Origin of the sequence: Sphingobium wenxiniae, from assembly GCF_007830065.1 — a bacterium.
GTDB classification, from domain to species: domain Bacteria; phylum Pseudomonadota; class Alphaproteobacteria; order Sphingomonadales; family Sphingomonadaceae; genus Sphingobium; species Sphingobium wenxiniae.
Map to the genome: position 1 here is coordinate 1 of NZ_VLKK01000003.1, position 56,929 is coordinate 56,929.

Annotated in this window: 55 protein-coding genes and 2 tRNA genes (1 of these 57 cut by a window edge); 27 read left to right on the forward strand and 30 right to left on the reverse strand. The window is 65.0% G+C overall.

Features of this window, described 5'->3' with window-relative positions; genetic code table 11:
• The 5 genes from IQ35_RS04305 to dapB all read right to left on the reverse strand — a co-directional run.
• The coding region (locus IQ35_RS04305; RefSeq protein WP_145072078.1) for a transposase at positions 1-271 on the reverse strand (271 nt) is incomplete at its 3' end.
• Between the two features lie 1,027 nt (positions 272-1,298).
• Positions 1,299-1,375: transfer RNA gene (locus tag IQ35_RS04320), tRNA-Arg, on the reverse strand.
• Between the two features lie 265 nt (positions 1,376-1,640).
• A complete protein-coding gene (locus tag IQ35_RS04325) occupies positions 1,641-2,039 on the reverse strand; it encodes a hypothetical protein (RefSeq protein WP_236614820.1) in 399 nt (132 codons plus the stop codon).
• Between the two features lie 95 nt (positions 2,040-2,134).
• Entirely contained in the window at positions 2,135-2,785 is a 651-nt protein-coding gene (gene nth, locus IQ35_RS04330; RefSeq protein WP_145072079.1) for an endonuclease III, read from the reverse strand.
• A gap of 4 nt (positions 2,786-2,789) precedes the next feature.
• Positions 2,790-3,554, reverse strand: coding sequence for a 4-hydroxy-tetrahydrodipicolinate reductase (gene dapB, locus IQ35_RS04335; protein ID WP_145072080.1), 765 nt, complete (start codon positions 3,552-3,554; stop codon positions 2,790-2,792).
• A gap of 85 nt (positions 3,555-3,639) precedes the next feature.
• Between dapB and IQ35_RS04340 the strand changes: the two genes are divergently transcribed.
• Complete coding sequence (locus IQ35_RS04340) at positions 3,640-4,341, forward strand: NAD-dependent deacylase (protein ID WP_145072081.1); 702 nt, start codon at positions 3,640-3,642, stop codon at positions 4,339-4,341.
• On the opposite strand, the gene IQ35_RS04345 is transcribed toward IQ35_RS04340, so the two are convergent.
• The gene (locus IQ35_RS04345; protein ID WP_021246784.1) at positions 4,338-4,517 is read right to left on the reverse strand and encodes a hypothetical protein; all 180 of its coding nucleotides are present in this window, start codon (positions 4,515-4,517) and stop codon (positions 4,338-4,340) included. The two genes, IQ35_RS04340 and IQ35_RS04345, sit on opposite strands and share 4 nt — an antisense overlap.
• 143 nt (positions 4,518-4,660) lie before the next feature.
• Here IQ35_RS04345 and IQ35_RS04350 point away from each other — a divergent pair.
• The 10 genes from IQ35_RS04350 (at position 4,661) to IQ35_RS04395 (ending at position 14,055) form a co-directional block, all read left to right on the forward strand.
• Positions 4,661-4,745, forward strand: a tRNA-Leu gene (locus tag IQ35_RS04350).
• Between the two features lie 66 nt (positions 4,746-4,811).
• The gene (gene tig / locus IQ35_RS04355) at positions 4,812-6,398 is read left to right on the forward strand and encodes a trigger factor (protein ID WP_145072082.1); all 1,587 of its coding nucleotides are present in this window, start codon (positions 4,812-4,814) and stop codon (positions 6,396-6,398) included.
• A 142-nt stretch (positions 6,399-6,540) separates the two neighbouring features.
• Positions 6,541-7,518: a glycosyltransferase family 2 protein gene (locus IQ35_RS04360; protein ID WP_145072083.1), complete on the forward strand. Its 978-nt coding sequence runs from the start codon at positions 6,541-6,543 to the stop codon at positions 7,516-7,518.
• Between the two features lie 90 nt (positions 7,519-7,608).
• A complete protein-coding gene (gene clpP / locus IQ35_RS04365) occupies positions 7,609-8,244 on the forward strand; it encodes an ATP-dependent Clp endopeptidase proteolytic subunit ClpP (protein WP_021246782.1) in 636 nt (211 codons plus the stop codon).
• 134 nt (positions 8,245-8,378) lie between these two features.
• Positions 8,379-9,647 carry an ATP-dependent Clp protease ATP-binding subunit ClpX gene (gene clpX / locus IQ35_RS04370; RefSeq protein WP_021246781.1) on the forward strand — a complete coding sequence of 423 codons (1,269 nt, stop codon included), beginning with the start codon at positions 8,379-8,381 and terminating at the stop codon, positions 9,645-9,647.
• A gap of 135 nt (positions 9,648-9,782) precedes the next feature.
• Positions 9,783-10,517, forward strand: coding sequence for a DNA repair protein RecO (recO, locus tag IQ35_RS04375; protein WP_145072084.1), 735 nt, complete (start codon positions 9,783-9,785; stop codon positions 10,515-10,517).
• 52 nt (positions 10,518-10,569) lie between these two features.
• Positions 10,570-11,616: a 3-isopropylmalate dehydrogenase gene (gene leuB, locus IQ35_RS04380; RefSeq protein WP_021246779.1), complete on the forward strand. Its 1,047-nt coding sequence runs from the start codon at positions 10,570-10,572 to the stop codon at positions 11,614-11,616.
• 10 nt (positions 11,617-11,626) lie between these two features.
• Complete coding sequence (locus IQ35_RS04385) at positions 11,627-12,835, forward strand: trans-sulfuration enzyme family protein (RefSeq protein ID WP_145072085.1); 1,209 nt, start codon at positions 11,627-11,629, stop codon at positions 12,833-12,835.
• 33 nt (positions 12,836-12,868) lie between these two features.
• Positions 12,869-13,267 (forward strand): Co2+/Mg2+ efflux protein ApaG, encoded by a 399-nt coding sequence (gene apaG, locus IQ35_RS04390; RefSeq protein WP_021246777.1) that lies wholly within the window; start codon positions 12,869-12,871, stop codon positions 13,265-13,267.
• Complete coding sequence (locus IQ35_RS04395) at positions 13,264-14,055, forward strand: LysR family transcriptional regulator (protein ID WP_031292134.1); 792 nt, start codon at positions 13,264-13,266, stop codon at positions 14,053-14,055. The genes apaG and IQ35_RS04395 overlap by 4 nt, the downstream gene beginning before the upstream one ends.
• Positions 14,056-14,115: 60 nt before the next feature.
• On the opposite strand, the gene glnA is transcribed toward IQ35_RS04395, so the two are convergent.
• The 3 genes from glnA to map form a co-directional block, all read right to left on the reverse strand.
• Positions 14,116-15,528, reverse strand: a complete 1,413-nt coding sequence (glnA, locus tag IQ35_RS04400) for a type I glutamate--ammonia ligase (protein WP_021246775.1) — start codon at positions 15,526-15,528, stop codon at positions 14,116-14,118.
• A 98-nt stretch (positions 15,529-15,626) separates the two neighbouring features.
• Positions 15,627-15,965, reverse strand: a complete 339-nt coding sequence (locus IQ35_RS04405; protein WP_031292133.1) for a P-II family nitrogen regulator — start codon at positions 15,963-15,965, stop codon at positions 15,627-15,629.
• 221 nt (positions 15,966-16,186) lie between these two features.
• Complete coding sequence (map, locus tag IQ35_RS04410; RefSeq protein WP_021246773.1) at positions 16,187-17,014, reverse strand: type I methionyl aminopeptidase; 828 nt, start codon at positions 17,012-17,014, stop codon at positions 16,187-16,189.
• 105 nt (positions 17,015-17,119) lie between these two features.
• On the opposite strand from map, the gene IQ35_RS04415 reads away from it, so the two are divergent.
• Complete coding sequence (locus IQ35_RS04415) at positions 17,120-17,881, forward strand: competence/damage-inducible protein A (RefSeq protein WP_031292131.1); 762 nt, start codon at positions 17,120-17,122, stop codon at positions 17,879-17,881.
• Positions 17,882-18,154: 273 nt separating this feature from the next.
• Positions 18,155-19,498 (forward strand): UDP-glucose dehydrogenase family protein, encoded by a 1,344-nt coding sequence (locus IQ35_RS04420; RefSeq protein ID WP_145072086.1) that lies wholly within the window; start codon positions 18,155-18,157, stop codon positions 19,496-19,498.
• A gap of 3 nt (positions 19,499-19,501) precedes the next feature.
• On the opposite strand, the gene IQ35_RS04425 is transcribed toward IQ35_RS04420, so the two are convergent.
• The 17 genes from IQ35_RS04425 to IQ35_RS04505 all read right to left on the reverse strand — a co-directional run bounded on the left by IQ35_RS04425 (position 19,502) and on the right by IQ35_RS04505 (position 38,121).
• Positions 19,502-20,431, reverse strand: a complete 930-nt coding sequence (locus IQ35_RS04425; protein ID WP_145072087.1) for a glycosyltransferase family 2 protein — start codon at positions 20,429-20,431, stop codon at positions 19,502-19,504.
• On the reverse strand, positions 20,428-21,516 hold the full coding sequence (locus tag IQ35_RS04430; protein WP_145072088.1) for an acyltransferase family protein: 1,089 nt from the start codon (positions 21,514-21,516) through the stop codon (positions 20,428-20,430). Before IQ35_RS04430 ends, IQ35_RS04425 begins: the two co-directional genes overlap by 4 nt.
• Positions 21,513-22,637 (reverse strand): endo-1,4-beta-xylanase, encoded by a 1,125-nt coding sequence (locus tag IQ35_RS04435; protein ID WP_145072089.1) that lies wholly within the window; start codon positions 22,635-22,637, stop codon positions 21,513-21,515. Before IQ35_RS04435 ends, IQ35_RS04430 begins: the two co-directional genes overlap by 4 nt.
• A complete protein-coding gene (locus IQ35_RS04440; RefSeq protein ID WP_145072090.1) occupies positions 22,634-23,599 on the reverse strand; it encodes a glycosyltransferase family 2 protein in 966 nt (321 codons plus the stop codon). Before IQ35_RS04440 ends, IQ35_RS04435 begins: the two co-directional genes overlap by 4 nt.
• The gene (locus IQ35_RS04445; protein ID WP_145072091.1) at positions 23,599-24,537 is read right to left on the reverse strand and encodes a glycosyltransferase family 2 protein; all 939 of its coding nucleotides are present in this window, start codon (positions 24,535-24,537) and stop codon (positions 23,599-23,601) included. The genes IQ35_RS04440 and IQ35_RS04445 overlap by 1 nt, the downstream gene beginning before the upstream one ends.
• Entirely contained in the window at positions 24,534-25,463 is a 930-nt protein-coding gene (locus IQ35_RS04450; RefSeq protein ID WP_145072092.1) for a glycosyltransferase family 2 protein, read from the reverse strand. The genes IQ35_RS04445 and IQ35_RS04450 overlap by 4 nt, the downstream gene beginning before the upstream one ends.
• Positions 25,456-26,829 carry an O-antigen ligase family protein gene (locus IQ35_RS04455; protein WP_145072093.1) on the reverse strand — a complete coding sequence of 458 codons (1,374 nt, stop codon included), beginning with the start codon at positions 26,827-26,829 and terminating at the stop codon, positions 25,456-25,458. Before IQ35_RS04455 ends, IQ35_RS04450 begins: the two co-directional genes overlap by 8 nt.
• Before the next feature lie 4 nt (positions 26,830-26,833).
• Positions 26,834-28,126 carry a polysaccharide biosynthesis protein gene (locus IQ35_RS04460; protein ID WP_145072094.1) on the reverse strand — a complete coding sequence of 431 codons (1,293 nt, stop codon included), beginning with the start codon at positions 28,124-28,126 and terminating at the stop codon, positions 26,834-26,836.
• The gene (locus IQ35_RS04465) at positions 28,119-28,937 is read right to left on the reverse strand and encodes a WecB/TagA/CpsF family glycosyltransferase (protein ID WP_145072095.1); all 819 of its coding nucleotides are present in this window, start codon (positions 28,935-28,937) and stop codon (positions 28,119-28,121) included. Before IQ35_RS04465 ends, IQ35_RS04460 begins: the two co-directional genes overlap by 8 nt.
• A complete protein-coding gene (locus IQ35_RS04470) occupies positions 28,934-29,842 on the reverse strand; it encodes a P-loop NTPase family protein (protein ID WP_145072096.1) in 909 nt (302 codons plus the stop codon). Before IQ35_RS04470 ends, IQ35_RS04465 begins: the two co-directional genes overlap by 4 nt.
• Entirely contained in the window at positions 29,839-31,194 is a 1,356-nt protein-coding gene (locus IQ35_RS04475) for a GumC family protein (RefSeq protein WP_145072097.1), read from the reverse strand. Before IQ35_RS04475 ends, IQ35_RS04470 begins: the two co-directional genes overlap by 4 nt.
• Positions 31,191-32,633, reverse strand: coding sequence for an AAA family ATPase (locus tag IQ35_RS04480; protein ID WP_184204942.1), 1,443 nt, complete (start codon positions 32,631-32,633; stop codon positions 31,191-31,193). Before IQ35_RS04480 ends, IQ35_RS04475 begins: the two co-directional genes overlap by 4 nt.
• A complete protein-coding gene (locus IQ35_RS04485; RefSeq protein WP_145072098.1) occupies positions 32,630-33,448 on the reverse strand; it encodes a polysaccharide biosynthesis/export family protein in 819 nt (272 codons plus the stop codon). Before IQ35_RS04485 ends, IQ35_RS04480 begins: the two co-directional genes overlap by 4 nt.
• 23 nt (positions 33,449-33,471) lie before the next feature.
• Positions 33,472-34,641: a hypothetical protein gene (locus tag IQ35_RS04490; protein ID WP_376699485.1), complete on the reverse strand. Its 1,170-nt coding sequence runs from the start codon at positions 34,639-34,641 to the stop codon at positions 33,472-33,474.
• 578 nt (positions 34,642-35,219) lie between these two features.
• A complete protein-coding gene (locus IQ35_RS04495) occupies positions 35,220-36,611 on the reverse strand; it encodes a sugar transferase (protein ID WP_145072099.1) in 1,392 nt (463 codons plus the stop codon).
• Positions 36,612-36,893: 282 nt separating this feature from the next.
• On the reverse strand, positions 36,894-37,043 hold the full coding sequence (locus IQ35_RS04500) for a hypothetical protein (RefSeq protein WP_021246754.1): 150 nt from the start codon (positions 37,041-37,043) through the stop codon (positions 36,894-36,896).
• 73 nt (positions 37,044-37,116) lie between these two features.
• A complete protein-coding gene (locus IQ35_RS04505; RefSeq protein ID WP_145072100.1) occupies positions 37,117-38,121 on the reverse strand; it encodes a LysR family transcriptional regulator in 1,005 nt (334 codons plus the stop codon).
• 108 nt (positions 38,122-38,229) lie between these two features.
• Here IQ35_RS04505 and IQ35_RS04510 point away from each other — a divergent pair, with 108 nt between their 5' ends.
• The 10 genes from IQ35_RS04510 to mobA all read left to right on the forward strand — a co-directional run bounded on the left by IQ35_RS04510 (position 38,230) and on the right by mobA (position 49,967).
• Positions 38,230-39,375, forward strand: coding sequence for an isovaleryl-CoA dehydrogenase (locus IQ35_RS04510; protein WP_021246752.1), 1,146 nt, complete (start codon positions 38,230-38,232; stop codon positions 39,373-39,375).
• Complete coding sequence (locus IQ35_RS04515) at positions 39,372-40,973, forward strand: carboxyl transferase domain-containing protein (RefSeq protein ID WP_145072101.1); 1,602 nt, start codon at positions 39,372-39,374, stop codon at positions 40,971-40,973. Before IQ35_RS04510 ends, IQ35_RS04515 begins: the two co-directional genes overlap by 4 nt.
• Positions 40,974-40,978: 5 nt before the next feature.
• A complete protein-coding gene (locus tag IQ35_RS04520; protein WP_145072102.1) occupies positions 40,979-42,817 on the forward strand; it encodes an acetyl/propionyl/methylcrotonyl-CoA carboxylase subunit alpha in 1,839 nt (612 codons plus the stop codon).
• Complete coding sequence (locus tag IQ35_RS04525) at positions 42,817-43,269, forward strand: MaoC family dehydratase (protein WP_021246749.1); 453 nt, start codon at positions 42,817-42,819, stop codon at positions 43,267-43,269. The genes IQ35_RS04520 and IQ35_RS04525 overlap by 1 nt, the downstream gene beginning before the upstream one ends.
• Before the next feature lie 171 nt (positions 43,270-43,440).
• A complete protein-coding gene (locus IQ35_RS04530) occupies positions 43,441-43,938 on the forward strand; it encodes an NAD(P)H-dependent oxidoreductase subunit E (protein ID WP_376699484.1) in 498 nt (165 codons plus the stop codon).
• A complete protein-coding gene (locus IQ35_RS04535; RefSeq protein ID WP_145072103.1) occupies positions 43,935-45,512 on the forward strand; it encodes an NADH-ubiquinone oxidoreductase-F iron-sulfur binding region domain-containing protein in 1,578 nt (525 codons plus the stop codon). The genes IQ35_RS04530 and IQ35_RS04535 overlap by 4 nt, the downstream gene beginning before the upstream one ends.
• A 5-nt stretch (positions 45,513-45,517) precedes the next feature.
• Positions 45,518-48,364 carry a formate dehydrogenase subunit alpha gene (gene fdhF, locus IQ35_RS04540; protein WP_021246746.1) on the forward strand — a complete coding sequence of 949 codons (2,847 nt, stop codon included), beginning with the start codon at positions 45,518-45,520 and terminating at the stop codon, positions 48,362-48,364.
• A 9-nt stretch (positions 48,365-48,373) separates the two neighbouring features.
• Positions 48,374-48,616, forward strand: a complete 243-nt coding sequence (locus IQ35_RS04545) for a formate dehydrogenase subunit delta (RefSeq protein ID WP_021246745.1) — start codon at positions 48,374-48,376, stop codon at positions 48,614-48,616.
• Between the two features lie 71 nt (positions 48,617-48,687).
• On the forward strand, positions 48,688-49,416 hold the full coding sequence (gene fdhD, locus IQ35_RS04550; protein WP_145072289.1) for a formate dehydrogenase accessory sulfurtransferase FdhD: 729 nt from the start codon (positions 48,688-48,690) through the stop codon (positions 49,414-49,416).
• Positions 49,413-49,967 (forward strand): molybdenum cofactor guanylyltransferase, encoded by a 555-nt coding sequence (gene mobA, locus IQ35_RS04555; RefSeq protein WP_021246743.1) that lies wholly within the window; start codon positions 49,413-49,415, stop codon positions 49,965-49,967. The genes fdhD and mobA overlap by 4 nt, the downstream gene beginning before the upstream one ends.
• On the opposite strand, the gene nhaA is transcribed toward mobA, so the two are convergent.
• The gene (gene nhaA, locus IQ35_RS04560; protein ID WP_145072104.1) at positions 49,906-51,132 is read right to left on the reverse strand and encodes a Na+/H+ antiporter NhaA; all 1,227 of its coding nucleotides are present in this window, start codon (positions 51,130-51,132) and stop codon (positions 49,906-49,908) included. The two genes, mobA and nhaA, sit on opposite strands and share 62 nt — an antisense overlap.
• 85 nt (positions 51,133-51,217) lie before the next feature.
• On the reverse strand, positions 51,218-51,964 hold the full coding sequence (locus tag IQ35_RS04565; RefSeq protein ID WP_021246741.1) for a MauE/DoxX family redox-associated membrane protein: 747 nt from the start codon (positions 51,962-51,964) through the stop codon (positions 51,218-51,220).
• A gap of 72 nt (positions 51,965-52,036) precedes the next feature.
• Between IQ35_RS04565 and IQ35_RS04570 the strand changes: the two genes are divergently transcribed.
• Positions 52,037-52,426, forward strand: a complete 390-nt coding sequence (locus IQ35_RS04570) for a MerR family transcriptional regulator (protein ID WP_145072105.1) — start codon at positions 52,037-52,039, stop codon at positions 52,424-52,426.
• 83 nt (positions 52,427-52,509) lie between these two features.
• Here the strand turns inward: IQ35_RS04570 and ruvX are convergent, their stop codons facing one another.
• Entirely contained in the window at positions 52,510-52,986 is a 477-nt protein-coding gene (gene ruvX, locus IQ35_RS04575) for a Holliday junction resolvase RuvX (RefSeq protein ID WP_145072106.1), read from the reverse strand.
• The gene (locus IQ35_RS04580; RefSeq protein WP_145072107.1) at positions 52,983-54,098 is read right to left on the reverse strand and encodes a DUF3089 domain-containing protein; all 1,116 of its coding nucleotides are present in this window, start codon (positions 54,096-54,098) and stop codon (positions 52,983-52,985) included. Before IQ35_RS04580 ends, ruvX begins: the two co-directional genes overlap by 4 nt.
• A 108-nt stretch (positions 54,099-54,206) precedes the next feature.
• Between IQ35_RS04580 and gatC the strand changes: the two genes are divergently transcribed.
• The 3 genes from gatC to gatB all read left to right on the forward strand — a co-directional run.
• Positions 54,207-54,494: an Asp-tRNA(Asn)/Glu-tRNA(Gln) amidotransferase subunit GatC gene (gene gatC / locus IQ35_RS04585; RefSeq protein WP_145072108.1), complete on the forward strand. Its 288-nt coding sequence runs from the start codon at positions 54,207-54,209 to the stop codon at positions 54,492-54,494.
• On the forward strand, positions 54,494-55,996 hold the full coding sequence (gene gatA, locus IQ35_RS04590; RefSeq protein ID WP_145072109.1) for an Asp-tRNA(Asn)/Glu-tRNA(Gln) amidotransferase subunit GatA: 1,503 nt from the start codon (positions 54,494-54,496) through the stop codon (positions 55,994-55,996). The genes gatC and gatA overlap by 1 nt, the downstream gene beginning before the upstream one ends.
• 98 nt (positions 55,997-56,094) lie before the next feature.
• Positions 56,095-56,929 carry the 5' portion of an Asp-tRNA(Asn)/Glu-tRNA(Gln) amidotransferase subunit GatB gene (gene gatB, locus IQ35_RS04595; protein ID WP_145072110.1) on the forward strand. It continues 668 nt past the right edge of the window, so 835 of the gene's 1,503 nt are visible here — the first part of the coding sequence; the start codon lies at positions 56,095-56,097; its stop codon lies off the right edge, out of view.

The window sequence follows — 56,929 nt, forward strand, 5'->3', positions numbered from 1 at the left end:
GCAGGATCTCGTTGGCCTGACGTAACTCCCGGTTCTCGCGTTCCAGGGCTTTGAGGCGGTCAGCCATCTCGGTCGGCACGCCAGCACGCTTGCCGCTGTCCACCTCCGCCTTCTTTACCCACTCAAATAGCGTCTGCGGGACGCAGCCGATCTTCTCTGAGATCGACACGATGGCCGCCCAGCGTGATGAATGCTCGGCTTCGTGATCCTGCACCATCCGCACCGCCCGTGCGCGAACCTCGGGTGCAAACTTGTTCGTCGTCTTGCTCATATCGACTCCACTTACTCAGAAGTTGGAGCCTCCGGCAAACCCGGGGCGGTTCACACCTTCGTCAGACGTCTCGACGAGTACCGGCGCAAGACCGCGCCGCTATTGGACTATTATCGCCGGAGAGGAGAGCTCATTGAGATCGATGGGATGCAGGGCATGGACGTCGTTACGCGTGACATCGCGAGCGTATTAACGAAAGTAGCTGCGGATTAGTGGTTTCCGCACAACGCGAATCGGCGGGGATTGCCCATGGAGCTGATTTTCTAGTTCTTCCTCTCCGCTGGGGAGGAAGCCAATATGGATGGGTCGAAGTCTTACTCGCGATATCCGGGATCGGGTGGTTGCCGCCATTGAGGAGGGGGCTGTTGTGTCGGCAAGCGGCGGCACGGTTCTTCGACATTCAACTATAACTATGATGGGGGTAACCTGGTTACGGTTCGTCAGCCGCAAAGAATTCTCGCAACGACAGCGAATCCAAGCAGTGCTGGACGATCCGCGCTCACTGTTGAGGCCCTCGAAATAGTCGATCATGAGCATCCGGAAATAGCGGCCGGCGGGCAGCGACGGTGCTTTCATCGGCGGCGGGTTACCGCCCTGCTACGCCACCGTAATTACCCTGGCCATATCCCCGGCTGCTGCTCTGGCGTCCGAAATGACCATCTCGGCCCTTGCGGGCAGTGCCGTACAGCCCGAGCGCTTGCCGGAAGGTAAGAAACGTGTCGATCGAGAAGCCGTTGGCGACCACGGCGTCCCCGGCTCGCAGGCTGGATGTCAGGGGGCAGACGTTGCCGCCAATTGCACGCGGTCCCCGATACCGTCACCGATTAGGGCGAAGAGCCGGGAAAAACGCCGTCCACCACAGTTTACGACCATTCGCAAAGAGTCGGTGAGAATCGGGCGCCTGATTTCTGAAGGAATTCCAAGCGATTGCCCCGAATTTGGGGATTCTCTGGTGAGTTTTCTCCAGAATCGCTGCTCGATGAGAGGGCGATAAACTATCTGAACCGTTTGATTTTATTGGATATTTTGGCGCATCCGACAGGATTCGAACCTGTGACCCCTGCCTTCGGAGGGCAGTACTCTATCCAGCTGAGCTACGGATGCGTGAGGCTATAAGCCCTATGAAAAGTACCGAAAAACGTCAATCCGCAGTCTGGCGACGGTGGTGAGTTTTTGGTGAGTTTGTTAATCGGGCCTTTCTTCGATCTTTGCAAGCAATGGAAACTATTATATAAAACCCTTGCCTTGACGGAGGAGTGCAGCCTTCGGAGGGCGGCGCTCTATCCAGCTGAGCTACGAGTGCGTGGTGCAGGCCGCTTAGCAAAGGGAGGCGGCGTGCACCAGCACCAAAATGGGATATCGAACAATCTTATTTCGAAGTCTTCTGCATCGGCTGGAATTTGCCGAGGCCGCAACTCGCGCCGCGCTGAAGGTCCGGACCGCTGCTTTGCAGTACGGTTATGATATCCACGGAGCAAAGCTGGGACAGGCTGGTCGCATAGGAAAATCTCTTTTCATAACCCAGGCTGGGGCAGCTGTTGGGTAGGGTGTTTCGATAGACTTTCCTCCCGTTCATCACGAAATCGATCGTCCGATCGTCCCGCACATTGGTGGACTGGATGGCAACGATCTGGACGCAATCGACCGGATCGCCGACCGGGACAAGATTGTCCGGCTTCGTCTTGGCGATAGCGGGAATGGCCGAGCCGATCAGGACGGCGCCCAATGCCAGTAATGCGTGGCGGCGATAGTTATTGTGAGCAGGCATGTTCATTCTCCTTTGTCGCCTCATAACGACGATATGGAGCGTGGCGATCCGTCGACCCTGCCATAATTCAACTGAACCGCATGATAACGAAATCGTCAGCCGGCGCTGGCGGGCGGGGGAGTCTTGGGCTTGTAGCGGCACAGGTCGGCGACGATGCAGCGCCAGCATTCGGGCTTGCGCGCCTTGCACACATAGCGGCCATGCAGGATCAGCCAGTGATGCGCGTCCCGCCGGAACGGTCCTGGCACCCGCCTTTCCAGCTTTTGCTCCACGGCAAGCGGCGTCTTGCCGGGCGCCAGGCCCGTGCGGTTGCCGACGCGGAAGATATGGGTGTCGACCGCGAACGTTTCTTCCCCGAAGGCGGTGTTCATCACCACATTGGCGGTCTTGCGCCCGACGCCGGGCAGGGTGGTCAGGACGTCGCGCTCCCGCGGCACCTCTCCGTCGAAATCGCGGACGAGTATTTCCGACAGGGCAATGACGTTCTTCGCCTTGGCATTATAGAGGCCGATCGTCTTGATATGCCGTTTCAGCCCTTCCTCGCCCAGCGCCACCATCTGCGTGGGTGTCTCGACCTCGCGGAAGAGGGCGCGGGTCGCCTTGTTGACCCCCACGTCCGTCGCCTGCGCGGAGAGCACCACCGCGATGAGCAACTGATAGTCATTGCCATATTCCAGCTCCGTTCGTGGAGCTGGATTGGCCTCCGCCAGGCGGCTGAAAAATTCGAATATCTGCGTCTTGTTCATCCGCCTAGAGGCCCAACACGGCCTTCATGTCGTATCGCCCGGCCGGTTGCGCGCTCAGCCATTGCGCGCCCTTCACCGCCCCGCGCGCGAAGATGACGCGGTTTTCCGCGCGATGGCCGATCTCGATCCGCTCGCCTTCCGTCGCGAAGATCACCTGATGATCGCCCGCAACCGATCCGCCCCGCAGCGCCGCAAAGCCGATCGCGCCCTTGGCCCGCGCGCCGGTGATGCCGTCGCGTCCCCGCTCGCTATGCTCGGCCAGCGCGATGGCGCGTCCCCGCGCCGCAGCTTCGCCCAGGAGCAGGGCCGTGCCGGACGGCGCATCGACCTTGTGCCGGTGGTGCATCTCCACGATTTCGATGTCCCAATCGTCCCCCAGCCGTGCCGCCGCCTGCTCCACCAGCGCCGCGAGCAGGTTGACGCCCAGCGAGGTATTGCCGGTCTGGAGCACCGCAATGGCCTGCGCGGCCTTATCGATCAGCGCATGATGCTCGCTCTCCAACCCCGTCGTGCCGATCAGGATAGGCTTGCCCGCCGCGAGACAGGCATCGAGATGCGCCGAAAGAGCCGCTGGCACCGAAAAGTCGATCAACACGTCGCTGATCTGGGCCAGCGCGACCGGATCGGACCCGATGGTGATGCCAGGCGCAAGCTCCCCGCTGCCGTCCCGATCCGTCCCGCCCGATATGGCGATGCCCGCTTCCGCCGCCGCCTGAGCGATGGCGCGTCCCATGCGGCCTGCCGCGCCGAAAATGCCTATGCTGGTCATGTCAGTTTCCGAATGTGGATTATGATCCGCCGATGCCAGAGCGGGCAGGCTTTGTCATCCCCCGCGCATCCGCTAAATCCGCCCGATGGACAGGGATATTCGCAACATCGTGATTCTCACCGGAGCGGGCATTTCCGCCGAAAGCGGTCTTGCCACCTTTCGCGGCCCCGACGGGCTGTGGGAAGGGCACCGGGTCGAGGATGTCTGCACGCCTGAGGCGCTGGCCCGCAATCCGGCTCTTGTCCACCGCTTCTATGACGAGCGCCGCGCCAGGCTCGACGCGGTGGAGCCGAACCCCGCGCATGAAGCGCTGGCCGCGCTCGACGTGGAATGGCCGGGCGACCTCTTATTGGTCACGCAGAATGTCGATGACCTGCATGAGCGGGCAGGGGCAAAGCGCCTGATCCACATGCATGGCGAACTGCGCTCGGCCCTGTGCGCGGCCTGTGGAAAGGCCGTCCCCTGGAGCGCGCCCTTGCCCCCGGAAAGCACGTGCGCCGGCTGCGGCAAGCCCCGGCTTCGCCCTGACATCGTGTTCTTCGGGGAAATGCCCTATGAAATGGATGCCATCGACGAAGCGCTTCGCCGCGCCGACCTTTTCGTGTCGGTCGGGACGTCGGGCGCGGTTTATCCGGCTGCGGGTTTCGTCCAGACCGCACGGCATGTCGGCGCGCATACGCTGGAACTCAATCTGGAGCCTTCCGCGGGCAGCGTCTATTTTGACGAAAGCCGCATGGGACCGGCCAGCCTGTTGGTGCCCGCATTGGTCCGCGAGTTGCTCACCTAATCCGGCGGCACTTCGGCAGGCGCATTGTCGGGCTGGTCGAAATCGGGCTGCTGCGGCTGGACTTCGTCTGGCTGGCCGGCAGGTGTTTCGTCAGGGGCAATCGGCGGCGGCGCTTCGGGCGGCGATTGCGGTTCGATGGTGTCGGGGGGCGGAACCCCGTCTGGTTGCGTTGCCACGTTTGTTTCTCCAGGAAAAAAGGTTTGTTTCAGGTTTACGCACCGGGGCCGAACAGGGTTCCCGCCTTTTCTCGATTGCCCTCTACCCTTGGCGCTTGCCCTTGGACGCGCTTTTCTCTATGCCGCGCCGACCGGCGACCGATGCGGGCGTGGCGAAACTGGTAGACGCGCCAGATTTAGGTTCTGGTATCGCAAGATGTGGGGGTTCGAGTCCCTTCGCCCGCACCAGTGCGCCAGGCCCTTCACATCGCAGGCGCCAACGATATTCAGCTTAGAAAGCGTTTGAGAGAAAAGATGCAGACTGTCGAGACGTTGAACGAAGGCCTGAAGCGCGCCTACACCGTGACCATCACGTCGAAGGACATCGACGCCCGCGTCGATAAGGAAGTGCAGGCGATCGCGCCGCAGGTGCGGATGCCCGGTTTCCGCCCCGGCAAGGTGCCGGCCAATCTGGTCCGCAAGATGCACGGGGAATCGTTGCAGCGCGATGCGCTCAACAGCTCGATTCAGGACAGCATCCAGAAGCTGATCGCCGACAACAAGCTGCGTCCCGCGATGCAGCCGTCCGTCGAACTGGATGAGACGTTCGAATTCGGCAAGGACGCCGAAGTGAAGGTCGAACTGGAAGTGCTGCCCGAAATCGCGGCGCCCAGCACCGACGGGATCAAGCTGGAACGCCTGACCGCCGAAGTCAGCGACGCGCAGGTCGATGAAGCCGCCGGCCGCATCGCGACCCAGCAGGGCGCTCTGGAAGAATATCCGGCCAGCCACAAGGCGAAGGACGGCGACACGCTGACCATCGATTTCCTGGGCAAGATCGACGGCGAGCCTTTTGAAGGGGGTGCGGCCGAAGACATCAAGCTCAAGATCGGTTCCGGCCAGTTCATCCCCGGCTTCGAAGAGCAGCTTTCCGGCGTCAAGAAGGGCGATGAGAAGACCATCGAAATCACCTTCCCCGAAGATTATGGCGCGGAGCATCTGGCGGGCAAGGCCGCGACCTTCGACATCACCGTCAAGGCGATCCTGAACGGCGACAAGCCCAAGCTGGACGACGATTTCGCCAAGTCGCTGGGTCTGGAAGGTCTGGACAAGCTCAAGGAGCTTTTGAAGGGCCAGATCGAGCAGGAACATAATGGCCTGACCCGCACCTATATGAAGCGCAAGCTCCTCGATCAGCTTGCCGCTGCCCATGATTTCGACGTGCCGCCCAGCATGGTGGAAGCCGAATTCAACCAGATATGGGCGCAGCTCCAGCATGAAGCGAGCCATGAGGAAGATCCCGAAGCGGCCCTGAAGGAAATGGAAGCGGAAAAGGACGATTACCGCGCCATCGCCGTGCGCCGCGTCCGTCTGGGCTTGCTCCTCTCCGAAATCGGCCAGGCCAATGGCGTTGTCGTATCCGATCAGGAAATGAACCGCCTCGTCATGCAGGCCGCGCAGCAATATGGTCCGCAGGACCGCGAGCGTTTCGTGCAATATGTCCGTCAGGACCCGATGGCTGCCGCACAGCTTCGCGCGCCCCTCTATGAGGACAAGGTGGTCGACTTCCTCTTTGAAAAGGCCGAAGTCACCGACCGCACGGTCAGCCGCGAGGAACTGGAAGCCGCGATCGAGGCCGACGACAGCGATCTGAAACCGCATGTCCACGGACCGGATTGCGGCCATGACCACGATCACGCCGAAAAGCCCAAGAAGGCCGCGCCCAAGAAGGCCGCTGCTGAAAAGGCCGAGGAAGCGCCTGCTGCCGGGGAAAAGCCCGCCAAGCCGAAGAAGGCGCCCGCCAAGAAGGCTGCTGCGGAAGCCGAACCCGCTCCCGTCGCTGAAAAGAAGGCCCCCACCAAGAAGGCCGCGCCGAAGAAAGCAGCCGCCAAGGCTGAATAAGGCCGCTGATGCCTGACCTGACAAGCGCCCGGCTTCCATGGGAAGCGCGGGCGCTTTTCATTTATGCTGCGCCGTGGCAGAGCAAATCTTAATCTTGTTCGTGCATGGCTGGCCATGAACGGGGCAGGGTATCGAGGATCAGATGAAGGAATTTCCGGCAGTGAACAGCGGGCAGGGGATCGCCACGCCGCGCATCGCGGTCATCCTGCCCTGCTATAATGAAGCGGGAGCCATCGTGCGGACGGTGGAGGATTTCCGCCGTGCGCTCCCCAATGCCGATATCTATGTGTTCGACAACAACAGCACGGACGGCAGCCGCGAACTGGCGGCCGGGGCAGGGGCCATCGTCCGCCGCGTGGCGCAGCAGGGCAAGGGCCATGTCGTGCGCCGCATGTTCGCCGATATCGACGCCGACATTTATGTCATGGCCGATGGCGACGCCACCTATGAAGCCGCTGCCGCCCCCCGGATGGTCGCCGCCATGCTCGCCGACAATCTCGACATGGTGGTCGGCTCCCGCAAGAGCGAGGTGGAGGAAGCCTATCGTCGTGGCCACCGCTTCGGCAACTGGGCGCTCACCAGTCTGCTCAAACAGCTTTTCGGCCGCAGTTTCACGGATATCCTGTCGGGCTACCGCATCTTTTCCCGCCGCTTCGTGAAGAGCTTCCCCGTCCTGTCCGCCGGATTCGAGATCGAGACGGAAATCTCCGTCCATGCCCTCGAACTCGCCATGCCGGTGTCGGAAATCGTGACCGCTTACGGCGCCCGCCCGGAAGGTTCGGAAAGCAAGCTCTCCACCTGGCGTGACGGCTGGCGCATCCTGCGGACCATCATCACCCTCTATCGCATAGAGCGGCCGATTCTTTTTTTCGGCGTGATCGCCGCGTTGCTGGCGCTTGCGGGCCTGATCCTGGCGGAACCCCTCATCGTCACCTATATGCAGACGGGTCTCGTGCCTCGCTTTCCTACGGCTATTCTCGTCACCGGCCTCATGATCCTCGCCACGCTGTCGGCCATGTGCGGCCTTATCCTCGACACGGTGGTGCGCGGGCGCAGGGAGGTGCGGCGGCTCGCCTATCTGGCCTTCCGCGCGCCCTCCGATTACGCGCGCCGCGACTGAACGGGGCGAAGCGCGCACGCGCCCCCTTGAACCATTCCGCTTTTGTGCCGATGTAGGGATCGGGCAAAAGCACCTGACTGAAAGAGCAAAATGACCGATATCATGTCCGATCCCATGGCCGCGCTGGTCCCCATCGTCATCGAACAGTCCAACCGGGGCGAGCGCAGCTTCGACATCTTCTCGCGGCTGCTGCGCGAACGGATCATCTTCGTCACCGGCCAGGTGGAAGACCATATGGCCTCGCTCATCGTGGCCCAGCTCCTGTTCCTCGAATCGGAAAATCCGAAGAAGGACATCTGGATGTACATCAACTCGCCCGGCGGCGTGGTGACGTCCGGCATGGCGATCCACGACACGATGAAATATATCCGCCCGCAGGTCGGCACCGTCTGCATCGGCCAGGCCGCCTCCATGGGCAGCTTTCTGCTCGCGGCGGGCGAACCGGGCAAGCGCATCGCGCTTTCCAATGCGCGCATCATGATCCATCAGCCGTCGGGCGGCGCGCAGGGCATGGCCAGCGATATCGAGATTCAGGCCAAGGAAATCCTGCGCATCCGTCAACGGCTTAACGGCCTTTATGCGGAATATACCGGCCGTCCGCTGGAGGAAATCGAACGGGCGATGGATCGCGACACCTTCCTCGAAGCGGAAGAAGCAAAAGCATTCGGTCTGGTCGACGAAGTGTTCGATCGCCGTCCGGCCATCGCGGAAACTTCCGAGGGTTGATGCTTTGTCTTTACCGCGGCGTACCCATTTTCACCCCTTGTGAAACCGGCGTGCCGCGGTTTAGGATGATCCTTGGACCAATATCCCTCGCCAAAAGCGGCTTTTCGTGGGCGGCAGGGAAGAGAGAATGACGAATGACAAAGCTTACGGGCTCCGATTCTAAAAGCACGCTTTACTGCTCCTTCTGCGGCAAGTCGCAGCATGAGGTGCGTAAGCTGATCGCGGGGCCGACCGTGTTCATCTGCGATGAATGCGTGGAACTGTGCAACGACATCATCCGCGAGGAGACCAAGGGCGGTCTTGTCGGGCGGAAGGATGGCGGCGTGCCGACCCCGCAGGAAATCTGCGATGTGCTCGACGACTATGTGATCGGCCAGAACCGCGCCAAGCGCGTCCTGTCGGTGGCGGTCCACAACCATTACAAGCGCCTCAACCACGGCTCCAGGCCGGGCGAGGTGGAACTGGCCAAGTCCAACATCCTGCTCGTCGGCCCCACCGGCTGCGGCAAGACGCTGCTGGCGCAGACGCTGGCCAAGACCTTCGACGTGCCCTTCACCATGGCCGACGCGACGACTCTCACCGAAGCGGGCTATGTGGGCGAGGATGTGGAAAACATCATCCTCAAGCTGCTCCAGGCGTCCGACTATAATGTGGAAAAGGCGCAGCGCGGCATCGTCTATATCGATGAGATCGACAAGATCAGCCGCAAGGCGGAAAATCCTTCCATCACCCGCGACGTGTCGGGCGAAGGCGTGCAGCAGGCGCTTTTGAAGCTTATGGAAGGCACTACCGCCAGCGTTCCGCCTCAGGGCGGCCGCAAGCATCCGCAGCAGGAGTTTTTGCAGGTCGACACGACCAACATCCTCTTCATCTGCGGCGGCGCTTTTGCGGGCCTCGAAAAGATCATCGGCGACCGTCTGGAAGCCAAGTCCATCGGTTTCGGCGCCCATGTCGCCGCGCCGGAGGAACGCAAGACCGGAGAACTGCTGCGCCAGAGTGAGCCGGAAGATCTGCTGAAATTCGGCCTGATCCCAGAATTTGTCGGCCGTCTGCCTGTCATCGCGACGCTCGAGGATCTCGACGTGACCGCGCTGGTCAAGATTCTGGTTGAGCCCAAGAATGCGCTGGTGAAGCAATATCAGAAGCTGTTCGACATGGAGAATGTGGAACTCAGCTTCACCGAAGATGCGCTGACCGCCATCGCGAAGAAGGCGATTGAGCGGAAGACCGGCGCGCGCGGCTTGCGGTCGATCCTCGAATCGATCCTGCTCGACACCATGTTCGACCTGCCCTCCATGGAAGGCGTGGGCGAAGTGGTTGTCGACAAGGATGTGGTTGCGGGCAGCAAGGAACCGATCCGCGTCTTCAGCGACAAGGAAAAGCGCGCCGAAGACGCCGCCTGACCGCCTCGCTGCGACTGAACGAAAAGGCCCGCCGGGAGTGTTCCGGCGGGCCTTTTCTTATGCTCGTTCCCTGAACCTTCGGTGGGGCCGCAGCGCTATATGGATAAGGCGCGCGTGAGGGCGTAAGGGAGGCAAGTGCCCGCCCTTGTCACTCCCGCCATTGTATGCGCCTTGCGGTCCCATGGGGAGCATGGGGCGATTGCCCGGCTGTTGACCCCTGAACATGGGCTGCTGGCGGGCTATGTGCGAGGCGGGCGGTCGCGGGCGATCCGGCCCGTGCTGCTGCCAGGCAATGCCGTGAAGGCGGAATTCCGGGCGCGGACGGAGGATCAGCTTGCAGGGCTGACGGTGGAGATGGAGCATAGCCGTGCGCCCTTGCTGGCGGAGGCTCTGTCGGCGGCTGCGATTGACTGGGCCTGTGCGCTGACGGCGACCGCCCTGCCGGAGGGGACGCCTTATCCGGCGCTCTATCAGGCGCTGGACGGCGTATTGGGCGCGGTGGAGGCGGCTCCGGCGGCGCGGGGATGGGCGGTGGCGCTCATTCGCTATGAATTGCTGATGCTGGCGGAGTTGGGATTCGGTTTGGACCTGACGCGCTGCGCGGCGACGGGTGGGCCGGAGGATCTGGCCTTCATCAGTCCACGCAGTGCCGCTGCGGTCAGTCGAGCGGGGGCTGTAGGTTATGAGGACAGGCTGCTGCCCTTGCCGCCTTTCCTGATCGAAGGGGGCAGCGGGGAGTGGGCGGAGATATTGGACGGGCTGCGACTGACCGGCTTTTTCCTGGAGCGGTCGGTGCTGACGGAGCGGCGCGCCGATGTGCTGGCCGCGCGGGAAAGGCTGGTCGACAGGCTCAAAAGGGCGGTTGCGTAACCGGCGGCGGCTTCATATGGCGGCGGCGACAAAAAGTTCAGGAGTTGTGCCCATGTTGATCGCCCTGTTCCCCGGAGACGGTATCGGCCCGGAAATCGTCGCGCAGGCAAAGCGCGTGCTGGATGCGCTGGCGATCGAGGGCATGACCTATGAGGAAGGGCTGGTCGGCGGGGCTGCGTACAAGGCCGCCGGGCATCCGCTGCCGCCGGAGACGCTGGAGCTGGCGAAGCGGGCGGATGCGATCCTGTTCGGCGCGGTGGGCGATCCGAGCTGCGACTCGCTGGAGCGGCATTTGCGGCCGGAGCAGGCGATCCTTGGACTTCGCAAGGAATTGGGGCTGTTTTCCAACCTGCGTCCGGCGAAGGTCTTTCCTGAGCTGGCGGGTGAATCCGCGTTGAAACCCGAAGTGGCGGGCGCCATCGACCTGCTGATCGTGCGGGAGACGAATGGCGACGTCTATTTCGGGGAAAAGGGCTTTCGCAAGACGGCCGACGGGCTGCGCGAAGGCTATGACATCATGTCCTATAATGAGGCCGAGGTGCGCCGGATCGCCCATAGCGGGTTCCAGGCGGCGCGGGCGCGGCGGGGCAAGCTGTGCTCGGTGGACAAGGCCAATGTGCTGGAGACGAGCCAGCTCTGGCGCGACGTGGTGATCGAGGTTTCGGCGGACTATCCCGACGTGGCGCTCAGCCACATGTATGTCGACAATGCCGCAATGCAGCTAGTGCGCGATCCGGGTCAGTTCGACGTGATCGTGACCGGCAATCTGTTTGGCGACATTCTTTCGGATCAGGCGAGCATGTGCGTGGGGTCCATCGGGATGCTGGCTTCCGCGACGCTGAACGGCAGCGGGCAGGGGCTGTATGAGCCGATCCACGGCTCCGCGCCGGACATTGCCGGGCAGGGCAAGGCCAATCCGCTGGCGACGGTCCTGTCCGCCGCGATGATGCTGCGCTATTCGCTGGGGCTGAATGCCGAGGCCGACCGGATCGAGGCGGCAGTGGCGAAGGCTCTGGCCGGCGGGGCGCGCAGCCCCGATCTGGGCGGAACGATGAGCACGGTGGAGATGGGCGACGCGGTTCTCGCGGCGCTGGCTTGAGGATAGAGCGATGAAGCGCAAGAGCGGGCAGGACCCGAACATCACGAAGAACTGGAAGCCCGCGACGCTGGCGGTGCGCGGCGGCAGCGCGCGCACGGAATATGGCGAAACGTCCGAAGCCTTGTTCCTGACGAGCGGTTATTGCTACGACCGGGCCGAGGACGCAGCGGCGCGCTTCGCGGGCGAGCAGCAGGGCATGACCTATTCGCGGCTCCAGAACCCGACCGTCGAAATGCTGGAAAAGCGCATCGCCCTGATCGAAGGGGCGGAGGCGTGCCGCGCCACCGCTTCGGGCATGGCGGCGATGACGGCGGCGCTGCTGTGCCAGCTTTCCGCCGGGGACCATGTGGTGGGCGGCAAGGCGCTGTTCGGATCGTGCCGCTGGCTGGTCGATACGTTGCTGCCCAAGTTCGGAATTCAAACGACCACGGTGGACGCCCGCGACAATGCGGCGTGGGAAAAGGCGATCCGGCCCAATACCAAGCTGTTCTTCTTTGAAACGCCTGCGAACCCCACCATGGATGTTGCTGATCTGAAAGGGATTTGTGACATCGCAAAGGCCCATGGCATCGTCACGGTGGTGGACAATGCCTTTGCAACGCCCGCGCTCCAGCGGCCTTTGGAGTTCGGGGCGGACGTGGTGGCCTATAGCGCGACCAAGATGATGGACGGGCAGGGCCGGGTGCTGGCGGGCGCGATCTGCGGCACGGAGGATTTCATCCTCAACACGTTGCTGCCCTTCCACCGCAACACCGGGCCGACGCTCTCCGCGTTCAATGCGTGGGTAGTGCTCAAGGGGCTGGAGACGCTGGACCTGCGCATCCGCAGGCAGAGCGAGAATGCGCTGAAGGTCGCGCGTTTCCTGGAGGGGCGCCTGCCCAAGATACTCTATCCGGGGCTGGAGAGCCATCCGCAGCATGAACTGGCGATGCGGCAGATGGAATTGGCGGGGCCGATCTTCTCGCTCTATACCGGCGGCGGTCGGAAGGAAGCGCATGGGCTGCTCAACGCGCTGGAACTGGTCGACATCAGCAACAATATCGGCGATTCGCGATCGCTGATGACGCATCCGGCCTCCACCACCCATTTCGGCATGGCCGAGGAAGCGCGGCTGGAAGTCGGCATTACCGAGGATATGCTGCGCCTGAATGTGGGCCTGGAAGACCCCGACGACGTGATCGCCGATTTCGATCAGGCCTTGCGCGCGATAGGGCGTTGACGCGGCGGGGGATTAGAGCGCATTCGTGAAACCGTGAACGCACTTTTCCCCTTTCACGCCACGACGCGCGACATCACGGTCCATGTGGCCGTGACCTTCCTGCCCGAACAGTCGGAGCCGGATCGGGGGCGCTGGTTCTGGGCCTATCATATCCGCATCGAAAATGGCGGGGATCAGCCGATCCAGCTCCTGACGCGGCATTGGGTCATCACGGATGGACGCGGCGGACAGCACCGGGTCGATGGCGACGGCGTGGTGGGCGAACAGCCGGTGGTGCAGCCGGGCCGCAGCTATGATTATGTGTCGGGCTGTCCGTTGGGCACGCCGACAGGGTCGATGAAGGGGCATTATCACATGATCGGAGCGGACGGGCACACGTTCGACGCGGCGATCCCCCATTTCGCGCTGATCGCGCCCGCGGTGGCCGAATGAAGCGGACGCATTTGCCGCTCAACGGCCTGCGCGTGCTGGATGCGGCGGCGCGGCATTTGTCCTTCACTCGGGCCGCCGATGAACTGGCGGTGACGCCGGCGGCGGTCGGGCAACAAATCCGCGCGCTGGAGGATATGCTGGGCGTCGTGCTGTTCCGCCGCACGCCCAAGGGGCTGGAACTGACGCAGGAGACGGAGGCAGGGCTGGACGCGCTGCGTGCCGGGTTCCTGGAGTTTGAGGAGGCCGTGCGGGCGATGCAGGCGGGGCAGTCCAGTTCCTCGCTGACGATCGCCGCGCCGCGCGACATCACCGCCAAATGGCTGCAAAAGCGGCTGGCGGCCTATGCCGCGAGCCAGCCCGACCTTAAATTCGCGTTGGTGGCGGCGGATGAGGCGCTGGATTTCACCGAGGCCAATCTGGACCTTGCGCTGCGTCTGGCGGATGGGCCGGGCGAGCATGAGGGCATCCGGCTGGGCGAAGCGACTTTCGTGACGGTGGAAGCGGCCGATGGCGGACCGGATGGGCGGATCGAATGGCCCGGCTGCCCCCATGGCGACAAGCCTGCGTCGATCCGGGTCGCGGACGGTGGCCTCGCGATTGAGGCGGCGGCGAACGGTTTCGGGCGGGCGGTCGTGCCGCTGCTGCTGGCGGAGGCGGATCTTGCCGCTGGACGTGTGCGGCAAGTGGGTGACGCGGATGCTTCGCCGCTCTCCTACTGGCTGATCGCGCCGCTGCCCCAATGGCGGCAGAAGAAGGTCAAGGCGCTGGTTGAAGCGTTGGTTGCGTAAAGCCCGCAAAAAGCCCGGCCGCTTTCGCAGCCGGGCTTTCTGTTTGCGATATTCCAGCGATCAGAGGCTGTAATACATGTCGAATTCGACCGGCGAGGGAGCCATTTCCCAGCGGTAGACTTCGGGCCATTTGAGTTCCAGATAGGCTTCGATCTGATCCTTGGTGAACACGTCGCCCTTTAGCAGGAAGTCGTGGTCGGCGGCCAGCGAGTTGAGAGCCTCACGCAGCGAAGCGCAAACGGTCGGCACCTGGCTCAGTTCTTCGGGCGGCAGGTCGTAGAGGTTCTTGTCCATCGCGGAACCCGGATGAATCTTGTTCTCGATGCCGTCGAGGCCCGCCATCAGCAGCGCGGCGTAGCACAGATAGGGGTTCGCCATCGCATCGGGAAAGCGGAATTCCACGCGCTTCGCTTTGGCGCCCGCGCCGTAGGGGATACGGCAGGAGGCCGAACGGTTGCGCGCCGAATAGGCGAGCAGGACCGGCGCTTCGAAACCCGGCACCAGGCGCTTGTAGCTGTTGGTGGTCGGGTTGGTGAAGGCATTGAGCGCCTTGGCGTGCTTGATGACGCCGCCGATGAAGTAGAGGCACATGTCGGACAGACCGGCATAGCCTTCGCCTGCGAACAGCGGCTTGCCGCCGTCCCAGATCGACATGTGGGTGTGCATCCCCGAACCATTGTCCTGTGCGATCGGCTTGGGCATGAAGGTCGCGGTCTTGCCATAGGCCTGGGCGACCATCTGAACCACATACTTATAGATCTGCATACGGTCGGCGGTTTGGACCAGCGTACCGAAGGTCAGGCCGAGTTCGTGCTGCGCGGCGGCGACTTCATGGTGATGCTTGTCACAGGGCAGGCCCATTTCGAGCATGGTGGTGACCATCTCGGCGCGGATGTCGGTGGCCGGATCGACTGGCGCGACAGGGAAGTAGCCGCCCTTGGCGCGCGGACGGTGGGCAAGGTTGCCGCCCTCATATTCGCGGCCGGTGTTGGTCGGCAGTTCGATATCGTCGATCTTGTAGAAGGACTCGTTATAGTCCGAATTGAAGCGGACATCGTCGAACATGAAGAATTCGGCTTCCGGGCCGACATAGACGGTGTCGCCGAAACCGGCCGACTTGACGAACGCTTCGGCGCGCTTGGCGGTGCTACGCGGGTCGCGGGCATAGAGTTCGCCGGTGTCCGGCTCGACGATGTCGCAGAACAGGATCAGCATCGGGGTCGCGCTGAACGGATCGACATAAACGGCGTCCAGATCGGGCTTGAGGATCATGTCCGACTCGTTGATCGCCTTCCACCCTTCGATCGACGAGCCGTCGAACATCAGGCCTTCGTTCAGCTCGTCCTCGCCCAGCACGGTCGACACCATGGTCAGGTGCTGCCACTTGCCCTTGGGATCGGTGAAGCGCAGATCGACCCATTCGATCTCCTTTTCCTCGATCATCTTGAGGATGTCTTTAGGCGTGTTGGCCATGTGAACTTGCCCTTCTTTCATGATTACCCCCCCGAAGGGGCCGGTTGATGCTTATGTCCGCCGGCCCCCTGAACCGCCGGCGGGAACGTCCTGACAAATCAGATCGCGTCGCTGTCGCGTTCGCCGGTGCGGATGCGGACCGCGCCCTCGATCGAGGAGACGAAGATCTTGCCGTCGCCGATGCGGCCGGTCTGCGCGGCGGAAGAGATCGCTTCCACCACCCGGTCGGCCAATGTGTCGTCCACCACGACTTCCAGCTTCACCTTGGGCAGAAAGTCGACGACATATTCAGCGCCGCGATAGAGTTCGGTGTGACCCTTCTGGCGGCCGAAGCCCTTCGCCTCCGTCACGGTGATGCCGGACACGCCCACTTCGTGCAGCGCTTCCTTCACCTCGTCCAGCTTGAACGGCTTGATGATCGCTTCGATCTTTTTCATCTTAAAAAAATCCCACAGCAGATGCATTCAGCGAAGGGAAAAGCCCTGCGCCCAAACTCCAAGTGACGATCATCATGCCCCCCCTTCAGGCAAGCGCCGCCCCTCTCGGTAATCAATTCCCGTGCCAAATGGCGAATCACCGGAATACGCTTTCGGTGATGCAGCAATCTTTGTCCATATTGCCCGGATTCCGGGCAAATTTCCGCAGCAATGCTTAAATTTTAGGCATAGGGCGGCGCGTCCAGACCCGCGGGGCTTTTCGTGAAGATTTCGCAGCCGGTTTCGGTGATGCCGATGCTATGCTCGAATTGGGCGGAAAGGGTGCGGTCGCGCGTGACGGCGGTCCAGCCGTCGTCGAGCATCCTGACGCCGGGCTTGCCGATGTTGATCATCGGCTCGATGGTGAAGAACATGCCGGGCTTGAGTTCCGGGCCAGTGCCGGGGCGGCCGATATGCACGACTTCCGGGCTGTCGTGGAACACGCGGCCAAGGCCATGGCCGCAGAAATCGCGCACCACGCCATAGCGGTGCTTTTCCGCGTGACGCTGGATCGCATGGCCGATATCGCCCAGGTGATTGCCGGGTTTCGCCTGCTCGATGCCCAGCATCAGGCATTCATAGGTCACTTCGACCAGCCGCCGCGCCTTGATGGGCGCTTCCCCGGCAATATACATGCGGCTGCTGTCGCCATGCCAGCCGTCGACCAGCGGCGTCACGTCGATATTGAGGATGTCGCCCTCGCGCAGCTTTTGATCGCCGGGGATGCCGTGGCAGATCACATTGTTGAGCGATATGCAGCAGCTATGCGTATAGCCGCGATAACCGAGTGTCGCGGGCACGCCGCCGCCGTCCAGCGTCATGCGGCGGACGATGTCGTCCAGCTCTCCGGTCGTGACGCCGGGCACGACATGCGGCGCCAGCGCATCGAGAATCTCGGCCGCCAGCCGTCCGGCCTTTCTCATGCCTTCGAAACCCGCCGCGTCATATAGCTTGATCGCGGCGGAGCGGGAGATCGGCGCGTCCGCCGTCATCGTCATATAATCGGTCATGCCCGCATTATAGGCCGCCGCGCGCGATAATGCGAGGGGGGCGGGAGCTACCGGTGGAATACTGGGCTCTATGCAGCGCGCGCGGCGCAGGCTATGGGCTTGGTCATGGCCGATCCCCAACGCATCTGGACCGCAGCCCTGGTCGTCATCGGCGACGAAATCCTCTCTGGCCGCACGCAGGACAGGAATGTCGCGCAGATCGCCACCTGGCTGAACGTGCAGGGCATCCGCCTTACCGAAGTGCGGGTCGTGGCGGACGACGCGGCGGCCATTGCCGAGGCGGTGAACACGCTGAGGGCGCGCAACGACTATCTGTTCACGACCGGCGGCATTGGGCCGACCCATGACGATATCACCGTGGACGCCATCGCGGGCGCACTGGGCGTGGAGGTGGAGATCAACGCGCAGGCGCGGACGATGCTGGAAGGCTATTATGAGACTCGCGGCGGTCTCACCGATGCGCGGTTGCGGATGGCGCGGGTTCCGGTCGGGGCCTGTCTCATTGAAAATCGCATGTCGGGCGCACCGGGCATCCGGCACGGCAATATCTTCATCATGGCGGGTGTGCCGCACATCACCGCCGGAATGCTCGAGAGCCTGACCGGCAAGCTGGAGGGCGGCTTGCCGCTGCTGTCCGCCACGGTGGGCTGCTGGGTCGCGGAAAGCGAGATCGCGGACCTGCTGGCCGAAGCTGAGCGCGGCCATGAAGGATGCCAGATCGGCAGCTATCCTTTCTTTCGCGACGGGCGCACGGGCGCGAATTTCGTGGTCCGATCGACCGATCAGGCCGTGCTGGACCGCTGCATCGCGGACCTTGGCCTTGCGCTGGAAGCAGGCGGCTGGCCTGTCATAGCAGGCGGAATCTGATCCATAAAATCCGGCTGCGCGGTAAAATGCCGCCCCGGCGCGTCGATATGTGGCGCGGCAGCGGCGGGCTGCGTTGCGCGTGGGCTGCGGCTCGCGTTATGTTGCGTCGCATCAACGGCTGGGCTTGACTGCATCCCGTCGAGGCCGGTCACTGACCGTCTGAAATGCGGAGAGTGAATCTCGATGATTTCGGGGGCGGCTTCTTGCGCCTTGTGGAAACGCATCGACGGTGCGGGAATGCGCGGACAATATTCTGGTGAAGGAGGAACTGCCATGCGGATCGTGATGACCGGGTCTGGCTATGTGGGTTTGGTGTCGGGGGCATGTCTGGCGGATTTCGGCCACGAAATCATCTGCGTGGACAAGGATGAGCGCAAGATCGCGATGCTGCGCGAGGGCGGCGTCCCGATCTATGAGCCGGGACTCAAGGAACTGATCGCGCGCAATGTCGATGCGGGCCGCCTGACCTTCACCACCGATCTGACGGGTTCGGTCGCGCAGGCCGATGTCGTCTTCATCGCCGTCGGTACGCCCGCGCGCCGAGGCGACGGCCATGCCGACCTCACCTATGTCTATGACGCATCGCGGGAGATCGCGGCGTCCCTGAACGGCTTCACCGTCATCGTCACCAAGTCCACCGTCCCGGTCGGCACGGGCGACGAGGTGGAGCGCATCATCCGCGAAACGAATCCGCAGGCTGAGTTCGCCGTCGCCTCCAACCCCGAATTTCTGCGCGAAGGCGCGGCCATTCAGGACTTCAAGCGCCCCGACCGCATCGTCGTCGGGATAGAGGACGAACGCGCCCGCCCGGTGATGGAGGAGGTCTATCGCCCGCTCTACCTCAACCAGTCGCCGATGCTCTTCACCGGCCGCCGCACCAGCGAGCTGATCAAATATGCCGCCAACGCCTTCCTGGCGATGAAGATCACCTACATCAACGAGATTGCCGAACTGTGCGAGCAGGTGGGCGCGGACGTGCAGCAGGTGGCGCGCGGCATCGGCCTCGACAACCGGATCGGGGGCAAGTTTCTCCACGCCGGGCCGGGCTATGGCGGCTCCTGCTTCCCCAAGGACACGCTGGCGCTGGTCAAGACGGCGGAGGATGCGGGCGCGCCCGTCCGCCTCATCGAAACCACCGTCGCCATCAACGAAAGCCGCAAGCGGGCGATGGCGCGCAAGGTGATCGCGATCTGCAACGGCTCCGTGCGGGGCAAGACGGTCGCGGTGCTGGGCCTGACCTTCAAGCCCAATACCGACGACATGCGCGATGCGCCCTCGCTTTCGATCATTCAGGCATTGCAGGACGCGGGCGCGCAGATCCGCGCCTACGATCCCGAAGGCATGGAAGCGGCTAGCGCCATGATGAAGGATGTCGAGTTCGCGGCCAATCCCTATATCGCGGCGGAAGGCGCCGCCGCCGTGGTCCTCGTGACCGAATGGGACGCCCTGCGCGCGCTCGATCTCAAGCGGCTGCGCGGCGTGATGGCGGGCGATGGCCTTATCGACCTGCGGAACATCTATCGCCCGGACGATGCGGAAGCGGCAGGCTTCGTCTATGCCAGCGTGGGCCGGGGCGCGCCACCGCTCGCCGAGCCGCTGGTGGAAGCGGCGGAATAAGGCTCAGTCCGCGCCATAAAGTGTCTGGGAGCCGCCCGCCAAGGCGTGCAGGCGGCCCCAGCACTTCACCCATTGGCCCGCTATATCGACCCGCCGCGCGCCGGGCATCAGCATCCCCGCCAGCCCGGCCGTCCGAAGGCCCAGCAACGCGAGCGACCGCGCAAGCAGCGCAAGCCCGCCTGCCAGCCCCGGCCTTTGCTTGCGCCTTGCCAGCGTTTCCGTGCAGCCGATGCGCCACATGCGCCGCAATACCCATGACAGGCGCGTGCGCTCGGGCGGCACCCATTCGCTGACCCGCGCATGCGGCGCCCAGCCGAACGTCCCGCCCGCCGCGCGCAACCGCATCAGAAAATCCAGATCCTCCCCCCCGCTGCGGTTGAAGCGCATGTCGAACCAGGGCGGCGCGACCCGCTCCAGCGCCCTGCGCGTAAGAAGCAGGTTGTTGCTCGCCCACAGCATGTCCGTGACTCCCTTGGGACGCTCCTCCGGCCGGAAAACCAGCGTCTCGCTCACCCAGCGGGGCGGCGGCGCGCTGAAATGCGGATCGACCGGCCCGCCCACGGCCTCCGCGCCCGTTTCCGCCTGACAGGCGATCAGCGCGTCGAGCCAGCCGGGTTGCGGCCATTCGTCATCGTCGATCATCGCCAGCAGCCGCATCGCCGGATCGGCCATCGCCGTTCCCGTGATGGCGTTCCGCACCGCGCAAAGTCCCGGCTGCTCCACGATCAGGACATGCAGGGGCAGGGGATAGCCCGCCGCCTCCAGCGCCCGCGCCACCGCCGCGCCCTCTTGCTCGCGCGCGTCATTCTCCGCGACCACCGCCACCACATCGCCCCGCCGCACCACATCGCCCATGCGCTCAAGCAGGTGGCGAAGCCGGTCCGGGCGGCGAAAGGTGGGGACGGCGATCCAGATCGGCGCGCTTGGGTTCACCAGGCGGCGGCTCCGATGGCCTTGGCGCGGGCGCGACGGCCGTCATAGAGCCATTTGATCGCCCGATGCCCGCGCACCTCGATCAGATGATAGCTCGCCCAGCAAAGCAGCCATGTCGCCGCGACGGTGCCGATCAGGAACAGCGCGTCCACGCCCGTCACGCCATGCCGCTGGGCCACCGTCAACGCCCGCGCCCCGATGTCGCGCACGAGCGGATGCCACAAATAAATGGAATAGCTGATAAGGCCGAGGTGAAAACTCAACCGATTGGCCAGCAGCGCCCGCGCCGCCGCCCCGTCATAATAGCAGCACAGCACCAACGCGGGCATCAGGCAGACCACCAGCAGGTCTTGCTTCCCCGGCAGCGACAACGCCACGGCAATCGCCGCGCAGACCAGCGCAAACGCTCCCGGCCTGTCGAACGCCGCCCGCGCCCAGCGCATCCGCGCGCAGCGATAGGCGATCACCCCCAGAGCAAAGCCGCCAAGGCAGCGCAGCAGCGTCAACACGCTGTCCGACGCCAGCACGTCCATGGGACCGCTCGCCCCCAGGCCGGAGCGCGACACCAGCCACAGCAGCGCCACCACCGCCAGCCCCTGCACCCACACCCATCGCGAAAAGGCCACCGCCGCGATCAGCGGATAGAGCAGATAGGCCGCAACCTCCGTGCTCACCGACCAGCTATTCCCGGCAATCGGCTCCGTCCCCCAACCCCAGCTTTGCACCATCAGCAGGTTGCTGAGGATATTGACGGGAGTAAGGGGAATGCTCTGGCTACCCGATATGTTGATCAGGATGCGGGCGATGCACACCACAGTCACCACCAGATGCAGCGGCCACACCCGCGCCGCCCGGTTGACGAGGAAGTCGCCATAAGCGGGCAGGCTCCAATGCCGCCCTACCTTCTCATAATAGCCGACCGATATGACGAAGCCCGACAGGATGAAGAACAGGTCCACCGCCAGATAGGCGCGCGCAAAAAGCGGCATCGCAAAGCCCGCGAAAGCCGCCTGCTGCGGAACATGATAGAGCAGCACCGCCACCGCCGCGATTCCGCGCAGCCCGGTGAGGGAGGCGACCCTCACGCCCCGCGCTCCCGCATGGGCGGCGCGGTGTTGAAGGCGTCGGCGATGGCGCTCCACAACGGCTTGCGCTTGCCCGCCGCGTCCAGAGGCAGGCCGCGCGACAATTGTCCGTCCGGCCACTTATAGTCGGGATAGTTGGAGAGCCAGGAATAGCGGTCCGAAAGCCCCCAGCATACCACGCCCCGCGTCGCCGGATTGTCCAGCGCCACGTCGAGGAAAGCCTTGGCAACCGCCGCCAGCTCCCGGTCGCGCTTGTCGGGATCGGGCGGCCCGCCCCGGTCGGCCAGGTCGAACTCGGTGACGGATATGTCGAGGCCATAGCCGGTGATCTTGTCGAGGAAATCGGCAAAGACCTTCTGGCTGAACCCTTCCTTATAGGGTTTGAGGTGCCCCTGTATGCCCACCGCGTCCACCGGCACGCCCCGCGCCATCAGCCGGTCGAGCAGTTTGAGGAAAGCCGTGCGCCGCCGTTCGCAGCGGGGCGAATCGTGCTCCAACCCGAAATCGGTCAGGAACAGCGACGCCTTGGGATCAACCTCCCGCGCCGTGTGGAATGCCGTGTCGATATAGCCTTCGCCCATGGTGCGAAGCCACATGCTGTCCGCCCGCATCCCGTCCGGTCGGCCGTCATTGGGCTCTATCGCTTCATTCACCACGTCCCATTCGGTGATCCAACCGGCATAGCGGCGCATCGCGGTGCGGATATAGTCCGTCATCAGCTTTTCGCGCTGCCCCGGTTTCGCCGCGTGCAGCGCAGGTTCCAGCCAGTCGGGATTGGCCGCATACCAGACCAGCGGATGCCCGCGCCCGGCAATGTCATGCTTGCGGGCAAAGGCCATGATCGCATCCGTGCCGCTGAAATCATAGCGGCCCTGCTTGCGCTCGGTCGTGCCGCGCTTCAGCTCATATTCCTGCACCACGATGTCGCATTCGCGGGCGACGGCGGCGGTGAAGTCGGGGTCTTCGCGCAATTGCCGGGATTTGACCGCGCAGCCGAAATAGCGCCCCGTCCGACGCGCCAGCGCGGCAAGGCCGGGGGAGGGCGGGATCGCCGCGCGCGCGGGGGCGGAAGGCAAGGCCCCCAGCGCCAGCGCGCCCATGACGAAATCCCGCCGTCTCATATCTTGGGCCTTCCCACGACCATGTGGGACAGGTCGATCCAGCGGTCCGTCAACCTGCGATAGACCGGATCGGGCAGCACGATCTGCATGAATACCGTGGCGGCGAGGCGCGGGCCGAAAGCGCCCCGGCACACCGCTTCCAGATAATAGCGCATCGCCCGCGCCCGGCTGGTCGGCCATATGCTTTTCGCGGCGTGCCAGCCCATATAGGCGGCAAAGGCGCGGGGCGAGATATGGGGCCGCAGGTCGCGCAGCCATGTCAGGCTGCCCACATTGCCGCGCACATGGGACAGGCGCTGGTCGGTCTTGCTGTCGGCCCAGATCGTGCCGGGCCGCTCCGTCATCACGAAACGCGCGCCCGCCAGCGACAGCCGCACCGCGAAATCGGTATCGTCGCCAAAGCGCACATCCTCGCGATAGCGCACCTTTTCGGCGAGTGGGCGGCTCAGCGCCATGCTGCTCGTCTGGATGAAGCCCCGATCGCACATCAGATAGCCGTCGATCGTCTCGCCATCGGCGATGGCGCGCGGCGGCTTCAGGAAATTGCGCCCGCCGCCCCGGTCGGCCAGCACCTGACCATAGGCCACGACATTGTCGTCCTGCTGCACCAGCGGCAGCAGATCGGCCAGATGATAGGGCAGAAAGCGGTCGTCGCAGTCGAGAAAGGCGATATAGCGGCCGCGTGCCTCGTCTATCCCCCGGTTGCGCGCCGCCGCCGCGCCCTGATTGTCCTGCACGATGACGCGCAGGCGCGGATCGCTCACGGCGGCCAGCGCCGCCTGCGTGTCGTCGGTCGATCCGTCCACCACGACGATGACCTCGATCATCATGACGGTCTGTTCCAGCGCCGACATGACCGCGCCGATAATCGCATCGGCCCGCTGATAGGTCGGGATCACGACCGAAAAGATCGGACGTGCGGCAGCCTCCTTCAATGCCGCGGGGGAATGCCATGTACTCATCACGACTTGGCGCCATGGCGAAGCGGCTCGGCCTTGCCGAAGCGCAGGACGAAGCCGTTGACGAGCGACCGGTACAGCGGCTTGGGAAGGTAGGACCGCAATATCTGCCGCGCGATGATCTTCGGCGGCACCCCGCCCGCGACGAAGCCTACGATCAGGTCGCGGATCGCCATGACGGGGCGGATCGGGGCCATGTGATAGGCCAGCACCGTCGCGCGATAGCCGCGCCGTGCCCGCCCGGTCAGCATATGGCCGCACCGCTCCAGCCAGTCGAGCGACGTTTCATAGCCCTTCACATAGGATGTCCGCCCGGCCTCCGTCGCGTCGAGCCAGATGGTGAGCGGCTGCTCGATCATGCGGAACCGCGCGCCCGCGCCCTGCAACCGCACGCAGAAATCCAGGTCCTGCCCTTTCTTGAGCGCCGGGTCGAACAGCACGTCCTGCGCCAGCGGGGTGGACACCACCATGGTCGATGTCTGCATGAACTGGTTGGCGCAGAACAGATATTCGCCCACATCCTCATCCTCGCGGATGCCCCGGTCGGGCCTGATCCAGTAGCGGTCGACGCCCCGGTCCACCTTCATCCGCGAATACAGCACGGTGAGGCCATCGTCCCCGTCCAGGGCCTTGGCCATGGTGGAAAGCTTGCCCGGCAGGAACAGGTCGTCGGAATCGAGGAAGGCGATATACCGTCCTTCCGCCGCCATGATCCCGGCATTGCGCGCCGCGCCGCCGCCCGCATTGTCCTGCCGGATGTAGCGGATGCGGGGATCGCCTATCGCTTCGATCACCGGCTGGGGATCGTCGCGCGATCCGTCGTCGACCACGACGATCTCATAATCCGTCCAGTCCTGCGACAGCACCGAACGGATCGTCTCGCCCACCTGCGCGGCGCGATTGTAGAGGGGAATGACAACAGAGAAAAAGGGCGTGGTCATGCGCCGTGCACTTTCCGATATTCCTCATAATGGATGCCCGTCAGGCCCGCGATCTTGCCGGCGGCGCGATAAAGCTTGCCCAGCCGCTCGACCCGCTTGCCACGGTCCAGCGTCGCGACCGCGCCCAGCCCGCCGACGATGAAGCCCCCGACGATGCGCGGCGCTTCGCTGGCGACGGCGCGCAGCGGGCCGCGCTGTGTCCGCAGCACGATCATGTCGGTCATGCCCACGCGATAGCCGCGCATCAGCAGCCATTTGGCGGTGACGCGGCTCGCCGGGATCAGCTCCGTGACGACCGCCTCCTCCGACCAGGCGAAGCGGTGGCCCGCGCGCTTCATCGCGGTGAAAAGCTGCTTGTCCGACCCGCCGGTCAGGGCCATCCGCTCATCGAACGGTCGTGGCCCCATGGCCCGAAGCGCCCGCGCGGCGATCAGCACATTGGCCGTGCTGTCGATCAGGTCGACCGGCCCCGACGCGCCCCGGCTCTTGGGCTGGAGCAGGGGGTGGCGCGCCGCCCAGCCATCGACCTCCCTGTCCATCTCGCGCAGCACCGCGCCGCCCACGACATCGGCCCGCCACTTCTCCGCCGCCTCGACCAGCGCGTCGATCCAGCGGGAGGAGGCCGCCTCGTCATCGTCCAGCATCGCGACATGGGTGACGCCCTCGCGCGCCAAAGCCGCTTCGGTGAGCGCGTTGCGGACATGCGGGATGCCCCGCTGCCTGACGGGCATCCCCATGATCGGCCAGCGATAGCCGGCCTTCGCGATGCGGTCGAGCGCGACCAGCCCTTCCTGCCGCTCGGTATCATTGTCTCCGACCACGACCTCCACCTCATGCCGCGTGTCGAGCGCCGCGATGGACTCCAGCGTCCGCATCAGGCCCTGTGGCCGGTTGCAGGTGGCGATGCATATGATGACCTTAGCCATGGGCAGGCTCCTGCGGTTGGGGGGATTGGAGGAAACGGCGGTTCCACACGCGCCGGGGCCGCGCCTTGTAGGTCGCGTGGGCGGTCGCGATTGCTGCAAGGAAGATCACCCAGACCTGCCGGTCCTTGTCGAAAAAGGATGTTTCCAGCAGGTTCTGATACAGCACGAACACCCAGATCGCGAAGGCGGGCACCATCAGCTTCTGGTTCTCCCGCGTCGTGCCGGTCAGGAACCACCAGGCGGGCAGGGCGACGAAGGACAGGAGCAGCATGACGAGGCCCAGCGGTCCCGTCGTCACCCATATTTCCAGATAGCCGTTATGCGAATGGGCCGTGCGGAGCTGGAACACCTGATTGATGTAATCGCGCGATGGCGAAAGATCGCCCACCTGCCAGAAGCCCCCGAAACCCGCGCCCAGGAACGGATGATCCTCCAGATAGGCGAGCGGCACATGCCAGATCGAAACCCGCCCGGTGAAGGATGTGGGATCGGCGAAGATCCGCTCCACCACCGGCTGATAGGCGACGTAGAGCCACAGCACTCCCACCATTCCGAGCGCCAGCATCAGCAGCAGGACCGCCCGCTTCTGCGTGGAATCGCTCAGCGCGCGATAAATGGCGCAGACCATCAGAATGGCGAAGGACAGGGCCAGCGACGTCTTGCTCTTGGTCCCCACCACAAAGACGAAGGCCATCAGGGACCACAGCGCATAAATCCACTTCTTCGTGTCGATCCACGCATTGACCGTCACCATGAAGCACAGCGCCATCACCGCGCCCGCGATATTCTTGTGAAAGAAGAAACCGCGCCACGCGCCGACCAGCGCCCGGTCGTTCTCGCTGGGCGGATGCACCGCCGCCGGGATGATCGGCAGCGACATCCAGCAGATGATGAGCGACAGGATCAGCGCCGACCGCAAGGATTGCATCAACCGCTCCGGCCCGATCATGGAAAGGGTGCAGAAGGTGATGTAGATCACGATGATCTGCTGCATCACGCGCTTGAACGACACGAACGGGTCGACGCCCCATGTGCATGTGACGCAGAACCAGGCCAGCATGATGACCACCGGCCAATAGCTGAACTTGTATCGCGGCGGATGCTTGCGGATGATCTGCACGCCCGTCAGCAGCAGGGCGAAACCGATGAACAGCGCCTGCTTGAACAGGTCGCCGCCGTCATTGTTCGCCGCCAGCTCCACCAGTTCCTCCTGCGTGCGCTCCGCGAAGGGGCGCTGGCCGATAAAGACCATCATCAGGAAAACGAAGTAGAAAATCTGCGCGGTGAGGATCAGGCGCTGGGATTCCCGCGGTTGGGACGCCTTGACCTCCAGCGGGGCGCTGCGCTGCCATGCAAGCGATGCCATGGCTTTAGCCCTCCGCCCTTTGCTGGCGCCGCCAGTGATGGTCCAGCCGCCCAATGCCAAGCATCATGACGAGCTGGGACAGCACCACGCCCGCGATGGACAGGACCGGCGCGACCGTCAGCGTCAGCGCGGTCACGGCGACAAGGCCGACGACGCAGCTTCTCATGCTCTGCGCGGCGAGCGGACGGAACGCCTTGCGCGCCTGCGTCAGCACGCTCATCGGCGTCTGGAGGCACTGGACCAGCGACAGCAGCGCGCACAGCATCACGGCGGTGACGACAAGGCTATGGTCCAGCGTCGGCTTCAGGATCAGCCCCGGAAAGCCATAGAGCACGATCGCCGCCAGCACGCAGGTCGCCAGCCATAGCATCACCAGCGCGCCCATGAAGATGCGTTCCGACTGGATCGCCGCCCGGCCGTCGCCTCTGGCGATGGCGCGGGTCATGCGGGGGCGCTCCAATTGGGTAAGGGCGGTGATGCATACATTGACCGGGCGGAAGAACAGCATCCCCACGGCAATCGGGGCGAAGGCCGCCGGTCCCGCCAGCAACGTCACCGCATAGCTATGCGCGTTGGACGTGGCTTCCGTCGACAGAACGCCCACCAGCGTCCATGCGGATTGTTCCTTCCAGACCGTGCGATATTGGCGCAGCGCGCGCGCAGGCTTCATCGCGACATGGCGGCGCAGATAGGCCGTGCCGAAACACAGCATCCCCACCAGCCCGGCGAGCAGGATGATCGCGCCGATCCCGGCCAGGTCGGCGCCCGTGCGCGACGCGACCAGCAGGCCGATCAGGATCGTCGCGGCATAGGCGAAATCCGACCGCGCCGCCCGCATCGGCGCATGATGGGCATAGGCGTTGGACCGCCCGAACCAGCGCACCAGCGACAGCGTGCCCGCAATCCCGAACACCAATGCGGCGGCGGGGGACGCCATGATCCAGGCGATGACCGCGCAGGTCAGCCCCTGGCTCAGGCACAGCAGCAGGTTGACCGGAAAGAAGAAGTCATGCGCGCCTGCCGCGACTTCCTCCTCCTGATTGACGGCGATGGTATAGGGCGTGGACACCAGCGCGTTGGACAGGCTGTATCCGAACTGGATGATGACCAGCAGGAACGCCAGCACGCCGATGCCGCTGGCGCCCAGATGATGGATCGAGAAAAGCTGGACCAGCAAATGGCTGACCGACACTACGGCCGACGAGAGGCTGGCAAGGCCGAAGCGCCCGAAAATGCCGCCGATCTTCTGGATACGGCCTGCCGCCGGGGGGCTTTCCGCCGCCTGCGCTTCAGCCATGGCGATGCTTCCAGATCAGCCAGAGCGCATGGGGATTGGTGGTGAGGTAGCGCCATGCAAGCTGCCGTGGCCGTGTCGCCATGCGGTGCAGCCATTCCAGCCCCGCCTCCTGCATCCACATCGGCGCGCGCGGATAATCGCCCGTCACATAATTGAACAGCCCGCCGCAGGTGACGATCCACCCGGCTTTGATCCGGTCGCGGTTACGCACGCAAAATGCCTGCTCGCGTGGTTTGCCGGTGCCGACCCACAGCACATCGGGCGCGGCGGCGTTGATCGCGTCGATCACCGCATCCTCTTCGTCACGCGTCCAAAAGCCATTCCGGCGGCCTGCGACGTTCAGCCCCGGCGCGATCTCGACGATCCGGCGCGCGCATTGGGCGTTCACCGTCTCTTCGCCGCCCAGCAGATAATAGCTGACGCCTGCCGCCGCCGCGTCCTTCAGGCTGTCCATGAACATGTCGGTCGTGCTGGAACGGTTTGCGATGACCGGCCCGCCCAGCCAGCGGGACGCCGCGACGATGATCTGCCCGTCCGCATGGATCAGGTCCGCCTGCGCCAGATCGGCGCGAAAGGCCGGATCGCTTGCGTTCATGGACAGTCCCTGCCCGTTGCAGTCGAATATCAGCGCGGCGCGTTCGTTCAGCGACCGGCGGAGCGGCGCGTCCTCCAGCATCTTGCGGATCAGCGCCTGGAGCGACAGCGTCGACACCGGCACGCCGCCCACGCGGGCGATGGGTGCGCCGCCGCCATGCTCGCTGCTTCCGGGCCGCGCGGGTTGCGGGCGGGGGAGGGCCTGCTGCGCGCTCATGCAATCACGGTCCCGGCGATGGGCACCTTGTGGCGGTCCAGATCGTCGATGATGCGCCGCATGTCGGCAATGGCCGTGTCGCCCCGCCGTACCGCCAGCGTCACCGCGTCGAAGCCCGCGAGGATCGAACCGAAGGGCGTCTGATCGCCCCGCCGCTCGGCAAGGTAGAACAGCATCCCCATCTCGCCCAAACCCCAACCGTCCGCCGTTTCGGCCAGCGGCCCGCGCGTCAGCAGGCCCGCCGCGCTGCCCGAAGGCCGGCCCGCCGTCATCAGCCACAGCCTTTCGATCGCCGTTTGCGCGGCGGGCAGCAGCGTGGCGCTGCCCATCAGCTGCTCCGCCAGCCCCGCCTTGTTGGCGATGCGGAACAGCCGGTCGAGCGAGGGGTGGGCCATGTCCACATCGACCGCCATGGTCGGGCCGTCCATCTGCGCCATCACGACCGCCAGATTGGCCGCCAGGATCGCCGCTTCATCGCCCGTGTCGATCGACAGGATCGCCATGCGCGGCGCGCCCGCGTCGCTGCTGCCCGCCGTGGCGCGCATCTTGGCGCGGATCGCCCGCACCTTCGCCGCATAGGGATCGGCCGGGTCGAACGCCGTGACGACCAGCGGGTCGATCCGCTCGTCCCCCGTCAGCAGCAGCGGAAATCCGCCGCCCATCGCGCCTAGCAGTCCCGCCATGTCCGCGTCGAACAGCTTGAGGTCGACCGCCGCTTCCGCAAAGCTCAGGTCCGACGCCCGGGCATGGGCGTCCACCCTCGCGGCTTCCGCATCGGTCAGCAGGCCGTGCTGCACCGCCAGCCGCGCCGGGTCCTGCGCGTCGCGGGCGCGCGGCTTGAGGGCGGCCGAAGCGCTGGGCGTCGTCAGGCCCGGATGAACATTTGCCGTGGAACGCAGTCTCATGCCGCCTCCTGCTGCTTGTGGAACCAGTGCGTCCGCGCCGGAACGGGGCGCAGTTCGGTGATGACATCGACGTCCGTCGCCCGCGCCACGCCCGAAGCGGAACGCACGCGCGGCGTCACGATCTCGCCCAGGATCACGAAGGCGACCCCGCCGACCAGCCCCAGTGCGATGCCGCCCACCAGCCACAGCAGGATATTGGGCTTGGCCGGCAGCAGCGGCACGGTCGCTTCGTCCAGCAGGCTGGCGTTGGGCTGTGAGATCTGGCTCTTCAGCTCCGCCTCGTTGAACCGCTGGCGCACCGTGTCATAGGTCTGCCGCGCCGCGTCCACGTCACGCTGGAGCACCATCAGTTGATCCTGCACGTCGGACATGCGGATCATGCGATCCTCCTGCTCGGACATGCTGGAGCGCAGCGTCCCTTCGCGCCGCCCGGCCGCCACGCTGTTGGCGTTGACCGCCGCCGACTGGCTGCCGCGCGCCGACGCCAGCTTGGACTGCAATTCCCGCAGCCGCGCATTCGCGGCCACCATGCCGGGGTGATTGGGGCCAAGCGTCTTGGCGAGTTCGGACACCTGCCCGGCCTGCGTCGCGACCTGTTCCTGAAGGTTCTGGACGATCAGCGACCCTTCGATGTCGGACACCGACCCCGCGCCCGTCTTGGACCGCGCGGCGGCGGCTTCCGCCTGCGCCTGCGTCAACTGATAGGACATGTTCTTGAGCTTCTCGGCCTCAAGGTCCATGCGGTTGATGCCGATGATGTCGTGCGCGCGCTGGAAATCGGACAGCCGCTTTTGCGCCAGTTCATAGCGGCGTCGCACATCGGCGGTCTGTTCGTTGAACCATTTCGCCGATCCGCGCGCGGGGGACGCCCGCAATTCCACCTGCTCGCGCATGTAGATTTTCGCGGCAAGGTTCGCGACCTTCGCCGCGACTTCGGGATCGGGGTCGAGGAACTGGAGCTGCATCACATTGCTCTGCCGCCCCGTGGTGATGATGAGGCCCGCGCGCACCCGCGCCGCCGCAGCCTGTATCCGCTGGGCGGCAGGCAACTCGGCGGGCAGCGCATCGACGAAGCCGGCTTCCTTCGCGACGGCATTGACGACCTTCGCGCTGCGGATGATGTCGGTCTGCGTGCCCACGATGCTTTCGGTGTCGACCCGCACCTGATTATTGCCGTCCTCGGTCGGATCGGTCTGCGACAGGTCGAGCATCAGCGATGACGTGCCCATATATTGGCGCGGCTGAAGGAACGCCGCGATGGCGATCATCAGGAATAATATGCCGCCCACCAGAGCGGCCGAACGCCAGCGCGCCCTGAGCGCGCTCAGCAGATCGATCGGATTGAGGATCATAGCCCATCCACTCCTTTCAGCATGGCGCGCATCTCTTCGGTGCGGCTGGGTGCGGCCGCGCCGTTCCCGGGCCGCTTCGCCATCAGCAGCAGGAATTGCGGCGCCAGCGTGTCTTCGAACATCCACAATTCCCCGGCCGATGTCGGCACCAGCGCCGGGGCCAGCCGCGCCAGCGCATCGGCCGCTTCGCCATGCAGCCGGTCGGAAGCCCCGAACAGTTCCGCCCCGGCCTCCACCAGCCGCTCCTGCGAGATCGCATAGATTTGCGAAGCCACCACGCCCGCCAGCGCGATCATGCGGCGGTTATGCGGCGCGTCGCGCAGTGCGCGAGCCAGATGGGCGTGCGCCACCGCGCTCATTTCCGCCCAGTCCTCCAGCGCGACGGCCAGGCCCGCTTCCACATCGGCGGGGGTGATGCGGGTGCGCCCCGCCGCTTCGGGGATCAACGCCGCCTGCATCCCGAACAACCGCGCATGATAGGGCGACCCCATCGCCGCGTTCGCCAGCATGTCCAGCGCCTCAAGGTCCATGGTCAGGCTCGCCCGCTCCGAACAGCTCAGCAGCAGCCGGGCCAGGTCGGGGGTGGGAATGGGGCTGACCCGCTGCGGCGCGATATGCCGCCGCAGCGAAGGGTGCGCCGCGATCAGGCCGTCAATGTCGCCCGCAATGCCGACCAGCACCAGTTGCACCGGCGAATGAAGGTCGGTCAGCAGCTTCATCAGCGCGGCCACATCCTGCCGCGCGGTTTCGGAATGCACCCGGTCATATTCGTCGATGATGAGGATGGAGCGTTGCCGCACATCCTCCACCAGCACGCTGGCGAGGCGCGGCACGTCGAACGGGCCGGACAGCAGCGCCTTCGCCTTTTCCTTGCCCGCCGCGCTCATCGGCAATTCGGGCAGGAAGGATCGGAACAGCGCCTCGAAATCCGTTTCCCCATTCGCCGACCCGTAAAGCGCGACGCAGCCCGCTTCGTCCGCCAGATCGCCGAATACGCGCGCGAGCGAGGTCTTGCCCGATCCCCGCGTGCCGAAGATGACGGCGTGCTTGCGCTGGACGACGATGGCTTCGACCAGCTTTTCCAGCTCCGCATTGCGCCCGGTCAGGCCGTGGCGGTCCGTCACCGGCATGGCCGTGTTGAAGGCGGCATAGATGGAATCCCGTCGCAGGCTGATCGGCTTGATGGGTTGCGCCATCGCGCCCATGGAAAGCGGGCGCGGCCCGTCCGCCTCCGGCCCGTTCCCGGAAGACCGGCCGAAGCCGGGCGGAGCCAGTTCCTCCAGCAGCAAGGGGGCGGCGGAGATTGGCGGGGACGCGGGGATGACCCGCTGACCGCCTTTGTCCACCCCGGCCAGCTTGCGCGGCAAGGCTTTCAACCAGTCCAGCGCCCCGCCCTGGGAACGCTGCGGCTGCGTGAAATCATGGTCGATCGCCGTCAAAACAGCTTCTCCCTGATGATGAGGACGTCTTCGGGTTTCACCGGGTCGTCGAGATTGGCCTCGACCTCCTTGCCGTCGCGCTTGACCTTGATGCGCTTGGTCGAACCGGCCAGCGTCGGCCCTCCGGCCAGCGCCAGCGCCTGCCGGAATGTCTGGCCCGGCGCGTAGGAGAAGGCGCCCGGCTGCTGCACCTGGCCATAGACATAGACCTTCTCGGCCGGCGGCACGAACAGGATATCGCCCGGTTGCAGCGTGCGGCCCGCGCCCGCGCTCATGTCGGCCAGCGATATGCGGACCGGCCCGCTGCCGTCCGCCGGGGTCAGGATGACCGCGTTCGCCCCCGATGTGGTCGAACCGCCCGCCTTCGCCAGCATGGACGCGACCGAATAATTGCGGTCGAGCGGATAGTTACCCGCCTGCGGCACATTGCCCAGCACAGTGACGAAGCGGCTCACATATTGGCTGACCTCCACGCTTACCGACGGATTGGTGAGGAAACCGCCGCTGGCATAGGCCGATGCTATGGCCTGTCCCAGTTCCGATGTCGTCTTGCCCTGCGCCGCGACCGGGCCGATCAGGGCGAGCGTCAACGATCCGTCCGCCTTGATCCGGCTGGTGGTCGACAGGTCGGGCTGGCCGAAGATCGAGATCTTCACCTCATCGTCCGCGCCCAGCCGGTATCCGGCATTGGCGGGCGAGGGGGAAGGGGCCACCGCCTGGGCAGGCGCGGCCGGTCCGGTCTGGGCCGTCGCCACGGCGGGTGCCGCCGCCGTCAGCAGGATGGTAAGAGACCGGAGGAGTGTTCCTGTTTTCACAGCTATCGCTCCCATATTCATGGCTAGAATCGCAGAAGGGCGGATAACGTCACTTGCGTGCCGCTATAGTTTGACGAACTTGTGTCGGTGCGCCGCCTGTAATGCTGCGCGTCGAGCGCCAGATCGGCCCTGTCGGTCAGCTTGCGCTTGACCGTCGCGCCGAAACGGCGATTTTTGTCGGCGGTGATGTTGAACGGGCGCAACGCCGCATCCTGGCGGAACTTGCGTCTTTCCCAATCGGCATAAAGGCCGATGGAGGTCAGTTCGCTCAGCGCATAATAGCCTTCGACCCGGTAGTTCGACCGGATCGCGAAGCCACTGGCGATCAGGCTGTCGTTCACGATGTCGCGCTTGGTCGAAACCGCCAGTTTCAGGCGGGGAACGAAGGCGCTGGTCAGCTTCACGTCCCATCCCAGGCCATCATAATCGCCCACGACATCGGACCCGCCCTTCACGTCCAGCCAGGCGACCTGCGCGTCGATCTGGGTCAGCGGCGACACCGACCGCTGGAACCGCAGCGCATAGGCGTCGATGCGGTTGGTGATGCCCAGATTGTCGCGGTCGCTGGACGTATGTTCATAAGTGGCCGTGATCGTGCCCAGGCTGGGTTTGTTATAGCCCACGCCTGCATAGAAGCTGTCGCTGGTCTGGTCGGCATAATCGAACCGGTCGGCGTTGCGCGTCATGGCATGTTCATAGCCCGCGACCGGGAACAGGCCGGGCCGTTCGCATGACAGATCCGCCCCTAGCGTCGTGAAGCGTTGCAGATTTTCCGTATTCTGGTTGATGTCGCCATAATCGGCGCGCTGCTGGCGGTAGGCGGCGCTGGGCGTCAGCACGCAGGTCGCGCCGAAACGGATATTCGCCCTTGCCTCGCCGTCCAGGCGCAGCTTGCTTCGCTCATTGTGCGACACGAACCAGTCGTAACCGGCCTTGGCGCGCACCAGCACGTCATGGCGGCCGACGGGATGGGCATAGGTCAGTTGGACGGACGGCGTGACGATGATGTCGTCGGTCGGCTTTTCGACCCGGTCGTCGACCCTGAAGACATTGTCGTCATACAGCAGGTCAAGGCTGGTTTCGATCTGAAGTCCCAGCTTGTCCGGTTTCTCGCTATTGCCGTTGTCGTTTCCCTGGGCACGCGCCGACAGCGGTGCGCCCGCCATCATGACGCTGCCCAGCGCCACCGCGATGGCGGCGCGCTGCCAGTTGGTTTCATTTATTGCGGGCGCACAGGGGCGCTCCTGCAAATGCAGGCGGTTGGTTATTTTCAAATGCTATGACCCTTATTGCATTGCAGCAACGAAGGTCATGCTAGTCCGATTTCAGGGGAAATATAGGGGCTGCGATGCGGCTGGTCGCAGCAAAGCAACGGCTCGCTTCATGGCCCGTGCGGCCCCTTCGGCGGGGCTGCGCGCCGTTCATCTGACAGCAAGGAAAGAGGCGTCGTCAGCCCCGGAACAGGAAATAGGAAATGGCCGCCAAAGCGCCCACGAAAGCCGCGATTCCCGCCCATCGCGACAAGAGCTGGATCGACTGCTCCGCCCTGTCGGCAAAGGCCGGCGCCGCCAAAGCCTTTCCCATCGGCCGATAGTTAAAACCCGAACTCTTCGATAACTCATTGGCTATTTTGATCTGAACCGCTTCGTCACTCACCGCCTGATCCTCGCGCTTGTCCCGCGCAGGCTTATCGGCTCTCTTGGTTCACAAATGGTTGATCCCGGCGCTCGGTTCGCCGCAAACCGGCGGGAGAATGACTCCCGCCTCCCGCTCAATAGGCGTTGCGATGGATCAGCACGTTCGCGGTGCCGATCAGGATCGCGATGTCCCGCATCAGGCTCCAGCCGTGCAGATATTCCAGGTCCGCCTCCACCCGGTTCAATATGTCGCGCCGCGTTTCCGTCGCCCCCCGGAAACCGCGCACCTGCGCGAGGCCGGTGATGCCGGGCTTCAATGCGTGCCGGTGCCAATATTGCCGGTCGACCTGCCAGAAAAGCTGCTGTTCCGCCGTCGAGCCAAGCGCATGGGGACGCGGCCCGACGAGGCTCATCTCGCCTAGCAGCACGTTGATGAGCTGCGGCAGTTCGTCGATGCTGGTCCTGCGGATGAAACGCCCGACCCGCGTGATGCGATCGTCGTCGCGCCGCGTAGAAGCCGCGCCCGCCGCATCGCACTGCTCGACCTTCATGCTGCGGAACTTGAGAATATGGAACAGACGGTTGCCCCGGCCGATCCGCTCCTGCCGGAAGAAGACCGGTCCCGGCGAATCCAGCTTGATGGCGACGGCTATGGCGATCATCAGGGGCATGAGGGCGATCAGGACCGGCACGGTGAGCGCGATGTCCAGAAGCCTCTTCTTCGCCCGGTTGGCAAGGTTCAGCGGTCCTCGAGCGACAACCAGCGTCGTGACGCCGCGGCAGTTCTGTACCGCGAGCGGCGCCATGGGCGCGAGTTCGGGCACCACGATTTCGCCCAGGATATTCGCGCCCTTGAGCATTTGCGCCCAGTCCGCCTTGCGTTCGGCAGGACAGGAGATCACGACCCGATCGAAGTCCCGCAGCACCATGCCCAGCCGGTGCAACATATAGGGATCGTCCAGATCTGCCTTGAGGCCGATGGTGGGAGCGTCCAGGATCACCATGCCGTTCACATTTTCCGGGATGAAGCCTTCGTCGATGATCAAAAGCTGGGTGAAAAGATCATTGCCGAAATTTCGCCGGACAGTCCGCGTGATGAGGACCCGCTGGGCTATCAGCAAAGTGCCGCTGCACACCAGTCCCGCCGCGATGCCCAACCGGGACAAGTTGCCCGTGGCCTTGAGCGAAAAGAGGACGAGCAGGAAAATGAGAAGGGTTCCGGCAAACGCCATCGCTACGCTGCGGCATGATGCCGTGCCGTGAGTCAGGCATCGCGGGTTGTAAGCCTGGCTGTGGAAGGCGACGAAACCATAGACGACGATGCCGCCGCACAAGGGTTGCCACAGACCCGTCGACCAGACAGGGATGGAGGCTGTCTGCATTCCCAGGGCAAACCCTGCGGCCAGCGCTGCCATATCTGCAAGCAGCAGAAGCAGGCAAAGCCACAGCCGTGTGTTTTGCTGAACAGCGGCGGCGGCAGGCTGACGACCGGGAACTCCCTCGATCGCCAGATCGATCTTAGACATCGGCAACCCTTTTTTTGTCAAGGCATCGGTCAACTACCAACCGCATGTATTGCGGCGGATCAGGCTGTCGGACATCCGCACCTATATTAACCTAAAGCCATTTGACTTATGTTGCGCGGCAGCAGGACATAAATACATGGCTCTGACAATCGGCTGTGGGACATGCGGACCCGGTTTTCCGACGATCCGTTGAAGACGGAAAAGCCGATTCGGACCGGGTTTTTCGCAGCTGCGCTCGGTTATTCCCTTGTCGGCGTTCGATTTTTTGCTTCGAAGGCGCTATCAGTGCGCGATAAGCCAGCCGATCAGCGCAAGAGCGGCGAAAAATGTCGCCGGTCCCGCCCAACGCGACAGGCGGGAGGCGAAATTGTCCAGCCTTGTCGCTATGGAAACGGGCTGCTTTTCCTGATCCGCGGACGCGTCGGCCTTCACGGTCCCATCCTGCCGAGGGCGTCGAAGAGCGACCGGGGCATCCGGGCTTTCATCGAACGGAGGTGGAAAAAGTTCAACCATCTTTCATCCTGGCGCAAATTTCATCGTGCCCGTCGAAGCAGAATAGCCTGTGTTCGGGAAAAGCGAAACCTTGCCCGCCGCATTTTTCTTTGAAGCAAAGTCGCTGCGATCCCCATTTGAGATTCGATCTAAGATTCCGCAGCGCGTCCGTCACCGCTTTCATAAGGGGAATGGGCGCGGTCAGGAGATGCTCGCTATCTGGAACCGCCGCCCACCCGATCGTTCGCTGAAGCGCAAAGCCGCTAAGACGGGGGCGCAAGACGTCCATGTGGCGATAGCTTTCCGGCATGACGGTGACGCCCAAGGCTGCGGCGACCATCTGCATCACGCGCTCGTCATTCGTCGAGCGGAGGGCGAAATGAGGCCGTACGCCGCGTTCGGTGAAATGACGACTGATGTCGGACAGCGCCTCGCAATTGCGGCGTACGATCATGACGTCGTTGGCAAGCTCTTCCGCCGTGATCTCCTGCCTGTCCGCCAGCGGATGACCGGCGGGAATGGCGAGCGCGTAGCCTTCCGTGACGATCGGCCTCTCCGCAAAGCGGTCGCCGCCTCGCCCGACGAGCGACAGGGCCAGATCGATCCTGCCCTTCGCCAGATGGCCCGTCAGTTCGCGTTCGCTGCCGAAAACCAGTTCGAACCGCCAATCCTTTCGCGGCGCGGTCGACGCGATGGCCGATGCGATGAGCGCGCCGGATATGCTGTCCAGAACGCCCAGTCGCAGGGGAGGCAGATCGACCGCCTTGTCCATGGCCTGAAGCGCGAGGTTGAATTCCCGTTCGATGCGGCGGGCATGGGGGAGAAAGCGCGCGCCCGCGTCGGTGAGTTCGATCCGTTGGTTGGACCGGACGAAAAGGGGAAGGCCGAGCGTCCGCTCCATCTTGGCGATGCCGACCGACAGGGTGGGCTGGGACACGTGGCAATGGGCGGCGGCGCGGGAGAAGTTGCCCTGATCGACGACGGCGAGGAAATAGCGAAGGAGATAGCGATCCAGCAAGATATTCCTCCGAAGGACGATTATAGATTCTGTTAATAGCATTGTTACCGAAATTTCAATTTTCCGATGGATGGGCCGCGCGCTAGGGTGGAGGCGAGGAGAGACGCGATGACTGATTTCGACTTCGGCCTGGGCGAAACCGCCGACATGATCCGGGAGAGCGCGGCGCGGTTCGCGGCCGACCGGATCGCGCCCCTTGCGGCGGAGATCGACGCGAAGGACTGGTTTCCGCGCGATCTCTGGCCCGAAATGGGGGCGCTTGGCCTGCACGGGATCACCGTCGAGGAGGAATGGGGCGGCCTGGGCCTTGGCTATCTGGAGCATGTCGTCGCGCAGGAGGAAGTCGCGCGGGCCTCGGCCTCCATAGGGCTGTCCTATGGGGCGCATTCCAATCTTTGCGTCAATCAGTTGCGCCGCTGGGGCAATGCGGCGCAGAAGGCGGCATATCTGCCCCGGCTGATTTCGGGCGAGCATGTCGGCAGCCTCGCCATGTCGGAGGCGGGAGCGGGATCGGACGTCGTGTCCATGAAGCTGCGCGCCGAAAAGCGGGGGGACCGCTATGTGCTCAACGGCACGAAATTCTGGATCACCAACGCGGCGGAGGCCGACACGCTGATCGTCTACGCAAAGACGGGCGAAGGATCGCGCGGGATCACGGCCTTCATCATCGAAAAGGGCTTCAAGGGCTTCTCCATCGGTCAGAAGATCGACAAGATGGGGATGCGCGGCAGTCCGACCGGCGAGCTGGTCTTCGACGATTGCGAGGTGCCGGAAGAGAATGTCATGGGGCCGCTCGACGGCGGGGTCGGCGTGCTGATGTCGGGCCTCGATTACGAGCGCACGGTGCTGGCGGGGATACAGCTCGGCATCATGCAAGCCTGTCTGGACGTCGTGCTGCCCTATGTGCGGGAACGCAGGCAGTTCGGACAGCCCATCGGCGCGTTCCAGTTGATGCAGGCGAAGGTCGCCGACATGTATGTGGCGCTCAATAGCGCGCGGGCCTATGTCTACGCGGTCGCGAAAGCCTGCGACGCGGGCAGAACGACCCGCTTCGACGCGGCGGGGGCGATCCTGCTGGCGAGCGAGAATGCGATGAAGACCGCGCTGGAAGCGGTGCAGGCGCTGGGCGGCGCGGGCTATACGAAGGACTGGCCGGTCGAACGCTATATGCGCGACGCCAAATTGCTGGACATCGGCGCGGGGACGAACGAAATTCGCCGCATGTTGATCGGCCGGGAATTGATCGGGGCATGAGCGCGCCGGCTCTGGATGGGAAGCTGTCAACGGACGGCGACGCTTTCCGCGCCAATGCGGCCATCAATCGCGCCCTGGCGGAGGAATTGCGGACTAAAGTGGCCGAGGCGGCGCGGGGCGGCTCCGCCAGGGCGCGGGAGAAGCATGTGGCGCGGGGCAAGCTGCTGCCGCGCGAGCGGGTGGAGCGGCTGCTGGACGCGGGATCGCCCTTTCTGGAGATCGGGCAGCTTGCGGCCCATGATCTGTATCAGGGCGAAGTGCCGGGCGCGGGCCTGATTACGGGCATCGGCCGGGTGTCGGGCCGTCAGGTGATGATCGTCTGCAACGATGCGACGGTGAAGGGCGGAACCTATTATCCGCTGACCGTCAAGAAGCATTTGCGGGCGCAGGAGATCGCGCTGGAGAACCGGCTGCCTTGCATCTATCTGGTCGACAGCGGCGGCGCGAACCTGCCCAATCAGGCGGACGTGTTCCCGGACAAGGAGCATTTCGGCCGCATCTTCTTCCATCAGGCGACCATGTCGGCGCAGGGCATTCCGCAGATCGCCTGCGTGATGGGGAGCTGCACGGCGGGCGGCGCCTATGTCCCGGCCATGTCGGACGAGACGGTGATCGTCCGCAATCAGGGGACGATCTTCCTGGCCGGTCCGCCGCTGGTGCAGGCGGCGACGGGCGAGGTCATCAGCGCGGAGGATCTGGGCGGCGGCGATCTGCATGGCCGCAAGTCCGGCGTGGTGGATCATGTCGCGGAAAATGACGATCATGCGCTCAGCATCGTGCGGGACATCGTTTCGACGCTCCAGCCGGATCGCGCAGCCGACATCCATGTTCGCGAGGCGCGGCCGCCGAAATTCGCGGCCGAAGATCTTTACGGCATCATCCCGGAGGATGTGCGCGCGCCCTATGACGTGCGCGAGGTGATCGCGCGGTTGGTGGACGGCAGCGAATTTCACGAGTTCAAGGCGCTCTACGGTTCCACGCTGGTCTGCGGCTTTGCCCATATCTGGGGGATGCCGGCGGCGATCCTCGCCAATAACGGCGTGCTGTTCAGCGAAAGCGCGCAGAAGGGCGCGCATTTCATCGAACTGGCCTGCCAGCGGCGTATTCCGCTGCTGTTCCTCCAGAACATCTCCGGCTTCATGGTCGGGGGGAAATATGAGGCGGAAGGGATCGCCAAGCACGGCGCGAAGCTGGTGACGGCGGTGGCGACGGCGCAGGTTCCCAAGATCACGGTGCTGATCGGCGGCAGTTTCGGCGCGGGCAATTACGGGATGTGCGGACGGGCTTATGGGCCGCGCTTCCTCTTCACCTGGCCCAACAGCCGCATTTCCGTGATGGGCGGGGAACAGGCCGCGTCGGTGCTGGCGGCGGTGCACCGCGACGCCGCCGCATGGACGGCGGAGGAAGCCGAAGCCTTCAAGGCGCCGATCCGGCGGAAATATGAGGAGGAAGGCAATCCCTATCACGCCACGGCGCGATTGTGGGACGATGGCGTCATCGATCCGGCGCAGACCCGCGACGTGCTGGGGCTGGCCTTTGCGGCGACGTTGAACGCGCCGATCCCCGACCGTGCCCAATTCGGCCTGTTCAGGATGTGATGCCGATGATCCGTTCCCTCCTTATCGCCAATCGGGGCGAGATCGCCTGCCGCATCGTCCGCACCGCGCGGCGCCTGGGTATCCGCACCGTGGCGGTTTATTCGGACGCCGATGCCGGGGCGTTGCATGTGCGCCAAGCGGACGCGGCCGTGCATATCGGGCCGTCGCCTGTCCGTGAATCCTATCTGCTGGGCGACCGGATCATCGCCGCCGCGCGGGAGACGGGGGCGGAGGCGATCCATCCGGGCTATGGTTTCCTATCGGAAAATGCGGACTTCGCGCAGGCGGTGATCGACGCCGGGCTGATCTGGGTCGGTCCTGATCCGGCGAGCATCACGGCCATGGGATTGAAGGACGCCGCCAAGTCCCTGATGAGCGAGGCGGGCGTGCCGGTGACGCCGGGCTATCTGGGGCAGGACCAGAGCGGGACGCGGCTGGCGGCGGAGGCGGACGCCATCGGCTATCCCGTGCTGATCAAGGCGGTCGCGGGCGGCGGCGGCAAGGGGATGCGGAAGGTCGATGGGCCGGGGGATTTCGCCGAGGCGCTGCTGTCGTGCCGGCGGGAAGCGGCTTCGTCCTTCGGCAACGATCAGGTGCTGCTGGAAAAATGGGTGACGAACCCGCGCCATATCGAGGTGCAGGTTTTCGGCGACCGGCACGGCAATGTCGTCCATCTGTTCGAGCGGGACTGCTCGCTCCAGCGGCGGCACCAGAAGGTGATCGAGGAAGCGCCCGCGCCAGGCATGGATGACGCCACGCGGGAGGCGATCTGCGATGCGGCGGTCCGGGCGGCCAGGGCGGTGGACTATGTCGGCGCGGGAACGATCGAGTTCATCGCGGACGGTTCGGAAGGGCTGCGGGCCGACCGCATCTGGTTCATGGAGATGAACACACGGCTTCAGGTCGAACACCCTGTCACCGAGGCGATCACGGGACAGGATCTGGTCGAATGGCAGTTGCGCGTGGCGTCGGGCGAGCCGTTGCCCCGCACGCAGCGGGAATTGTCGATCGATGGCTGGGCGATGGAGGCGCGGCTCTATGCCGAAGACCCGGCCAACGGCTTTCTGCCGTCCATCGGATCGCTGGAGGCGTTCGATCTGGGCGGGGGATGCCGGATCGATACGGGTGTGGAGCAAGGGGCGGAGATATCGCCCTTCTATGATCCGATGATCGCCAAGGTCATCGCCTATGGTCCCGACCGGGACGCGGCGCGAGAGCGGCTGGCGGCGTGCCTGAGCGATAGCGTCATCTGGCCGCTCAGGACCAATGCGGGATTTCTGGTGAAGGTGCTGGAGCATCCGGCCTTCGTCGCGGCGGATGTCGATACGGGGCTGATCGGGCGGGAAGGGGACAGGCTGATGCCGCCGGAGCGGCCTTCCGAAGCGGCGCTGGAGGATGCGGCGGCGGCGTTAAGCTTCGGCGGCGGGCCTGGCGGGTTCCGGTTGAACGCGCCTGCGCGGCGGGAGGCGTCTTTCCTGCTGGACGGCGAGGCGGTGAGCGTCTCGTTCGATCCGGGCCGGGGCGGCAAGGCCGATGACGCGGTGTTGATCGCGGAGGGCGGGCAGGTCTGGCGGCTGTCGCAATGGCGCGTGGACGGCATGGCGGCCGGAGGCGCGTCCGATGGGCTGGTGCTCTCGCCCATGCCGGGGCGGATCATTTCGGTCGCCGTCGCGCAGGGCGGCAGGGTGGCCAAGGGTCAGAGGCTGCTGACGCTGGAAGCCATGAAGATGGAACATGGGCTTGCCGCGCCCTTCGACGGGGTGGTGGCGGAACTCCATGCGGCGGAAGGCGGCCAGGTCAGCGAGGGCGCCTTGCTCGCGCGGATCGACAAGGGAGAGGAATGATGGCGGGGCGCTTTTTCGATCAGTGGCGGATCGGGGACCGGATCGCCCATGACATCCGCCGCACCGTGACGGAAACGGACAATCTCCTCTTTTCAACGATGACGCATAATCCGCAGCCGCTGCATCTGGATGCGGAGGCGGCGAAAGCGTCGGAGTTCGGGCAGATCCTCGTCAACGGCACCTTCACCTTCGCCCTGATGGTCGGGTTGTCGGTCGGCGACACGACGCTGGGGACGCTGATCGCCAATCTGGGCTATGACAAGCTGGTCATGCCCAGGCCCGTGTTCATCGGCGACACTTTGCGCGCGGAGACGGAGGTGACGGCGCTCAAGCCCAGCCAATCGCGGCCCGGCGCCGGCATCGTCACCTTCACGCACCGCCTGCTCAACCAGCGGGACGAAATCGTGTGCGAATGCCTCCGCACGGTGCTGATCCAGGGTAGCCCGGACTGAAACGCCGGATCGATATATATCGTGCGTGTGGCATCCGGCTGAAAATCGCTCTAAGGGAGCGCGGAAACCGTGCCTGCCCTTCGGCTTTCAGCCTGCTTGACGGGGATGATCTATCAGGGAGGGGCGGCTTCGATTTGACGATTCCGCTCGAAAGGAGCACCATTGCATTCTTTGGAAAACCCCCGAGAGGACGCGACGTTGATCCGCCTGGAAGCGGCAGACGCATTGATAGCCCAATGGACGCGGCGCCATGGCGCGGCGCGTGACCAGCTGCTGCCGCTGCTGCATATGTTGCAGGAAGAAATGGGCTTTGTCGACGACGCGCTGGTCGCGCCGATTGCGGCCGCGTTCAACTTGAGCCGGGCGGACGTGCACGGCGTCGTCACCTTCTATCACGACTTCCGCCGTGTTCCGGCTGGACGCCATGTGGTGAAGATCTGCCGCGCGGAAAGCTGTCAGGCGCGCGGCGGGGCCGCGATCGAGGCGGCGGCGGCGGAGCGGCTGGGCGTCGCCATGGGCGGAACGCGCCGCGACGGGCAGGTGACGCTGGAGGCGGTTTACTGTCTGGGCCTGTGCGCCGTCGGCCCCAATGCGCTGGTGGACGGCAGGCCGGTGGCGCGGGTCGATGTGGGCAGGCTGGACGCCATCGCGCGGGAGATCGCCGCATGAAACGCGTCTATGTCAGCCGGGACATGGCGTCCGTCGCCCTGGGCGCGGACGAGATCGCGCGGACCTTGGCCCAGGCGGGATGCGACGTCGTTCGTACCGGATCGCGCGGGCTGTTTTCCATCGAGCCGCTGGTCGAGGTGGAAATGCCGGAAGGCCGCATCGGCTATGGGCCGGTCGGCGCGGCCGATGTGGGCAAGATCCTCGACGGGACGCATCCCCATCGGCTGGGCGATGTGGGGGCGCTGCCCTTCTTCGCGAGCCAGCAGCGGTTCACCTTTGCCCGGTGCGGCATCACCGATCCGCTCAGCCTTGAGGATTATGCGGCGCATGGCGGCTGGCGCGGACTGGATGCCGCGCGGGCCGCCGCGCCGCAGCAGGTGGTCGATATCGTCAAGGCCAGCGGCCTGCGGGGGCGCGGCGGCGCGGGCTTTCCCACCGGGATCAAGTGGCAGACGGTGCTGGACGCGCCCGACGGTCCCAGGTTCATCGTCTGCAACGCGGACGAAGGCGACAGCGGCACCTTCGCCGACCGCATGTTGATGGAGGGCGACCCCTATTGCCTGATCGAAGGCATGGCGATTGCCGCGCATGCCGTGGGGGCATCGCGCGGCTATATCTATATCCGCAGCGAATATCCCTTCGCCATCGACACCATGCGCGCGGCCATCGACCGGGCGGCTGGCCGGATCGCGCCGTTCGTCATCGAAGTGCGGGCGGGCGCGGGCGCCTATGTCTGCGGCGAGGAGACGGCGCTGCTCGACAGTATCGAGGGGAAACGCGGTCAGGTGCGCGCCAAGCCGCCGCTGCCGGCGCTCAAGGGGCTGTTCGGCAAGCCGACCGTCATCAACAATGTGCTGTCGCTGGCGGCGGTGCCGTTCATCCTCGCGGAGGGCGCGCAAGCCTATGCCGATGTGGGTTTCGGCCGTTCGCGCGGGACGATGCCGGTGCAGCTTGCGGGCAATGTGAAGCATGGCGGCCTGTATGAAGTCGGCTTCGGCATCACCCTGGGCGAACTCGTGAACGACATAGGCGGCGGCACGGAAAGCGGCCGCCCGGTGCGCGCCGTGCAGGTGGGCGGGCCGCTGGGCGCTTATTTCCCGCCGTCCATGTTCCATCTGCCCTTCGACTATGAAGCCTTCGCGCAGGCGGGCGGGCTGATCGGCCATGCGGGCATCACCGTGTTCGACGACACCGCCGACATGGCGCAGATGGCGCGCTTTGCAATGGAGTTCTGCGCGGTGGAAAGCTGCGGCAAGTGCACGCCCTGCCGGATCGGATCGACGCGCGGGGTGGAGGTGATGGATCGCATCATCGCGGCGCGCGATGCGGCCCCCGTCGCGGCGGAAGGCGCGGCGGGCGGCTATCTGGGCGAGGCGCTCCATTCGCGCGCGCCGTCGCGTATCGATACGGGGATCGAGGCGCAGACGGCCCTGCTGCGCGATCTGTGCGACACGATGAAATTCGGGTCGCTCTGCGCGCTGGGCGGGTTCACCCCCTATCCGGTGCTGAGCGCGCTGGATCATTTTCCCGAAGATTTCGGCGCACCGGCGCCCATCGAACAGGCAGCGGAATAAGCATCATGACATTCACCCGCGAAACCGATCACGGCACGCCGCCCGCCATCGCCACGGGCAAGAGCGTCACGCTCACCATCGATGGCGCACAGGTGACGATGCCCGAAGGCACGTCGATCATGCGCGCGGCGTCGCTGACGGGCTGCTCCATCCCCAAGCTCTGCGCGACAGACAATGTGGAGAGCTTCGGTTCCTGCCGCCTGTGCCTGGTGGAGGTCGAAGGCCGGGCCGGTTATCCCGCGTCCTGCACCACGCCCGTCGCGGACGGGATGATCGTCCGCACCCAGACGGAGCGGCTGAAGCAGCTTCGGCGCGGGGTGATGGAGCTGTATATCTCCGACCATCCGCTCGATTGCCTGACCTGCCCGGCCAACGGCGATTGCGAGTTGCAGGAGCAGGCGGGCGCGGTCGGCCTGCGCGAGGTGCGTTACGGCTATGACGGCGCGACCAATATGGGGCAGGCGAAGGACCAGTCGAACCCCTATTTCGATTTCGATCCCAGCAAGTGCATCGTCTGTTCGCGCTGCGTGCGGGCCTGCGACGAGGTGCAGGGCACCTTCGCGCTGACCATCGAGGGACGCGGGTTCGATTCCAAGGTGTCGCCGAGCCAGGGGCAGGATTTCCTGTCGTCGGAATGCGTGTCCTGCGGGGCCTGCGTTCAGGCTTGCCCGACCGCGACGCTGACGGAGAAGAAGGTGGTGGAGATCGGCACGCCGGATCGCGCCGTGGTGACGACCTGCGCCTATTGCGGCGTCGGCTGCACCTTCCGCGCGGAAATGCGGGGCGAGGAGCTGGTCCGCATGGTGCCGTGGAAGGAAGGCAAGGCCAATCGCGGCCATAGCTGCGTCAAGGGGCGTTTCGCCTGGGGCTATGCCCAGCATCAGGATCGTATCTTGAAGCCCATGATCCGCTCCAGCGTCACCGAGCCTTGGCGCGAAGTAAGCTGGGACGAGGCGATTGCCTATACGGCGAGCGAGTTCCGCCGGATCCAGGCGCAATATGGGGCGCGGTCGGTGGGCGGCATCACCTCCAGCCGTTGCACCAACGAAGAGACGTTCCTCGTCCAGAAGCTGATCCGGCAGGGCTTCGGCAACAACAATGTCGATACCTGCGCGCGGGTTTGCCATTCGCCCACGGGCTACGGCCTCAAGACGACCTTCGGCACATCGGCGGGCACGCAGGATTTCGACAGCGTGATGAAGTCGGACGTCATTCTGGTGATCGGCGCCAATCCGACCGACGGGCATCCGGTCTTCGGCAGCCGCATGAAGCAGCGTCTGCGGCAGGGCGCGAAGCTGATCGTGATCGATCCGCGCCGCATCGACCTGGTGAAATCGCCCCATATCGAGGCGGCGCATCATCTGCCGCTGCGTCCGGGCACCAATGTCGCGATGATGACGGCGCTGGCGCATGTGATCGTGACCGAGAAGCTTTATGACGAAGCGTTCATCCGGGAACGGTGCGACTGGGACGAGTTCGAGGATTGGGCCGCGTTCGTGTCCCAGCCCAGCCGTTCGCCCGAAGCGGTCGAGCCGCTGACCGGGGTGAAGGCGCAGGATGCGCGCGCGGCGGCGCGGCTTTATGCCACGGGCGGGAACGGGGCGATCTATTATGGCCTCGGCGTGACCGAGCATAGCCAGGGCAGTTCGACCGTGATGGCGATCGCGAACCTTGCCATGGCGACCGGCAATGTCGGGCGGGAAGGCGTGGGCGTCAATCCGCTGCGCGGGCAGAATAATGTGCAGGGTTCCTGCGACATGGGCAGCTTCCCGCATGAGTTTTCCGGTTATCGCCATGTGTCGGACGATGCGGTGCGCGGGCTGTTCGAGCGGAAATGGGGCGTGACGCTGGACGCGGAGCCGGGGCTGCGGATTCCCAACATGCTGGATGCCGCGACCGAAGGATCGTTCAAGGGACTGTTCATCCAGGGCGAGGATATCTTGCAGTCCGATCCCAATACCCATCATGTCGCGGCGGGGCTGGCGGCGATGGAATGTGTCGTGGTGCAGGACCTCTTTCTGAACGAGACGGCGAATTACGCGCATATTTTCCTGCCCGGTTCGACCTTCCTGGAAAAGGACGGGACGTTCACCAACGCGGAACGGCGCATCCAGATGGTGCGCAAGGTGATGGCGCCCCTGAACGGCTATGCCGATTGGGAGATCGTGCAGTTGGTGGCGCAGGCTGTGGGGCTGGACTGGTCCTACACCCATCCTTCTGAAATCATGGATGAAATTGCCGAATTGACCCCGACGTTCGCGGGCGTGCATTATGCGCGGCTGGAGGCGGAAGGGTCGCTGCAATGGCCCGCCAACGAAGCCGCGCCCCATGGCACGCCGACCATGCATATCGACGGTTTCGTGCGGGGCAAGGGCAAGTTCGTCGTCACCGATTATGTGCCGACGGACGAGAAGACGGGGCCGCGTTTCCCGCTGCTGCTGACGACCGGGCGAATCCTCAGCCATTACAATGTGGGCGCGCAGACGCGGCGGACGGCCAATACCGCATGGCACCCGGAGGACCGGCTGGAAATCCACCCGGCCGATGCGGAGAACCGGGGCATCAAGGATGGCGACTGGGTGGCGCTGAGGAGCCGGGCCGGGGAGACGGCGCTGCGCGCGCTCATCACCGAGCGGGTCGCGCCGGGGGTCGTCTATACGACATTCCACCATCCCGATACACAGGCCAATGTCATCACCACCGACTATTCGGACTGGGCGACCAATTGCCCGGAATATAAGGTGACGGCGGTGCAGGTGGCGCTTTCCAACGGGCCGTCCCACTGGCAGGAAGGCTATGCCGAGCATAGCCGCCTCAGCCGCCGCATCGTGCCGCTTGAGGCCGCTGAATAGGATCGCCCCATGAATGACGAAAATGCGGTGATGTCGACCGCCGACCGCCTGATCTACATGGCCAACCAGATCGCGCGCAACGTCGCGGTCATGGGGCAGGATGAGGCGGCGGCGATGGTCGAGGACCATATCCGCAGTTTCTGGGACCCGATGATGCGGCGGCAGATCGTGGCGCTCGCCGCCGAGCGGCCCGATGCGCTGTCGCCGATCGCCGCCGCCGCCGTCGGCCGGATCGCCGTGCATTGCAGGTGACACCGGGGCAGGGCGCGGTCGCCAACCAGGCGTTCCGGCGGCTGACCCCGGAGGGCGAGGAGGCGTCCGTCATGCGCGACCTGGCGGAGGAAGTGCCGGTCGCGCTGGAGTTCAACGGGATCGGCTATGCCGTACTGATGGCGACGCCGGCGGATATCGCCGATCTGGTGCTGGGCTTTGCCCTGTCGGAGCGATTGATCGAAGCGGGCGATCCGGTTTTCGCGGTCGATGTCCATGCGGCGGAGGAGGGCATCGTCGCCCGCGCCACATTGCCGCCGGAGCGGACCGATGCTCTGCTGGACCGGGTGCGGCACCGCGCGACGGACTCCTCCTGCGGCCTTTGCGGGATCGAGAATATCGAACAGGCGATGCGGCCGCTGCCGCCCGTCACGGCGCGGAGCGGGGCCGACGAGGCCGCGATCTTCCGCGCGCTGGAGGCATTGCAGGCGCATCAGCCGCTCAATGCGCGGACGGGGGCGGTCCATGCCGCCGCATGGGTCGGAAGCGATGGCGCGATCCGGCTGGTGCGGGAGGATGTCGGGCGGCACAATGCCTTCGACAAGCTGATCGGCGCGATGCGCAGGGCGGCATTGGGGGCGGGGACGGACTGGGATGGCGGCTTTGTGCTGCTGTCGTCGCGCTGCTCTTATGAACTGGTGGAAAAGGCGGCGCTCAGCGGCTGTCCGCTGCTGGTGACGATTTCCGCGCCTACGGCTCTGGCGCTGCGCCGGGCGCGGGAGGCGGGGCTTGACCTGCGCGTGGTCGCGCGGCGGGACGCGATGCTGGCGCCGGGCGGATGAAGGGCATATTGGGCGTGGTGCTGGCGGGCGGGCTTTCCAGCCGGTTCGGAACGGACAAGGCGCAGGCGCTGTATCGCGGGCGGACGCTGCTCGACTGGTCGGTGGGCAGGCTTGACGGTTTTGCCGACGATGTGGTGGTGGCCGGGCGGGCGCATCCCGCTTATGCGGGCGTCGAGGACCGGCCCCGCGCCGGGCTGGGGCCGCTGGGCGGAATCGCGGGAGCGATGGCGGCCGCGGCGGAGCGGGGCCTGGGGCATGTGCTGTCGCTGCCCTGCGACACGCCCGACGTGCCGCGCGCATTGCTGGAAGAACTGTGCGGAGAAAAGCGGGCGGCCTATGCGGAAGGCTGCCCGGTGATCGGGCTTTGGCCCAGCGCGCTGGCGGACGAACTGGAGGCGCGTCTGCTGCGGACCGGCGGCCGTTCCGTCCGGGGATGGGCGGAGAGCATCGGCGCGCGCCCCGTCGGGATCGGGCTGAACATCGCGAACGTCAATCGGGCCGAGGACCTGGAGCGGCTGGCGAGGGACGACCGGCTTCCTTTTTCCGATTGAGCGGCGACGGGCTTCGCGCAAATCGCAGAACGATATATCCCGTCAGCGCCGAAAGGATCGAGCCGCCCAGAACGCCGATCTTGACTTCGTCGATCAGCATCGGATCGGAAAAGGCGAGGCCGCCGATAAAGAGGCTCATCGTGAACCCGATTCCGCACAGCAGCGCGGTGGCGTAGATCTGGGTCCATGTGGCGCCGCCCGGCCTTGCGCTCAATCCCAGGCGGTCGCACAACCATATGGCGCACAGGACGCCGATCTGCTTGCCGAAGAAAAGCCCGGATGCGACGCCCAGCGGCAGCGGCGCCAGAAGTTGCGGCAGGCCGATGCCGGCAAAGGACACCCCGGCATTGGCGAACCCGAACAACGGCACGATCGCATAGGCGACCCAGGGATGAAGCGCATGTTCCAGCCGGTGCAGCGGCGATTCCCTGCTGTCGGGCGCGCCGGGCGTGGCGGTGATCGGGATGAGCGACGCGGCGAGCACGCCGGCGATCGTGGCATGGACGCCCGACAGCAGCACCGCCAGCCAGAGCAGGACGGCAAGCGCCAGATAGGGCCGGAGCGCCTTGACGCCCGCACGGTTGAGAATGAACATGGCGCCCATGACAATCCCGGCGGCCAGCAGCGCCAGGCCGCTGATCTGGCTGGTATAGGCGAGCGCGATGATCGCGACCGCGCCCATGTCGTCGACGATCGCCACGGTGGTCAGGAACAGTTTGAGCGAGGCCGGAACCCGCTTGCCCAGCAATGCCATCACCCCGATGGCGAAGGCGATGTCGGTCGCCGAGGGAATGGCCCAGCCGCGCGCCAGTCCCGGCGTCGACGCGGTGACGAGCAGATAGATGAGCGCCGGCACCGCCATGCCGCCCACGGCCGCGACGGCCGGCAGCGCGCGATCGGACCAGCTCGACAGATGACCGTCGACGAGTTCGCGCTTTATCTCCAGCCCGACGAGCAGGAAGAACAGGGCCATCAGGCCGTCATTGATCCAGTGCAGCAGCGAGAGCGGACCCACATGGGCTCCCAGCGCGCCGAAATAGCTTTCGCCAAGCGGGCTGTTGGCGACCGCCATGGCGAGAGCCGCCGCGATCATCAGCAGGATGCCGCCCGTCGCCTCGCTATGCAGGAAATCCCGGAACGCGGAAATCGGTCCCCTTCTAACCATCCCAGCCGTCAAACGATGTGCTCCCCCTGACCGATCCGGCTCCTGCCCTACCGTCCTGCCGTTGAAGGCACAACTGTGCGCTCGACTAGGCTCCCAGCGCCATCCAGAGCGCCATCGCGACCATCATCACATTCTCGGTGAGCGATACGAAGCCCAGCGGCACGTTGCTGTTGCCGCCCACGCAGGCGCATTTGAGTTCGCGCCTGTCGATATAGACCGCCTTGAACACCGACACCGCGCCGATGCCGCCGATGGCAAGGGCGACGGGGATCGAGAGCCAATTGAGCGAATGGGTGAGCATCAGCGTGCCCGCGCCCAGCTCAAGGAAGGGATAGGCCCGGCCGTAAGGCGGGAAGCGGCGGGCGAGCAGGTCATATCCCAGGAACATGGTGGCGAAGCGGTCCACATCCTGCAATTTCAGCATGGCGAGCAGCATCATGGCGACCGCGATGAAACGCTCGACCGCGAGGATGCCGACGAGCGGGGCGAGGGTCAGCCAGTTGACCGACAGCGCGATCAGGGCCGCGACCGCGAAGACCGCGAGCACGGGCACATAGCTGGTCGCGCCCGGATCGCGGACCGGCAGGCCGAAATAGCGGCGCAGGTCGTCATGGCCGCCGATCCTCTGGCCGTCGATGAAGATTTGCGGCGTCGTCTTGACGTCATGCTGCGCCTTGAAGGCGTCGGTTTCCTCACGGGTGGTGAGCCAGTGATCCTCGACCGCATAGCCCTTGCGCCGCAGCAGCCAGCGCGCCTTGATGCCATAGGGGCAGATATGTTTGGGCATCACCATCCGATAGAGGACGGCCTTCTTTTGCGGGGCGCTGGTCATGAGCATCCTTTTCTTGCGCGTAATACGGATGCTTCCCATATAGGTTCCGTACCATGGTACGGAGTCAAGGGCATGGCGACGATTTCCGGTTTGGCGAAGAAAGGCGGCGTCGGCGTGGAGACGGTGCGCTTCTATCAAAGGCGTGGTTTGCTGGGGACGCCGGAGCGGGATGGCGGCGTGCGGCGATACGGCGCGCAGGACGTGCGGCGGCTGAAATTCATTCGCGGGGCGCAGGCGGCGGGCTTCACGCTGGAGCAGATCGGGGAATTGCTGAAGCTGGATGCGGGGCGGGACCGGGCGAGGGCGCGGGAACTGGCGGCGGAGCGGCTGGCGGCATTGGATGCGAAGATCGCGGAGCTTGAAGCGGCGCGGATGTCGCTGCGGCGGCTGGCGCGGGAATGCGGGGCCAGCGAGGAGGGGCCTTGCCCGATCATCGCGGCGTTTGAGGGTGAGGGTGGTTAATGGGGTGAGGTTTGTGTTCCAGGGGCAATGACCATTTCCGGCCATTTGCGGTCATCCACCCATGACCGCCCCCAGCGCGGACTTTAGAATCCCACCATCAGCCCGTCTATCGCGCCTTGCAGGATGTAGCTCGCCGCCAGCTTGTCGACCAGTTCGTCGCGGCGGGCGCGGCTGGCGTCGGCTTCCAGCAATGTGCGCGTCACCGCCTGCGTCGACCAGCGTTCGTCCCAGAGGAGGATCGGGCGGCCCAGGTCCGCTATGTTGCGGGCGAAGGCGCGGCTCGCCTGACAGCGTGGGCTTTCGCTGCCGTCGAGGTTGAGGGGGAGGCCGATGACCACGCCCTTCACCTGCTGCTGGTCCATGAAGGCGGCGAGCGCGATCTTGTCCTTGCTGAACTTTCCGCGCGTGACGGTATGGGCGGGGCTGGCGATGGACCAGCCCGCGTCGCACAGTGCGAGGCCGATGGTCTTGCTGCCCACATCCATGCCGATCAGGCGGCCGCCATGGGGCAAGGCTTCGCGAAAGACGGCGCGGTCGGCGGTGAGGATGGGGGCGCTCATTTCAGGAACGCCGCCAACCGGGCGCGGGCGTCTTCGCGCACATCGGCCCAGAACAGGTTGTAGTCATAGACGTGGTAATTGTTGCCGGGCAGGGTGAACGGCCCCATGTCCACCGGCTCCCCGATCAGCAGGAAGCCGTTGGCGGCGCAGCGGGCGGGGACGGCGGCGGCGACGAGCAGGGCGGGCTTGTCGTCCTCCCTGCTCTGGAGCGTGCCGCGATTGGCGCTGGCGGGCGCGGAGCCGTTTTGCGTGCCGGTCAGCGGATTGGTGCAGAGCATGTGCGTGCCCTTGCGCGGCTTTCCGGTGAGGCCCTTATGCGCGTCGAACAGGGTGACGATGGCGGACGGATCGGCCGGTTCGGCATAGCTTTGCCAACTGAGGACGCAGCGCGCCTGATCCCGCTTCGCGCAGGCGGGAAGGCCCATGGCGGGCAGGTCGGCTTCGACCGAAAGGGGCCAGCCCACCGCATAGGCGGCGACGATGCGCTTCGCGAGCGGTTTGCCCGCGACCTGATCGCGCATCAGGCGCATGAGATGCAGCGACCCCTGGCTATGCGCGGCGAGAATGACGGGACCGTCCGGGTTGGCTTTGAGGAAGGCGGCGAAGGCTTGCGAGACGTCGCGATAGGCGGCGCCGATGGCCTTCTGCCCCTCCGGCTTGCCGGTCAGGAAGGCGCCGTAATTGGCCTGACGGTAGCGCGGCGCCCAGATGGTGCCGGCCGCATTGAAGGCGCTGGCCTGCTCCTTCACGAAGCGGCGGGCGGTGCTCAGCGAATCCCTGTCGTCCAGCCGCATGTTCCAATGCGCGTCGCCCAGCGCGGTGATGTAGGAGGTGGGGTGGATGAAGAAGACCGCCGTTTTTTGCGCGGCCGGCGCGTCCTTGACGCCCGCGGGGGTCCAGAGGGCCGGATTGTCCCGAGCGATGTCGGGGCGGGCGATCCACATCTTTGGATCGTCATAGGTGTTGGCGGGCAAAGGCTGGAGCGGGGCGAAGGCTTCGCGCGGGACCATGACCGCCCGGATCATCTCCATCCCCCACAGGCGGTAGGCCAGCAGGGCCGCGATCACCAGCACGATCAGGGCCGCGACGATATAGAGGAACTTGCGGGCCAATCCCTGCTCTCCGTTCTTGGGCGTGGCGGCCTGTCTGGCGCAAGGGCGGGGCGCTGGCAAGTCGCGAAACGGCTTGAAGCGGGCAGGTGCGGATGCTAGCGGCGAGCCATGTCCATAGACCTTCAGACCGTCAAGAAGATCGCCAGCCTTTCGCGCATTTCGGTGAGCGATGCCGAAGCGCAGGCCATGGTGCCCGAACTCAACAACATCCTGGGATGGGTGGAGCAACTGGGCGAGGTGGACGTGACCGGCGTTCAGCCGATGACCGCCGTCATCCCCAACCATCAGCGCCTGCGCGAGGATGCCGTCACGGATGGCGACGTGCGCGACAAGGTGCTGGCGAACGCGCCGCAGGCCGAACATGGCTTTTTCGCGGTGCCCAAGGTGATCGAATAATGCCGAATTCCACAGATAAGAACGCTTTGACCGATCTGACGGTCGCGGAAATCCGCGACGGCTTTCGTGGCGGCGCTTTTTCGGCGCGCGAAGTGGCCGAGGCGTTCAACGCCAATGTGGCGGCGGCGAAGGCGCTCAATGCCTTTATCGTCGAGACGCCGGAAAAGGCTCTGGAAGCCGCCGATGCCGCCGACAGGGCGAAGGCGGCGGGCGAGGCTTTGAAGCCGCTGGCGGGCGTGCCCATCGGCATGAAGGATTTGTTCTGCACCGAGGGCGTGCAGACCACCGCCGCGTCGCACATGCTGGAAGGCTTTACGCCGACCTATGAATCCACCGTGTCGAAGAAGCTGTGGGATGCGGGCGCGGGGATGCTGGGGAAGCTGAACCTCGACCAGTTCGCCATGGGGTCGTCCAACGAGACGAGCTATTTCGGCAATGTGATCTCTCCCTGGAAGCGCAAGGGCGGGGATAATGCCGCGCTGGCTCCGGGCGGGTCTTCGGGCGGGTCTTCGGCCGCGATCGCGGCGCGGCTGTGCCCGGCGGCGACGGGGACCGATACGGGCGGATCGATCCGTCAGCCCGCGGCCTTCACCGGGATTTCGGGGATCAAGCCGACCTATGGCCGCTGCTCGCGCTGGGGCATCGTGGCGTTCGCGTCCTCGCTGGATCAGGCGGGGCCGATGGCGCGGACGGTGCGGGACAATGCGATCCTGCTGGAAAGCATGGCGGGTTTCGATCCCAAGGATTCGACGTCGCTCGATCTGGAAGTGCCCCGGTGGGAGGCCGGACTTTCGAGCGACCTGCGCGGCAGGAAGGTCGGGATTCCCAAGGAATATCGCCCCGACGGCCTGAATGCGGAGATCGCGGCGCTGTGGGACCGGGGCATCGAATGGCTGAAGGATGCGGGCGCGGAGGTGGTCGAGGTGTCGCTGCCGCATACGCAATATGCGCTGCCGACCTATTATATCATCGCGCCGGCGGAGGCTTCTTCGAACCTCGCGCGCTATGACGGGGTGCGTTATGGGCAGCGCGACTTGCCCGATGGGGCGGGCTTGCAGGACATGTATGCCGCGACCCGTGCCGCCGGGTTCGGGCCGGAGGTCAAGCGCCGGATCATGATCGGCACCTATGTGCTGTCGGCGGGCTTCTACGACGCTTATTATACGCAGGCGCAGAAGGTCCGGGCGCTGATCGCGCGCGATTTCGAACTGGCTTTCGAAAAGTGCGACCTGCTGCTGACGCCGACAGCGCCGAGCGCCTCCTTCGCGCTGGGCGAGAAGCAGGCCGATCCGCTGGCCATGTATCTGAACGACGTGTTCACGGTGCCCGCGTCGCTTGCCGGACTGCCCGCGATGGCGGTGCCGGGCGGGCTGGACGCGCAGGGGTTGCCGCTGGGCCTCCAGATCATCGGCAGGGCGCTGGACGAGCAAAGCGTGCTCAACGCGGGCCTCGCCATCGAGGAACGCGCGGGCTTTGCGGCGCGGCCGGAGAAGTGGTGGTAGGCGGCACGCCATGCCGGCGAAAGCTGGCATCCCACTGCCTTTGTCGCCACATTAGAAAAGAGAGATCCCAGCTTTCGCTGGGATGACGGTGTAGAGAGATGACCCAGACAGCATATCGCATCCAGGGCGCAACCGGCGAGTGGGAGGTCGTGATCGGCCTGGAAGTCCACGCGCAGGTGACGAGCAAGGCGAAGCTCTTTTCAGGGGCCGCGACGGCTTTCGGCGCGGAGCCGAACACGCAGGTGAGCCTCGTCGACGCGGCGATGCCCGGCATGTTGCCCGTGCCCAATCGCGAATGCATCCGGCAGGCGGTGCGCACCGGCATGGCGATCAATGCGCAGATCAACAAATGGTCGCGCTTCGACCGCAAGAATTATTTCTACGCGGACCTGCCGCAGGGCTATCAGATCAGCCAGTTGTATCACCCCATCGTGGGCGAGGGCGAGATCGAGATCAATCTCGACGAGAAGAACCCTGACGCGCAAACCAAGGTGATCGGGGTCGAGCGCATCCATGTCGAGCAGGACGCGGGCAAGCTGATGCATGACCAGCATCCGACGCGCTCCTATGTCGACCTCAACCGGTCGGGCGTGGCGCTGATGGAGATCGTGTCGCGGCCCGACATGCGTTCTCCTGCCGAAGCAGGGGCTTATCTGTCGAAGCTGAGGACGATTCTGCGCTATGTTGGATCGTGCGACGGCAATATGGATCAAGGGTCGATGCGCGCCGACGTGAACGTGTCGGTTCGCAAGCCCGGCGGGGAATTGGGCACCCGGACCGAGACGAAGAACGTCAATTCGGTCCGTTTCGTCATGCAGGCGATCGAATATGAGGCCAGCCGTCAGGTCGATGTGCTGGAAGCGGGCGGCAAGATCGTGCAGGAAACCCGCCTGTTCGATCCCGACAAGGGCGAAACGCGCTCCATGCGGTCGA

Coding starts and splice junctions, on each gene's coding strand:
- IQ35_RS04415 (WP_031292131.1), top strand. CDS start 17,120: ATGGCCGATCCCCAACGCATCTGGACCGCAGCCCTGGTCGTCATCGGC.
- IQ35_RS04405 (WP_031292133.1), bottom strand. CDS start 15,965: ATGAAAAAGATCGAAGCGATCATCAAGCCGTTCAAGCTGGACGAGGTG.
- fdhD (WP_145072289.1), top strand. CDS start 48,688: ATGCGCGACCTGGCGGAGGAAGTGCCGGTCGCGCTGGAGTTCAACGGG.
- gatC (WP_145072108.1), top strand. CDS start 54,207: ATGTCCATAGACCTTCAGACCGTCAAGAAGATCGCCAGCCTTTCGCGC.
- IQ35_RS04545 (WP_021246745.1), top strand. CDS start 48,374: ATGAATGACGAAAATGCGGTGATGTCGACCGCCGACCGCCTGATCTAC.
- IQ35_RS04510 (WP_021246752.1), top strand. CDS start 38,230: ATGACTGATTTCGACTTCGGCCTGGGCGAAACCGCCGACATGATCCGG.
- map (WP_021246773.1), bottom strand. CDS start 17,014: ATGACCGATTATATGACGATGACGGCGGACGCGCCGATCTCCCGCTCC.
- IQ35_RS04465 (WP_145072095.1), bottom strand. CDS start 28,937: ATGAGCGCGCAGCAGGCCCTCCCCCGCCCGCAACCCGCGCGGCCCGGA.
- IQ35_RS04445 (WP_145072091.1), bottom strand. CDS start 24,537: ATGACCACGCCCTTTTTCTCTGTTGTCATTCCCCTCTACAATCGCGCC.
- IQ35_RS04520 (WP_145072102.1), top strand. CDS start 40,979: ATGATCCGTTCCCTCCTTATCGCCAATCGGGGCGAGATCGCCTGCCGC.
- IQ35_RS04565 (WP_021246741.1), bottom strand. CDS start 51,964: ATGACCAGCGCCCCGCAAAAGAAGGCCGTCCTCTATCGGATGGTGATG.
- IQ35_RS04435 (WP_145072089.1), bottom strand. CDS start 22,637: ATGAGACGGCGGGATTTCGTCATGGGCGCGCTGGCGCTGGGGGCCTTG.
- tig (WP_145072082.1), top strand. CDS start 4,812: ATGCAGACTGTCGAGACGTTGAACGAAGGCCTGAAGCGCGCCTACACC.
- IQ35_RS04450 (WP_145072092.1), bottom strand. CDS start 25,463: ATGGCTAAGGTCATCATATGCATCGCCACCTGCAACCGGCCACAGGGC.
- ruvX (WP_145072106.1), bottom strand. CDS start 52,986: ATGAGCGCCCCCATCCTCACCGCCGACCGCGCCGTCTTTCGCGAAGCC.
- IQ35_RS04460 (WP_145072094.1), bottom strand. CDS start 28,126: ATGGCTGAAGCGCAGGCGGCGGAAAGCCCCCCGGCGGCAGGCCGTATC.
- IQ35_RS04515 (WP_145072101.1), top strand. CDS start 39,372: ATGAGCGCGCCGGCTCTGGATGGGAAGCTGTCAACGGACGGCGACGCT.
- glnA (WP_021246775.1), bottom strand. CDS start 15,528: ATGGCCAACACGCCTAAAGACATCCTCAAGATGATCGAGGAAAAGGAG.
- leuB (WP_021246779.1), top strand. CDS start 10,570: ATGTTGATCGCCCTGTTCCCCGGAGACGGTATCGGCCCGGAAATCGTC.
- IQ35_RS04470 (WP_145072096.1), bottom strand. CDS start 29,842: ATGAGACTGCGTTCCACGGCAAATGTTCATCCGGGCCTGACGACGCCC.
- nth (WP_145072079.1), bottom strand. CDS start 2,785: ATGAACAAGACGCAGATATTCGAATTTTTCAGCCGCCTGGCGGAGGCC.
- mobA (WP_021246743.1), top strand. CDS start 49,413: ATGAAGGGCATATTGGGCGTGGTGCTGGCGGGCGGGCTTTCCAGCCGG.
- clpX (WP_021246781.1), top strand. CDS start 8,379: ATGACAAAGCTTACGGGCTCCGATTCTAAAAGCACGCTTTACTGCTCC.
- IQ35_RS04385 (WP_145072085.1), top strand. CDS start 11,627: ATGAAGCGCAAGAGCGGGCAGGACCCGAACATCACGAAGAACTGGAAG.
- nhaA (WP_145072104.1), bottom strand. CDS start 51,132: ATGGTTAGAAGGGGACCGATTTCCGCGTTCCGGGATTTCCTGCATAGC.
- IQ35_RS04535 (WP_145072103.1), top strand. CDS start 43,935: ATGAAACGCGTCTATGTCAGCCGGGACATGGCGTCCGTCGCCCTGGGC.
- IQ35_RS04455 (WP_145072093.1), bottom strand. CDS start 26,829: ATGGCATCGCTTGCATGGCAGCGCAGCGCCCCGCTGGAGGTCAAGGCG.
- IQ35_RS04525 (WP_021246749.1), top strand. CDS start 42,817: ATGGCGGGGCGCTTTTTCGATCAGTGGCGGATCGGGGACCGGATCGCC.
- IQ35_RS04360 (WP_145072083.1), top strand. CDS start 6,541: ATGAAGGAATTTCCGGCAGTGAACAGCGGGCAGGGGATCGCCACGCCG.
- IQ35_RS04475 (WP_145072097.1), bottom strand. CDS start 31,194: ATGATCCTCAATCCGATCGATCTGCTGAGCGCGCTCAGGGCGCGCTGG.
- IQ35_RS04395 (WP_031292134.1), top strand. CDS start 13,264: ATGAAGCGGACGCATTTGCCGCTCAACGGCCTGCGCGTGCTGGATGCG.
- IQ35_RS04570 (WP_145072105.1), top strand. CDS start 52,037: ATGGCGACGATTTCCGGTTTGGCGAAGAAAGGCGGCGTCGGCGTGGAG.
- fdhF (WP_021246746.1), top strand. CDS start 45,518: ATGACATTCACCCGCGAAACCGATCACGGCACGCCGCCCGCCATCGCC.
- clpP (WP_021246782.1), top strand. CDS start 7,609: ATGACCGATATCATGTCCGATCCCATGGCCGCGCTGGTCCCCATCGTC.
- gatA (WP_145072109.1), top strand. CDS start 54,494: ATGCCGAATTCCACAGATAAGAACGCTTTGACCGATCTGACGGTCGCG.
- dapB (WP_145072080.1), bottom strand. CDS start 3,554: ATGACCAGCATAGGCATTTTCGGCGCGGCAGGCCGCATGGGACGCGCC.
- IQ35_RS04325 (WP_236614820.1), bottom strand. CDS start 2,039: ATGCCTGCTCACAATAACTATCGCCGCCACGCATTACTGGCATTGGGC.
- IQ35_RS04420 (WP_145072086.1), top strand. CDS start 18,155: ATGCGGATCGTGATGACCGGGTCTGGCTATGTGGGTTTGGTGTCGGGG.
- IQ35_RS04340 (WP_145072081.1), top strand. CDS start 3,640: ATGGACAGGGATATTCGCAACATCGTGATTCTCACCGGAGCGGGCATT.
- IQ35_RS04440 (WP_145072090.1), bottom strand. CDS start 23,599: ATGAGTACATGGCATTCCCCCGCGGCATTGAAGGAGGCTGCCGCACGT.
- IQ35_RS04495 (WP_145072099.1), bottom strand. CDS start 36,611: ATGTCTAAGATCGATCTGGCGATCGAGGGAGTTCCCGGTCGTCAGCCT.